The following is a 47131-nucleotide window of genomic DNA, read 5'->3' as shown; positions in this document are numbered from 1 at the left end:
GATGACGAAGAGCTCGTCGACGGCGTCAACTGATGTCCTGCTGTGAACTCCCTGCCGATCCCTCCGCGCCGAACTGTCTTCCAGGGGATTGGGTACCCCTGAATACTTCGGGGGTCTAGCCAGCGGTCGGGTTGCTGCGCTCCTACTTCACTCGACACGAACATGGGGGCGATGGTGGCTTTGATGCAGCGGGTGGGCTCGTTGTGGTGGAAGGGCTTCTACCCGTATTTCACGCGGCGCGCTGACGACGACATGCTGTTCTTCAACTGGGCGTACGAGGAAGAGCCGCCGATGGGCATTCCGCTTTCGGACGAGGATGAAAAGCACCGGTACCCGATTCAGCTTTACCACGCGACGGCTGCGCAAGGTGAACTGTCCGGTAAGCGGGTGCTCGAGGTCGGCTGCGGGCACGGTGGCGGGGCGTCGTATTTGGCGCGTACCTTCGGGCCGGCGTCATATCAGGGCCTGGATCGCAACCGCACGGGAATCCGGTTCTGTCGCCGCCGCCATCACGGTGTGCCCCGGCTGAGTTTCACGCCAGGCGACGCGGAAGCGTTGCCCTTCGCTGAAGGGTCCTTCGATGTGGTGATGAACGTGGAATCGTCGCACTGCTACCCGCACTTCGACCGCTTCCTGAGTGAGGTATCACGGGTGCTGGCGCCAAAGGGGTCGCTTCTGTATACGGATTTTCGCAAGCGTGCGGAATGTGGCGACTGGGAGGCGGACCTAGCCGCTGCGCCAGGCTTGCAGATCGCGTCATGGCGTGACATCAGTGATGATGTCGCTCGCGGCATGGGCTTGAACAGCCGCTACCTGTCTGCGGTGTCGGAGAACCTCTCACCAATCCCGTTCTTGCGGTCCCGGATGCGCAAGGGCGCCCCGGCGGAGGGGTCCTGGCACCAGACAGGGCTGCGTGACGGGGATGCCAGCTACCGGCTATACCACCTGGTCCGAAGCTGACCTACGCCTGAATATCGCACACGACGCGAAACGCGGTGAACCACCGAGAATCGCTTCGGGACCGTCTATGGCTGTTTGGACGATCAAGCGCCCCCGGAGCCAAGAAGTGCCGGGCACAAGGCCCGGCACTTCTTAGATGTATGACAGCGAAGCCGTCGATTGTGGCTGCGGCTCAGCCGCGGCGCCCGCAGACCGGCCAAGCGCCGATGCCCTGCGAGTGCAGCACGTTCTCGGCGACCCGGATCTGCTCCTCGCGGCTCGCGCCGGCCGGGGAGCCCGACCCACCGTTGGCGCGCCAGGTGCTCGGGGTGAACTGCAGGCCACCGGAGAAGCCGTTACCGGTGCTGATCCCCCAGTTGCCACCCGACTCGCACTGCGCGATGGCATCCCAGTTCACGCTGTACGCCCGGTGGACGGGAGGCGGCGGGACGTCCGGGCCAGGCGCCGGAGCGTCGGGAGCCGGCGGCGGCGGAGCGTCCGGAGCCGGGGGCGGCGGAGCGTCGGGAGCCGGGGGCAGCGGAGCGTCCGGAGCCGGCGGCAGCGGAGCGTCCGGGGCCGGCGGAGCGTCCGGGGCCGGAGCGTCCGGAGCGGGGCCGACGACCGGCGCGTTCGGGTCGAAGCCCGCCGGCACCTCGTCCGCGTGAGCGGTGGCCGACGGGATGGTCACGAGCGTGCCCGTGACCGCGGCGAGAATGAGCGTCTTTCGGACGTTCTTCAAGAATCTTCCTTTCGCGGTGCGCGCGCCAAAGCAAGCCCACGGATGTGGGCTGAAGCTGTCTGGTTATTGCCTGCTTTGAAACGTGCCGTCTGGGTCAGGCACGGCAGCGGCGGGCCAAGTATGCCCAGCGGGTATTACCCACCGACCACGGTCGGGCTCTCGCCGTCCGTGGCGCCGCTCGCACGCGGGTCCGTGGATTCAATTATTTGATTACTCTTCCGTAACCCGTTGTGGGCTAACAGGGACCGTAGAGAACCTCGACGCGTTAGTCATCTTGAGAAATCGGGTATCTCGTTTCGGTAACGGGTCGATCACGCCGCGGCAGCGGCTCCATTTACCCAGGTTATTGCGGCGTTTTCGGGATCGAAGCTCGATCGGATCAGCCAAACGAATGGTGAGCCGAATCACCTGTGTTTTGTGAGCTGGCGCACGTTTATTTCCGGTGCAGCGAGCCGATTCTCCAGGCATTCAACGGATCCGGATCCCCGCTGCGGGCCGGCGTAGAGTACCGCAACTTCTGCGCACTTCAGACGCCGAAACCATGCAAAATCGAACGGTATCGACTTTCCCTGCCCAGCAGCATAATTCGACGCCGAATCATGAGTCGCCCCCGGTTCGTTTCTGCCGAACCAAGCACATCAGTTTGTATCCGCTTGCTAGACAATATTTTTCATTCACACATCAAGGGATGCAAAAGGGCTGCAATGCCTTTCGTCGATAAGGCGGGGGATTCTTCGACAAAGTCCGACCGCAGCCCGCCCCGCAAATCGATAAGCGCTCTGGCGATCGCTTCAAATCACCACCGCCGCAACCGATCACGCTAGCGGCCGCCGCGCTGCAGGATTGCTCGGCACCGACTGCATGCGGAATCGCGCAATGACTATCGCGGAAATTATCGAGGTGACAAGTGCCGGTGTGTTCAGCGCGATACCAGCGGCGCCGAATTGCGGCTAAGTGAATGTCCGCCAGGCTGATCGACCCGGCGCTACACCTTCAGCCCCGCGACTGCGCGAGGGCGAGCAGGTCGCTCTCCGTATTGACGTTCGCCAGGAAGCGCGATTCCGGCAGCACGATCTGCTGCGCGTCCGAGGCGTCGATCAAGGCGCGCATCGAGCGGGCGCCACCGGCGACCAGGCCCTCGATCCGCTTGGCCAAATCGGTGCGGTACACCGCGGCCAGGTAGTGGCTGCGGCCGTCCCAGGGCAGCACAATCTCGGCGTTGGTCTCGGTGGCCAGCCGCACCAGGTCGTCGATCAATTCCGCAGACAGAAGCGGCATGTCGACCGCGCAGACGAAGGCGTACCGGGCGCCCGCCTCCGCGGCCGCCCGCAGCCCTCGTCCGGTCGCCGGAAGCGGCCCTTGGCCGCGCACCTCGTCGCGGATGACTTTCGCCTGCACGGTCGGCAACGGTTGCCCCGGTGCGGCCACCACGAAAACGGGCTCACAGCGCTGTGCGAGCACCCCGGCGACATACTCGAGGAGCGTGGGGGCACCCCCAGGGCCGGGCAGGGTGGCCTTGTCGCGGCCCATGCGCCGCGATTCACCGCCGGCCAGGGCTATTCCCGCTAGCGACACGGCCTGATCCGTGTCGAGTATCTGCTCGCCCACGTCAGTCGACGGTCCAGGTGTCGCGCCCGCGCAACAGCGACTGCAGCGCGGCGGAATCGAACGGCTTCGCGGACTGGGCCGCCTGGACCTGCGAGCGCGCCGCGTCGTCATAGGTGGGCCGGCTGATGTTGCGGAAGATGCCCAGCACCGTGTGTTCGAGGTTCTGGTCCGACAACCGCGACAGGGCAAAGGCGTAGGCCGAGTTGTCGCTGTGCGCGTCGTGCACCACGATCTCGTCGACCGACACGTCCGCCGTCTTGGCCACCTCCAGACCGAAGCCCGACTTCACGACGCAGTATTCGCCATTGGCGCCGAACACAATTGGCTCACCGTGGCGGACGTTGATGACCCGCTCCTCGGCGCCTTCCTTGCGCAGTGCGTCGAACGAGCCGTCGTTGAAGATCGGGCAGTCCTGCAGGATCTCGACCACGGCGGCACCCCGGTGCCCGGCGGCGGCGCGCAGCACCTCGGTCAGTCCGTTGCGGTCGGAGTCAAGCGCGCGGCCGACGAAGGTCGCCTCGGCGCCCAGGGCCAACGACACCGGGTTGAACGGGTGGTCCAGCGATCCCATCGGGGTCGACTTGGTGATCTTGCCGACCTCCGATGTCGGCGAGTATTGCCCCTTGGTCAGGCCGTAGATCCGGTTGTTGAACAGCAGGATCGTGATGTTGACATTGCGGCGCAGCGCGTGGATCAGGTGGTTACCCCCGATCGACAAGGCGTCGCCGTCACCCGTGACCACCCACACCGACAGGTCCTCGCGGGCCAGCGCCAGACCGGTGGCGATGGCCGGCGCGCGGCCGTGAATCGAGTGAAAGCCGTAGGTTTCGAGGTAATACGGGAATCGGCTCGAGCAGCCGATGCCGCTGATGAACACGATGTTCTCGCGCCGCAGCCCGAGGTCGGGCAGGAAGTTGCGGATGGTGTTGAGGATGACGTAGTCCCCGCAGCCCGGGCACCAACGGACCTCTTGGTCGCTGGTGAAGTCCTTGGACTTCTGCGGCTGGTCCTCAGCAGCCAACGTGGGGACCCCGTCGTTCTTTGTCAGCTTCGCGGTCACACCGAGGTCTTTGCCCGCCAGGTTGCCGATCACGTCAGTCACGAGCGTCGTTCCTCTCCCCCGCAAGCGGGTGGGGGTCCCTCCCGCTGGGGACGTGCCCCCACATCGCGTTTCGCTCTATGTTGTTGCCCGCCAAGACCATTGAGCTCATGCGCTGGCTCCAACCGTTGCTGCCGCCATCCTGGCGACCATCGTCTTGTCGTTCTCGACTTCGGCCAACGTCCCACCCAGCGCGGCGCGGATGACGCGGCCGATTTCGTCAGCCAGGAAGGCGACGCCTTGCACCTTGCTGACTGATTGCACATCCACCAGGTACTTGCCCCGGAGCAGGAACGCCAACTGACCTAGGTTCATTTCCGGCGCGACCACCTGCGGGTAGCGCCGCAGCACCTCGCCCAGGTTGGCCGGGAAGGGGTTGAGGTAACGCAAGTGGGCGTGCGCCACCTTGATGCCCTTGCGCCGGGCGCGCCGGCATGCTTCACCGATCGGGCCGTAGGAGCTGCCCCAGCCGATCAACAGCAACTCGGCGTCGCCGGTCGGGTCGTCGACCTCCAGGTCGGGGACCGAGATTCCGTCGATCTTGGCCTGGCGCAACCGCACCATGAGGTCGTGGTTGACCGGCTCGTAGGAGATGTTGCCCGAGCCGTTCGCCGCTTCCAGGCCGCCGATCCGGTGCTCGAGCCCCGGGGTGCCGGGCACGGCGAACTGCCGGGCCAGCGTCTCCGGGTCCCGTGCGTAGGGCTGGAACGGCTCGTCCGGCTTGGCGAAGGTGTGCGTGATGCCCGGCAGCGTGCTGACGTCCGGAATGCGCCACGGCTCCGACCCATTGGCGATCGCGCCGTCGGACAGCACGATCACCGGGGTGTGGTAGGACACCGCGATGCGCGCCGCCTCGAGTGCGGTCTCGAAGCAGTCCGAAGGTGAGCGCGGGGCCAGCACCGCGACGGGTGATTCGCCGTTGCGGCCGAACAGCGCCTGCAACAGGTCGGCCTGTTCGGTCTTGGTGGGCAGCCCGGTCGAAGGCCCGCCGCGCTGCACGTCGACGACGAGCAACGGCAGCTCGGTCATAACGGCCAGCCCGAGCGCTTCGGACTTCAGCGAGATGCCCGGGCCGGAGGTGGTGGTCACGCCCAGCGCACCGCCGTACGAGGCGCCGATCGCCGCGCAGATACCGCCGATCTCGTCCTCGGCCTGGAAGGTGATGACGTTGAAGTTCTTGTGCTTGGACAGCTCGTGCAGGATGTCCGACGCGGGCGTGATCGGGTAGCTGCCGAGCATGACCGGAATGTCCGCCAGCTGGCCGGCCGCCACGATGCCGTACGCCAGCGCGGTGTTGCCCGAGATCTGACGGTATTCGCCCGACGGCAGGGTCGCCCGGGACACCTCGTAAGTGGTGCCGAAGGCCTCGGTGGTTTCGCCGTAGTTCCAGCCCGCCTTCAGCGCCAGCACGTTGGTCTCGGCGACCTCGGGCTTGCGGGCGAACTTCTCCCTGATGAACTTCTCGCTGGTCTCGATCGGCCGCCCGTACATCCACGACAACAGGCCCAGCGCGAACATGTTCTTGGCGCGCTGGCCGTCCTTCTTGGTGGCGCCGATCGTCTCGACGGCCCCGAGCGTCAGCGTGGTCATCGCGACGGAATGCACCACGTAGTCCGACAACTCGTCCGTCTCGAGCGGGTTGGTGACGTAGCCCACCTTGGTCAGGTTGCGCTTGGTGAACTCGTCGGAGTTCGCGATCACCATGCCACCGCGGGGCAGGTCACCGATGTTGGCCTTGAGCGCAGCGGGATTCATCGCGACGAGGACGTCGGGCCGGTCGCCGGCGGTCAGGATGTCGTAATCGGCGATCTGAATCTGGAAGGACGAGACGCCGGGCAGGGTGCCTGCGGGGGCGCGAATCTCGGCGGGATAGTTGGGCTGGGTCGCCAGGTCGTTGCCGAAAAGCGCAGCCTCGGATGTGAACCGGTCTCCGGTGAGCTGCATGCCGTCGCCGGAGTCCCCGGCGAAGCGAATGACGACTTGTTCGAGGCGCTGACGGGCAGATCCGTTGGGGGAAGCCCCATGTGAGTCTGATGCGGCTCCGCTGCCGTTCGGATCCACGTCTTTGCCCTCCACTTTGCTCACCGGACAGACACTCCGCCGACGTTCCAGGTTACGCGCCTTCGAAGCGGCCTCGGCCCGCTAGCGCTTCATGTCACTGCCGGTATCAATTATGGCATTTCCTTGAGGGTTGTATGGCGGTCCCTTATGCATGTCACGGCGCCGTTTTGTCGGCAAAACCCGAAGTCAGGCGGAGCTACTGACGAGTACGAAACCAAACTGTGTTGTTGGTCACGTATTGCGCGTTAGCTACTGTCGCCCATACCGTGGCCGCCTCCGGCCGCCGCGGTTCCGGCGCCGGATTTTGCCTCCGCTGTTTCCGGCATCGCGATCAGATACAACACGAAGCCGGCCGCGGCGAGGGCGCCCAGGAAGGCGAACGCGGCGTTGTAGCCGGCCGCGACCACGATCGAGCCCGCGACCAGGTTCGATATCGCTGCGCCGGTGCCGGTCGCGGCCGTTATCGCCCCCAAGCTGACGTTGAATCGACCGCTTCCGTGCGTCACGTCCTGCACCACCAGGGGAAACAGAGCGCCGAACACGCCGGCCCCGACGCCGTCGAGCAGTTGCACACTCACCAACCAGTAGGAGTTGTCCGAGCACGTGTAAAGGAATCCACGGGCGGCCAGAACCGCGAATCCGGCCAGAAAGATCGGTTTTCGCCCCCACGAATCGGCCTTGGCGCCCGCCAGGTACGCCACCGGCACCATGACGACCTGCGCGGCCACGATGCAGCCGGCCATCAGGGCAGTTCCGACGTCTTTGTTGTGCAGCGCCAGGCGCTGACCGACCAGCGGCAGCATGGCCGCGTTGGCGAAGTGGAACGCGATGACCGTCACGGCGAAGATCATCAGCCGCCGATTGCCCAGCAGCCTGGTGAGCCGGGACGGGGTTCGGCGCGGTTCCCCGGGGAGGTGGTCCATGCCCCGGGCCACGTCGTGGTCGATCGCGTCACCCGGAATCCACAGTGTCGCAACAACACTGGCGCTCGCCATGGCGGCCAGCACCCAGAAGACGACGACCGGTCCGGAAACGTAGGCCAGGACGCCGGTAATCGCTGCGGCGCAGGCGTTTCCGGCGTGGTTGAACGACTCGTTGCGTCCGATCCGCCGGGAGAATCGACGGGAGCCGACCAGCCCCAGGGTGATGGCGGCCAATGCGGGAGCGAAAACGGATCCGGCGATTCCGGTGAGCGCCTGCAGTACCGAGATCGAATAGAACCCGGGGAACAACGGCATCGCCAACGACGCCGCGGTGATCGTCAGCGCGCCGACGATGATCAGCGCCCGCTTTGCCGTGCTCCTATCCACCAAGGCGCCGGCCGGGCCCTGCGCGACTATCGCCCCGATGCCGCCGACGGCCATCACGAAGCCGATCGATTGCTGATCCCAATGATGGGTCAGCAGCAAATAGATGGATAGGTACGGGCCCAGGCCGTCACGGACGTCGGCCAGCAGGAAATTCAGCAGGTCCAGGCCGTGCGCAAGACGCCGAGGAACGGCGTCGCTCGGGTCGCCGGTGTGCTCCAGGATCTAGTTAGGCGCTCTTGTCCCGACGTTCTGAACGGGACGGCTTTCGCGGAACGATCGTCGGCAACACGTTGTCCTGGACGGTCTCCTTGGTCACCACAACCTTGGCGACGTCGTCGCGGCTGGGGATGTCATACATCACCGGCAGCAGGACCTCTTCCATGATCGCCCGCAGCCCGCGAGCCCCGGTGCCGCGGTGGATCGCCTGGTCGGCGATAGCTTCCAGGGCGTCGTCGGTGAACTCGAGCTCCACATTGTCCATCTCGAAGAGCCGCGTGTACTGCTTGACCAGCGCGTTCTTCGGCTCCGACAGGATCTTGACCAACGACTCGCGGTCCAGGTTGGTGACCGATGCGACCACCGGCAGCCGTCCGATGAACTCGGGGATCAGGCCGAATTTGATCAGGTCTTCGGGCATCACCTCGGCGAAGTGATCGGTGGTGTCGATCTCGGCCTTGGAGCGCACCTCGGCGCCGAAGCCCAGGCCGCGCTTGCCGACGCGCTCGTAGATGATCTTCTCCAGACCGGCGAACGCACCGGCGACGATGAACAGCACGTTGGTGGTGTCGATCTGGATGAACTCCTGGTGCGGGTGCTTGCGACCACCCTGCGGGGGAACCGAGGCCTGGGTGCCTTCCAGGATCTTGAGCAGCGCCTGCTGGACGCCTTCGCCGGACACGTCGCGGGTGATCGACGGGTTCTCGCTCTTGCGGGCGATCTTGTCGACCTCGTCGATGTAGATGATGCCGGTCTCGGCGCGCTTGACGTCATAGTCCGCGGCCTGGATCAGCTTGAGCAAGATGTTCTCGACGTCCTCACCGACGTAACCGGCTTCGGTCAGTGCGGTGGCGTCGGCGATGGCGAACGGGACGTTGAGCATCTTGGCGAGCGTTTGGGCCAGGTAGGTCTTGCCGCAACCGGTCGGCCCGAGCATCAAGATGTTGGACTTGGTCAGCTCCACGGGCTCGTGCCGGGAGTCCCGGCCCTTTTCACCGGCCTGAATCCGCTTGTAGTGGTTGTAGACCGCCACGGCCAGCGTCCGTTTGGCGGTGTCCTGCCCGATGACGTATCCCTCGAGGAACTCCCGGATCTCGATCGGCTTGGGGAGTTCATCGAGCTTCACGTCGTCGGCGTCGGCGAGCTCCTCTTCGATGATCTCGTTGCAGAGATCGATGCATTCGTCGCAGATGTACACGCCGGGGCCAGCAATGAGCTTCTTGACCTGCTTCTGGCTCTTCCCGCAGAACGAGCACTTCAGCAGGTCACCGCCGTCTCCGATGCGCGCCATGGTGCTTAAAGGCCTACTTCCTGTTCGCCGTTGGTTTGCCGGTGCCCGGATGTGTTATCGACGCTACCCGTTTGATCGGGCCCGACGCGACCATAAGGGCCGAATCGCGTCGGTGGTATTCATGCATGTCCGTATGGATGAAACATATAGCCAGACGGTGCCCGTAACTCGCGAAAGGCGCGCTTGGCGTGTCTTTGGCGTGTCGCGGTCGTAACGCGGCCGAGGCCGACCGGCTACGACCTTGCTTCCGGTGGAGGTGCCAACCCAACGCCAATGTTCACGCGAGGCCCGGCCGGCCCCCCAAGAAATCACCCTACAGTGGCGACGTGGGTTTGGCTGTGGGCTTCGAATGGCCCAGCGGATCCGTGCTGCTCGACGGCGGCTTGGCCACCGAGCTCGAAGCGCGCGGCCATGACCTTTCCGACCCGCTGTGGTCGGCGAGACTGCTCGCCGACGCCCCGCAGGACATCGCCGCGGTGCACGCCGCCTACTTTCGCGCCGGGGGCACGATCGCGACGACGGCCAGCTACCAGGCGTCGTTCGAAGGTTTCGCCGCTCGTGGATCCGATCGCCGAGAGACCGTCGGACTGTTGCGCCGCAGCGTCGAGCTCGCCAAGGCGGCGCGGGACGAAGCCGGCGTCGGCGGCCTGCTCGTCGCCGCCTCGATCGGACCGTATGGCGCGGCGCTGGCCGACGGATCGGAATACCGCGGACGCTACGGCCTGTCGGTAGCCGCCTTGAAGCGCTGGCACCGGCCACGGTTGGAGATCCTGGCCGACGCGGGCGCGGACGTGCTCGCGTGCGAAACCGTGCCCGACGCCGACGAAGCGCAGGCCCTCGTCGAGCTGGTGCGTTCGATCGGGAAGCCGGCGTGGCTGAGCTACACCGTCGACGGCGACCGCACCCGCGCCGGGCAGCCGCTGGCCGACGCGTTCGCGGTGGCGGCCGGCGTCGACGAGATCGTCGCGATCGGCGTGAACTGCTGTGCGCCCGACGACGTGTTGCCGGCCATTGCGACCGCCGCAGCCGTCGGGAAGCCCGTCATCGTCTACCCGAACAGCGGCGAGCGCTGGGACGCGTTGCGACGCAGCTGGATCGGTCCGTCGCGGTTCAGCGCCGACCTGGCCGCGCAATGGATCGCGGCGGGGGCGCGAATCGTCGGCGGATGCTGCCGGGTCGGGCCCGGCGATGTCGCGGCGGTTCGCCGAGCGTGCACTCAGGGCGAGAAATCGGGCGAAAATTCGCCGTGAGTGCACTTTCGGCGAACAGTTACGCCGTTTGCGCCGAAAGCTTTCGGTACTCCAGCACGGTGTCGATGATCCCGTAATCCTTGGCCTCTTCGGCGGTCAGGATCTTGTCGCGGTCGGTGTCCTTGCGGACTGTCGCGGCGTCCTTGCCGGTGTGGCGGGCCAGCGTGGTTTCCATCAGCGTGCGCATCCGCTCGATCTCGGCGGCCTGGATCTCCAGATCGGAGAACTGCCCCTGGATCACGCCCTGCAGCGACGGCTGGTGAATGAGCACCCGGGCGTTGGGCAGTGCCATGCGCTTGCCGGGCGTCCCGGCGGCCAGCAACACCGCCGCCGCCGAGGCGGCCTGCCCGAGGCAGACCGTCTGGATGTCGGCGCGCACGTACTGCATGGTGTCGTAAATCGCCATCAGCGAGGTGAATCCGCCACCGGGCGAGTTAATGTACATGGTGATGTCGCGGTCGGGGTCCAGCGACTCGAGCACCAACAGCTGCGCCATGATGTCGTTCGCCGAGGCGTCGTCGACCTGGACACCGAGGAAGATGATGCGTTCCTCGAACAGCTTGTTGTAGGGATTGGATTCCTTGATCCCGAAGCTGGAGTGCTCGATGAACGACGGCAGGATGTAGCGCGCCTGGGGCTGCGTTTCGGGGTTCATCGGGCTTCTCCATTGGTGATGTGGGCGGCGCGGGTGATGATGTGGTCGACGAAGCCGTATTCGAGGGCTTCCTGCGCGGTGAACCAGCGGTCGCGGTCGGAGTCGGCCTCGATGCGCTCGATCGACTGCCCGGTGAATTCGGCGTTGAGCCGGAACATCTCCTTTTTGATGACGTGGAACTGCTCGGCCTGGATCGCGATGTCGGCCGCGCTACCGGTCACCCCGCCGAGCGGCTGGTGCATCAGGATGCGGGCGTGCGGCAACGCGTAACGCTTGCCCTTGGTGCCGGCAGCCAACAAGAACTCGCCCATCGAGGCGGCCATGCCCATCGCGTAGGTGGCGATGTCACACGGCGCCAGCACCATGGTGTCGTAGATCGCCATTCCGGCGCTGATCGATCCGCCCGGGGAGTTGATGTAGAGGTTGATGTCCTTGTCGCTGTCCTCGGCGGCGAGCAGCAGAATCTGCGCGCACAACCGGTTGGCGACCTCGTCGTTCACCTCTGAACCCAGGAAGATGATGCGCTCGGACAGCAAGCGCTCATAGACCGAGTCCGTGAGGTTGAGACCCTGCGAGTTTGAACGCATGTCAGTCACGACTGAGTTACCTGCTTTCTCGAGATCCGTATTCACGACACTAGCCAACCGGGCCCACTGTTTCGCGGCCACGCACCCCCGAAAGGGCCACGTTCGCTCACAGCTTCATGGCGCGGTCACTCCGCGGCGTCGTCCTCTTCGGGGTCGTCGGCCTCAGCCTCACCCGTCGCCTCGGCCTCGTCGGCCTCCGGGCGGCCGCCGAAGAATTCACTGGTGTCGATGGCGTTTCCCGCGGTATCGGTGACGGTCGCCGCCCGGATCACCTCGGCGATCGCCAGCGTCCGGCGCACATCGGCGAACATGGCCGGCAGCTGGTTGTTCTCCTGGAGATAGCCCAGCAGCTGCTGGGGCTCGATGCCGTATTGCCGCGACGTAGCCACCAGCCGCTCGGTCAGGTCATCCTGGCCGACCTGGACCTGTAGCTCGTCGGCCAGGGCGTCCAGCAGCAGCTGGCGTTTGACTTCCGTCTCGGCGGCGGTGCGCGTCTCGCTCTCGAACTCTTCGCGCGACTTGCCCTGCTGGGCCAGCACCTCTTCCAGCTTGGACTCGTCGTGGTCAAGGCTGTGCAATGCGTTGTGCAGGGCGCTGTCGACCTGGGCCTTGACGATCGCCTCCGGCAGCGGGACCTCGACCTGCTCGAGCAGTGTGTCGAGGGCGGCCTCGCGAATGTTCTCGGCCTGCTGAGCACGCTTGGTGCGGCCGACCTGCTCGCGCAGGTTGGACTTCAACTCCTCGATGGTGTCGAACTCGCTGGCCAGTTGCGCGAACTCGTCGTCGGGCTCGGGCAGCTCACGTTCCTTGATCGACTTGACCGTGACGGTCACCTGGGCGTCCTTGCCGGCGTGCTCGCCGGTCGCCAGCTGCGCGGTGAACTCCTTGGGTTCGTCGACCGACAAACCGATCAGGGCCTCGTCCAGGCCCGCGATGAGGCGACCCGAGCCCACCTCGTGCGACAGGCCTTGCGCGGCGGCGCCCGGGATCTCTTCGCCGTCGATGGTGGCCGACAGGTCGATCGAGACGAAGTCACCGTCGGCGACGGGCCGGTCAACACCGGTCAGGGTGCCGAATCGGGCACGCAGAGACTGCAGTTCGGCCTCCACGTCGTCGTCGCTGACCTCGATCGGGTCCACCGAAACCTTGAGCTCGCCGGGGTCCGGCAGGGTGAGCTTGGGGCGCACGTCGACCTCGGCCGTGAAGGCCAGCTCCTCGCCGTACTCCTTTTTGGTGACTTCGATCTCGGGCTGGCCCAGCGGGTGCACCTCCGATTCGGCGACGGCCTGCCCGTACCGCGCCGGCAGCGCCTCGCTGACGACCTGATCGAGCATCGCCTCGCGACCAAACCTCGCCTCCAGCAACTTCGCCGGCGCCTTGCCCGGCCGGAATCCGGGCAGTCGCACCTGCCGGGCCAGCTCCTTGTAGGCGCGCTGGAAGTCGGGTTCGAGTTCCGAGAAAGGGACCTCCACGTTGATGCGCACCCGGGTGGGGCTCAACTGCTCGACGGTGCTCTTCACGGGTGTGCTCCTCAATGCTCGTTCGTTGCTCGTCATTGGCGCCGGTGGGTCCCGCTCAGGGCACCGGGCCGGTCGTGCTGGTCGGGGTGACAGGATTTGAACCTGCGGCCTTCCGCTCCCAAAGCGGATGCGCTACCAAGCTGCGCTACACCCCGCGCTGACCTCGATGATCCTAAGGCCCCTGAAACACCGGGTTGGCCACGGGCTTCGCGGCGACGTCGCAGACCTCACGAAGCGATCACAAAACCGAGTCGATTAGATTTGATCTTTGTCGCCAGCTACAGTCACGCTCGACTGAACACATGCGGGCGTAGCTCAATGGTAGAGCCCTAGTCTTCCAAACTAGCTACGCGGGTTCGATTCCCGTCGCCCGCTCGGGCTAACTATCTGCTCGATAGAAAGGCGCCATGAGCGACCTGTTGACCGACGCGTCGATCCATGGCTCATGCGCCTCGGATTACGTCGGACTTCGCGACGCGTTCGAGCGCAATTTCACGCAAGGCGATGAAGTCGGCGCGGCCGTGGCCGTGTGGGTCGACGGGACTCTGGTCGTCGATCTGTGGGGCGGCTGGGCCGACGCCGCCCGTACCCGGCCGTGGCAGCAGAACACCCTGACCACCGTGTTGTCCGGCACGAAGGGCCTGTCGTCCACCTGCGTGCACCAGCTCGCCGACCGCGGGGAGCTGGACCTGCAGGCTCCGGTGGCGCACTACTGGCCCGAGTTCGCCCAGGCGGGCAAACAGGACATCACGCTGGCGATGGTGATGAGCCACCGATCCGGCGTCATCGGCCCCCGCACGCGCCTGCGGTGGGAAGAGGTCGCCGACTGGGACTACGTCTGCGAACAACTGGCCGCCGCCGAGCCGTGGTGGAAGCCGGACACCGCGCAGGGCTACCACATGACCACCTTCGGTTTCATCATGGGCGAGGTGTTCCGCCGAGTCACGGGCCGGACCATCGGCCAGTACCTGCGCGCCGAGATCGCCGAACCGTTAGGTGCCGACGTCCATATCGGGTTGCCGTTGAGCGAGCAACACCGCTGCGCCGAGCGGGTCAACAAGCCGCACGCCCGCGATCTGCTGGCCGACGCGAAGGCACCCGAATACCCGACCAGCCTGGCTGAGCACCCGAAGGCGGGGCTATCCATCGCGATGGGGTTCGCCCCCGATGACGAGCTCGGCTCGCACGATCTGAATCTGTGGCGCGAACTCGAGTTCCCTGGCACCAACGGGCAGGTGTCAGCGCTGGGGTTGGCGACGTTCTACAACGCGCTCGCTCAGGAGAAGGTGCTCAGCCGCGAGCACATGGATCTGGTGCGGGTGTGCCGGGGTGGGCAGGACACCGATTTAGTACTCGGGCCGCGGGTCGCCGATCACGGCTGGGGGCTGGGTTACATGCTCAACCAGCGGTGCGTCAACGGGCCCAACCCCCGGATCTTCGGCCATGGCGGACTGGGCGGCTCGTTCGGGTTCGTCGACCTGGAGCACCGCATCGGCTACGCCTATGTGGCCAATCACTTCGACCCGACCAAGGCCAACGCTGACCCCCGCAGTCTGGTCCTGTCCAACGAGGTCTACTCAGTGCTCGGAGTCGTCTAGCGCTCGACAGCGCTAGTGGCCGCCGCCGCCTCCACCGCCGCCGGGTCCACCGCCGCCGGGTCCGGGACCGAGGTCTCCGCCGTTCCCCCATCCGGGACCGGGCCCCGGGACATTGCAATAGGGCCCGTTTCCCGGGTTCCAGGTCTCGCCGGGATTGCACGGGTAGTTCGGGAAGGACGTCACTTGTGCCTGAGCACCGCTCGCGGCACCCAGTCCGACCAGTCCCAGACCTGCCGAAAGCGTGGCCGTGGCCGCAACGGCACGTATCGATTTCTTCATCTAGGAGCCGTACCCGGCCGGTGGCGCACGAAACGGAATCGTGTGGAGCCTCGATGCCCGGCCGTCGACGCTGTTATGTCTGGCAGGTGGGGCACCAGAAGACGTTGCGGCCCTCCAGCACCGTCGTGCGAATCGGATCGCCCGACACCCGGCACGGTTCGCCGGCGCGCCGATAGACGTAGGTGCGGGGCCGGTCGGGCCGATACGACGGCGCGCCGTGGTCGTGTTCGGGCCGCACCACGATGATCTTGCCCCGGCGCAATCCGACCTTCATCAGCGCGACCAGGTCGGTCCAGGCCGCGTCGAATTCGTCCTCGCGGACGTCGCGGCCGGGCCGGAACGGGTCGATCCGGTGGCGGAACAGCAACTCGCTGCGATAGACATTGCCGACGCCGGCCATCACCGTCTGGTCCATCAGCAGCGCGCCAATGGGCCTGCGGGACTTGGCAATCCGCTGCCACGCCCACGACGGATCGGCGTCGGCGCGCAGCGGGTCGGGGCCCAGCCGGGCCAGCACGCCGCTGACCTGGCCTTCGTCGATGACTTCGCACACCGTCGGGCCGCGCAGGTCGGTGCCGTGGTCGGCGCCGATCATGCGCATCCGCACCTGCCCGACCGCCTCCGGGAACAACCCGTCACCGGGCCGTTCCCATTCGGTGAAGGCACCGTACAGCCCGAGATGCACGTGCACGATGGGGCCGCCGGCGTAGTGGTGGAACAGGTGTTTGCCCCACGCGCTGGTGCGCCGCAGTACGCGCCCGTCCACCACGGCAGCCGCATCCGCGAAGCGGCCCTGGGGGCTGGACACCGCGACGGGGGCGCCGGCGTAACGGCGTTGGTGTAGCCGGGCCAGCCGGTGCAGGGTATGCCCTTCGGGCACGCGCAGACCTTTCGGGCGTCAACCTGCCGCGCCGGGCACCGGCGGGGCTTGATGGGTGCGTTCGTATTCGGCCAGGATGTCGATACGCCGTTGGTGGCGTTCGGCTTTCGACCACGGCGTGGTCAAGAAGGCATCGACGATGGCCAGCGCCTCGGCCACGGTGTGCATGCGGCCGCCGATGCCGATCAGTTGGGCGTTGTTGTGTTCGCGGGCCAGGGTCGCCGTCTCGACGCTCCAGGCCAGCGCGCAGCGGGCGCCGGGGACCTTGTTCGCGGCGATCTGCTCGCCGTTGCCCGACCCGCCCAGCACGATGCCCAGGCTGTCCGGATCGGCCACGGTGCGTGTCGCGGCGGCGATACAGAAGGCCGGGTAGTCGTCTTCGGCGTCGTAACTGAAGGCGCCGCAATCGATCGGCTCGTGCCCGGATTTTTTGAGGTGGTCGGTGATCTGCTGCTTGAGCTCGAATCCGGCGTGGTCAGAGCCGAGGTAGACGCGCATGCCCGCAATCCTTACACAGCCCGCCTCCGGGCCGGTGGCGGCGATCGCGCGGGATCGCCGCCCGACCCGGTCAGTCGAACTCGGGCTTCTCGGTGCGGGTGCGCTTGAGCTCGAAGAAGTGCGGGTAGGACGCGAAGGTGACCGAGGCGTCCCACAGCTTGCCCGCTTCCTCCCCGCGCGGAATCTTGGAGAGCACCGGCCCGAAGAACGCCACATCGTTGACGTGAATGGTCGGGGTGCCGACGTCGTCGCCCACCGGATCCATGCCGGCGTGGTGGCTCTTGCGCAGCGCCTCGTCGTACTCGTCGCTGTTCGCGGCCTCCGCCAACTCGGCCGGCAGGCCCGCGTCGGCCAGCGCCAGCTTGATCACGTCATCGAGCTCTTTGTTGCCCTCGTTGTGGATCCGGGTTCCCATCGCGGTGTACAGCGGCCGCAAAACCTCGGGCCCGTGGGCCTGCTCGGCGGCGATCGCCACCCGCACCGGGCCGAAGGCCTTCGCCAGCCGTTCGCGGTATTCGTCGGGCAGACCCTCACGGTTCTCGTTGAGCACCGCCAGGCTCATCACATGAAAGTTGACGTCGATGTCGCGAACCTTCTCCACCTCGAGGATCCAGCGCGAGGTGATCCACGCCCACGGACACAGCGGATCGAACCAGAAATCGGCTTTGTTCTTCGCGGCGGCGCTCTCAGGCATGGCGAATCCTTTCGTGAAGTTGAAAGTCTGATCTGCACAACCGTAGGCGTCTACGTCCTGTTCCCGATTTGCCCGACCCGTAAGTTGGACATGTGGCTCTCCCCAACCTCACCCGCGAACAAGCCGTCGAGCGCGCCGCCCTGATCACCGTCGCCAGCTACCAGATCGACCTCGATCTCACCGACGGCTCCGGCGCGCCCGGCGAACGGACCTTCCGCTCGGTCACCACCGTGGTGTTCGACGCGCTCGCCGGCGCCGACTCGGTCATCGACATCGCCGCCGACACCATCCGCAGCGCCACGCTCAACGGGCGCGATCTGGACATCTCGGGCTACGACGAGTCGACGGGCATCCCGCTGCGCGGGCTGGCCGACCGCAACGTCGTCGTCGTCGATGCGGACTGCCGCTACTCCAACACCGGTGAGGGTCTGCATCGATTCGTCGACCCGGTCGACAACGAGACCTACCTGTACTCCCAGTTCGAAACCGCCGATGCCAAGCGCATGTTCGCGTGCTTCGACCAGCCGGACCTGAAGGCGACGTTCGACATGCGGGTCACCGCGCCCACGCATTGGAAGGTGATCTCCAACGGCGAGACGGTGTCGGTGAACGACGGCCTGCACACCTTCGCCACCACCCCGCGGATGAGCACCTACCTGGTCGCCTTGATCGCAGGCCCATACGCCGAGTGGAACGACACCTACACCGACGAGCACGGCGAGATCCCGCTGGGCATCTTCTGCCGGTCCTCGCTGGCCCAACACATGGACGCCGAGCGGCTGTTCACCCAGACCAAACAGGGATTTGGCTTCTACCACAAGAACTTCGGCATGCCCTACGCCTTCGGAAAATACGATCAGCTGTTCGTCCCCGAATTCAACGCCGGCGCGATGGAGAACGCGGGCGCGGTGACCTTCCTCGAGGACTACGTCTTTCGCAGCAAGGTCACCCGGTCCTCCTACGAGCGGCGCGCCGAGACCGTGCTGCACGAGATGGCGCACATGTGGTTCGGCGACCTGGTCACCATGACGTGGTGGGACGACCTGTGGCTGAACGAGTCGTTCGCCACCTTCGCATCGGTGCTGTGCCAAAGCGAGGCAACCGAATTCACCGAGGCGTGGACGACGTTCGCGACGGTCGAGAAGTCATGGGCCTACCGCCAGGATCAGTTGCCTTCGACGCACCCGATCGCCGCCGACATCCCCGACCTGGCCGCAGTCGAGGTGAACTTCGACGGCATCACCTATGCCAAGGGCGCGTCGGTGCTCAAGCAGCTCGTCGCCTACGTCGGGCTGGAGCACTTCCTGGCCGGGCTGCGCGATTACTTCCGCGCCCACGCGTTCGGCAACGCCACGTTCGACGATCTGGTCGCCGCCCTGGAGCGGGCGTCGGGACGTGATCTGTCCGATTGGGGTCAGCAGTGGCTGAAGACGACCGGGCTGAACACGTTGCGGGCGGAGTTCGACGTCGACGACAACGCCGAGTTCACCCGGTTCGCGGTGACCCAGAGCGGGGCCGCCCCGGGTGCCGGCGAGACCCGGGTGCACCGGCTGGCGGTCGGGATCTACGACGACGATGGAACCGGGAAGTTGGTGCGGGTGCACCGCGAGGAACTCGACGTCGAGGGGCCCGTCACGGAAGTCCCTGGGCTGGTTGGCGTTTCGCGGGGCCGGCTGGTGCTGGTCAATGACGACGACCTGACCTACTGCTCGTTGCGACTGGACGCCGAGTCGCTGCGCACCGCGCTCGAGCGCATCGCCGACATCGCCGAGCCACTGCCGCGGTCGCTGGTCTGGTCGGCGGCCTGGGAGATGACGCGCGAGGCCGAATTGCGCGCCCGCGACTTCGTGGCCCTGGTGATGGGCGGCGTGCACGCCGAGTCCGAAGTGGGTGTGGCACAGCGGTTGTTGCTGCAGGCGCAGACGGCCCTGACGTCATACGCGGAGCAGGGCTGGGCGCGCGAGCACGGCTGGCCGCGGTTCGCCGACCGGCTGCTGGAGCTGGCACGCGGCGCGCAGCCCGGCTCAGATCACCAACTCGCCTTCGTCAACACGCTGTGCTCGTCGGTGCTGTCGGCCAGTCATGTTGCGACGCTGGCGAACCTGCTCGACCGCGACCCCGCCGAGTCGGGCCTGGCGGGCCTCGAGGTCGACACGGACCTGCGGTGGCGGATCGTCACGGCGCTGGCCACCGCGGGCGAGGTCGACGCCGACGGACCCGCGACACCGTTCATCGATGCCGAGATTCAGCGCGACCCGACCGCCGCCGGCAAGCGCCACGGCGCCCAGGCCGCGACGGCTCGACCCCAGTTGCAGGTCAAGGACGCAGCCTGGACGACGGTGGTCGAGGACGACACCCTGGCGAACATCACCGCCCGATCGATCATCGCGGGCATCGCCCCGCCCGGGCAGGCCGAGTTGCTCAAGCCGTACACCGCGCGCTACTTCGAGGCGATCTCCGGAGTCTGGGCGCGCCGGTCCAGCGAAGTCGCCCAGACCGTCGTGATCGGCCTGTACCCGCACTGGGACATCAGCGACGACGGCGTCGCCGCCGCGGACAAGTTCCTGTCCGACCCACAGGTGCCGGCCCCGTTGCGACGCCTCGTGCTCGAGGGCCAGGCCGGAGTGAAGCGTTCGTTGCGGGCGCGCCGAGTCGACGCGGGCGAGGACTGAGCCTTAAGTCAGGCGGGCGAAATCCCGGCGCTCAGCACGCGAATCGCGCTCACCAGGCCGTCGACCAGGTCGCCGCGCTCGAACGCCGACGACGCGGCGGCGACACCCAGCGGTGCGGCCGACTCGGCGCCACGGCCGCGAACCTGCGACCCGTAGACCACCTCGATGACCTTCTGGTCGGGCGAGACGGCCAGCAGCACCGCGTTGTCCGGCGTCGGCACGTCGGCCAGGATCTCGCGGGCTCGCGCGGCGGTGTCGCTGCCCAGGTCGCCCAGATAGATCGCGAAGCGCGTCTTGGATGCCCGTGAGCCGAACTTCAGCGCATCGTCCACGGCGACCAGGTCTTTGGTCGAGAACGGGAATCGCACCGACAGTTCGCCCGGCTCGGTGACGCCGGAGATCCGTCCGCTCGTGGTGATCACCGAGCCGTGGGGCAGCCCGGCGGGTTCCCTCGTCGCTACCTCACCACGTGCCACTGGCGCCACCTCCGACTGCGAATTCCGACGTACCGTGCCCGTCATGCCCCCCGTGGGCAACGCCGACGTCTTCGCCGGTGGCTGCCCACAGGATCGGCGGATGCGTCCACTTCTCGCCCAACTTGTAGGCCGCCGGGTGGGGCCCCTTGTGGGACCAGATCAGCGCCGACAGCAGGATCACCAACAGCAGCGGTATTCCGACGATGAACAGATGGACATGCATTGGGCTCACGACGCAAACCGTATCCCACGAAGTGATCTACCGGCGCGACCGGACACCCGATCGCCGATCAGGCGGCGCCCTCGTCCAGGTATCGGGCCCACGCCGGATCCAGTTCCTTGACCGTCGACAGCAGCCGCCAATGCTGCCCGGTCGGCGGCAGCGGCGGGCGGCGCAGTGCCCAGCCGAGCTCGCTGAGCAGCTTGTCGCCCTTGCGGTGGTTGCACGTCGAGCAGCACGCGACGCAGTTCTCCCAGGAATGGTCACCGCCGCGGCTGCGGGGCAGCACATGGTCGACGGTGTCCGCCTTCGCCCCGCAATAGGCGCAGCAGAACCGGTCGCGGTGCATCAGCGCGGCGCGGGTCATCGGGACGCGCGCCCGGTAAGGAACCCGAACGTAGGACCGCAGCTGGATCACCGAGGGCACCACGATCGAGTTGGTAGCCGAGTGGATGACGGGGCCGGCCGGATCGTGGTGTACCACGTCGGCCTTTCCGCAGATCACCATGACGATCGCGCGGCGCAGCGGCAGCGCCGTCAGCGGCTCATAGGTGGAATTCAGCAGCAGGACCCGCCGGCGACTCCACAGGGAAGCACCCTCCGAGCGGACGGGCGGATGGATCTCAACACTATGCAGCGACGACGCGGTTGTGGGCCCGGTTGACCCTGCCGCGGCTACCTGACTGCGGTGCCTGCGGCGTCTGTTGCCCTGCGCCATAGATCCTCCGCGAACAGTCCACCATGATTCGCCGCCGATCGCACCCCTATTGCAGGTGACCGCCGTGTCGATCCGGTGAACACCAGGCATGGGGCCGGGCCGCCTCCGCTTGGTGCCGCGAGGATGCACCACAATGGACGGCGATGGATCAGGTGACAGAGTCCTTCTACGACGCGGTCGGCGGTGCCGAGACTTTCCACGCGATCGTGTCCCGCTTTTACGCCCAGGTCCCCGAAGACGAGATCCTGCGCGAGCTGTACCCGCTGGACGACCTCGAGGGCGCGGAGGAACGCTTGCGGATGTTCCTCGAGCAGTATTGGGGCGGCCCGCGCACCTACTCCGACCGCCGCGGACACCCCCGACTGCGGATGCGCCACGTGCCCTTCCGCATCACTCCCCTGGCGCGCGACGCGTGGCTGCGGTGCATGCACACCGCCGTCGCGTCGATCGATTCGCAGACGCTCGACGACGAGCACCGCCGCGAGTTGCTCAACTACCTGGAGATGGCCGCCGACTCGCTGGTCAATTCGCCCTTCTAGATGCCTCGCAACCGAACGGAGCAGCATGAGCCCCGCAGCATGGTGGTCGAACGCGGTCTTTTACCAGGTCTATCCGCGATCGTTCGCCGACAGCAACGGTGACGGCGTCGGCGACATCGACGGAATCGTCGCCCATCTGGATCACCTGGAGCGGCTCGGCATCGACGCGATCTGGCTCAGCCCGGTCACCGTCTCCCCGATGGCCGACCACGGCTATGACGTCGCCGACCCGCGCGACATCGACCCCCTGTTCGGCGGGATGCCCGCGATCGACCGGCTGATCGCGGCGGCGCACCGGCGGGGCATCAAGATCACCATGGACGTGGTGCCCAACCACACCAGCTCCGCGCACGCGTGGTTCCAGGCGGCGCTGGCCGCCGGCCCGGGTACCGACGCGCGGGAGCGCTACCACTTCCGCGACGGCAAGGGGCCCGACGGGGCGCTGCCACCGAACAACTGGACGTCGGTGTTCGGCGGATCCGCCTGGACGCGGGTGGTCGAGCCGGACGGCAACCCGGGCCAGTACTACCTGCACCTCTTCGATGCCGAGCAGCCGGACCTGAATTGGGAGAATCCGGAGGTCTTCGAGGACTTCGCCACGTCGCTGCGGTTCTGGCTGGACCGGGGGGTGGACGGCTTCCGCATCGACGTGGCGCACGGGATGGCCAAGCCGCCCGGCCTGCCCGACGCCAAGGCCGACGTCAAGGTGCTGAGGCACACGGACGACGACCCGCGTTTCAACAACGCGGGTGTGCACGACATCCACCGCAAAATCCGCAAGGTCGTCGACGAGTACCCCGGGGCGGTGACCATCGGCGAGGTGTGGGTGATGGACAACCAGCTGTGGGCCGAGTACCTGCGGCCGGACGAACTGCATCTGGGTTTCAATTTCCGGTTGACCAAGGTCGGCTTCGACGCCGGCGAGATCCGTGACGCCATCGAGAACTCGCTCGCGGCCACCGCGATCTATGACGCCGTCCCGACCTGGACCTTGTCGAACCACGACGTGGAACGCGAGGTGACCCGTTACGGCGGCGGCGAGGTCGGGCTGCGCAGGGCTCGGGCCATGGCGTTGGCGATGCTCGCCCTGCCGGGCACGGTGTTCATCTACAACGGCGAAGAATTGGGCCTGCCCGACGTGCTGGATCTGCCCGAGGAGGTGCTGCAGGACCCGACCTGGGAACGGTCCGGACACACCGAGCGGGGGCGCGACAAGTCCCGGGTGCCGATGCCGTGGTCGGGTCAGGAGCCGCCGTTCGGGTTCTCGTCGTCGTCGCAGACGTGGTTGCCGATGCCCGCCCAATGGGCGGCACTGACCGTCGAGAAGCAGAGCGGCGATCCCGACTCGACCCTGTCGTTCTTCCAGCGGGCGATCGAATTGCGAAAGCGCCGCGTGGAATTCGACGGCGACGGCGTCGAGTGGCTGGATGCGCCCGGCGACGTGGTGATCTTCCGGCGCCCCGGTGGGCTGGTCTGCGCGCTCAACGCCGGCGAATCGCCGGTGCCGCTGCCGCCCGGCGAGCTGATGTTGGCGAGCGCACCGCTGCTGGGTGGAAAACTGCCACCCGATTCCGCGGCCTGGCTGGCGTAGCCGGCCCGGGGTCACACCGCCGAATCGACGGTGAGCATTTCGCGGCGGACTGCTCTATATGTTGTGCATGGCTTCCTACGAGTGGACAGTGATCGGTGCCGGGCCGGCGGGCATCGCCGCGGTGGGAAGGCTGCTGGATCACGGAGTTGCGGGCAAACGGATCGCCTGGATCGATCCGGCCTTCGCCGGCGGCGACATCGGCCAGAAGTGGCGGTCTGTTTCCAGCAACACCCATGTCGCGCTCTTCCTCGAGTACTTCAACGGCTCCAAGGCCTTTCGGTTCTCCGAAGCACCGCCGATGCCGCTCAAGGAGATCGATCCACAAGAGACCTGTGCGCTCGGCCTGGTCGCCGAACCCCTGGTGTGGATCACCGAGCAGTTGCGTGAGCAGGTCGACGCCTTGACGACGACCGCCACCGCGCTGTTCTTGGCGAACAGGCAATGGCGGGTCGAGACCGAACAGCGCGACATCTTCGCCGAGAATGTGGTCCTGGCCGTCGGCGCGGATCCCAAAAAGCTTTGCCACCCCGACCTCGAGGAGATACCCGTCCAGGTCGCCCTGGACCCCGACAGGCTGGCCGAAGAATCACTCGAAGGTGCGACGGTCGCCGTGTTCGGCTCGTCGCACTCGTCGATGATCGTGCTGCCGAACCTGCTGCGCCACCCCGTCAAACGCATCATCAATTTCTACCGAAGCCCCCTGAAATACGCTGTCTATCTGGACGATTGGATCCTGTTTGACGACACAGGGCTGAAGGGCCAGGCGGCCGTCTGGGCGCGCGAGAACATCGACGGGGCACTCCCCGACGGCCTCGAACGCTGCTGGGTATCGAGCCCGCAATTCGACGAGAAACTGGCGCAGTGCGACCGCGTGGTCTACACCGTCGGTTTCGAGCGCAGGAAGTTGCCCGAGACGCCGCAGTGGGGGCGGCTGGACTACAACCCCATCAACGGAATACTGGCCCCCGGCCTGTTCGGGGTGGGCATCGCGTTCCCCCAGTACGCCGAAGACCCCTACGGCTACGGGCAGTTTCGCGTGGGCCTGAAGAAATTCATGGACCATCTCGACGCCGTGCTGCCGCTGTGGCTGCGCTACGGCCCCTGATCCGCCGGCCCGCATTCGGCTTAAACTCAGCGTGATCCGTTTGACAAATCGCTCACGCCCGGCTCGCGTCAGCCCAGTAGCAGCGCGGGATCGCCGCGGCGGCGATACACCGAACCGAACCGGGCGTCCAGGCGCAACCACGTCGGCAATATCCGGACGCGGATCAATTCGTCGGCGGCGACCGCATCGGGCGACTGCGGCAGAAAACCCATCGCGGTCAACGCGAACACGCAGCGCATAGGTAGCCCGACGCGCACGTCGGCCGAGCTGACCTGAACGACCTCCTGATCGAGCAGCGACACCGGCGGGCCATGAGAACCGCTGTGCTGCTTGGCGAGTTGGGCACCGCGTTGCGCCAAGTCCAGCATCACCCGGGCCGGTATGTCCTCGAGGTGGGTGAAGCCGGATTCCGGCGGCAACGCACCGCGCCACGCCGAATCCATCGCGAAGCCAGGATCGACGTAACCCGAGGCGTCCATCGCGGAAAGGCCGCGCGCCAGCGCGTCCGCGCCCACCGACAGATCGCCGGGCCGCGCCTCACCGACCACCACCCTGCTGGCCAGCACGTCGAAACCCGTTGCTACCCAGGCCGTCAGCAGCCCCGGGGATCGGGTCCGGAATCGGATGATCGCGGCGTCGTCGAGTCGCAGTGCGCGGTCGACGAACGCGGCCAGATCCCTGCGGTGGGCGTCCATGGCGTCGGCGCCCAGCCATAATCCTCGCTCGGCTACCTGATCCACCGTTGCAGATACTCCCGATGTTGTGGCGAGAGGCGCACCAGTCGCTCCTCCTCGATATGCACGGCGGCCAGTTGCGACTCGGCGATGACGGCGGGCTTCGACTCCGGATCCGCGCCGACCGAGCGCACCTCGTAGCCCAGCGTGAAGTCGACCGCCCGCAACCGCTTGGTCCACATGGTCACCTGCAGCGGCGAATCCACCAGCCGCAGCTGGCCTTTGTAGGTCACCTTGACCTCGGCGATGAGCAACCCGATGGTCAGAATATCGACCTCGAACGCCTCTCGGAGGAACTGGACGCGCGCCTCCTCGAGGATCGTGACCATGGTGGCGTGGTTGACGTGCTGATACATGTCGATGTCCGACCAGCGCACTGGCACGGGCGCGACGAAGCCGACGCTCAACTTGATGATCCTCTTCCACTGGTGCGGGTCATGCGACGGATTTGCCGCGCGGCGACCGACAGTGTCGCGAGATCCCGGTTCCCGCTTTCCTGGATCTCGATCAGCGTTCGGCGGGCCCGCTCGACTCTCGAGGCACTCAGGTGCTCCCACTCGGCGATCTTCTCTTCACCACTTTCGTCCGGCTCCCCTACGGCCAGCACATCGAAGCACAGCGATCGCAGCGAGGCATAGATGTCGTCACGAATCGCCAAGCGCGCCAGGGAGTGCCAGCGGTCGCGTCGAGGCAGTTCGGATACCGCCGTCAGGAGCCCGTCGGTGCCGAGCCGGTCCATGAGCGCGAAGTAGGTATCGGCGACCTCGGCGGCATCGATGTCGCTGATGTCGCCGATGTCGATGATGTCGAGCAGGCTGAAGCGGTAGAGCCCGGCGGCCACCGAATAGGCGAGGTCTTCTGGCGCGCCCTGGGAGGTGAATTCCGCGGCTTCCTTTTCGACGATGGCCTTGTCGTCACCGCGCAGCCACTCCGACATGCGCGGCGTCAGCGCCTGGACCTTGGCGGCGAACCGGTTGATCTCGGCGCCGACCGCCAGCGGCTGCGGACGGTAGTTGAGCAGCCAGCGCCCCGCCCGGTCGATCAGCCGCCGGGTGTCCAGCGTGAGCCGATCCGACAGTGCGACAGGAAGATTCGCCGCGCGGATGCGCCGCCATATCGCTCCCACCCCAAAGATGGCGTCGGTGGCGACATAGGTGCGCACCGCGTCGACCGACCCGACGCCGACGTCCTCGACGATCCGGAAGGCGTAGCTGATCCCGGCGGCGTCCACCAGGTCGTTGATCAGCATGGTGGTGACGATCTCGCGGCGCAGCTGATGCGCCCGGATCTCTGGAGTGAACCGCTCCCGCAAGGGTTTTGGAAAGTACAGCGGTAGTCGGGAGGCGAACACGTCCTGCTCGGTCAGCTCCGTCTCGAGCATCTCCTCCTTGAGACCCAGCTTCACGTGGGCCATCAGGGTGCACATCTCCGGCGAGGTGAGCCCGATGCCGGCCTCGGCGCGCCGCGCGATCTCCTTCTCCGAGGGCAGTGCCTCCAGGTCGCGGTGGATGCCGCGCTGGTCGACCAGGTACTGAATCATCATGGCGTGCACGGGCAGCAGGCTCGCCGCGTTCGCGCGGCTGGTGCCGATCAGGTCGTTCTGGTCTTCATTGTCGGCGAGCACCAGCTGCGCGACCTCATCGGTCATCGACTCCAGCAGCGGTTTTCGCTCCTCGGGTTCGACCTTGCCGGCGGTCACCAGGGAGTCGATCAGGATTTTGATGTTGACCTCGTGGTCCGAACAGTCCACACCGGCCGAATTGTCCATGGCGTCGGTGTTGATCCGGCCACCCGCCAAGTCGAACTCGACGCGACCCAGCGCGGTCACCCCCAGGTTGCCGCCTTCGCCGATCACCTTGGCGCGCACCTGGCTTCCGTTGACCCGGACCGGATCGTTGGCGCGGTCGCCGACGTCGGCGTCGGATTCGGACTCCGCCTTGATGTAGGTGCCGATGCCGCCATTGAAGAGCAGGTCCACCGGCGCCTGCAGAATCGCCTTGATCAGATTGGGCGGGGTCATCTCGGTGGCCCCCTCCTCCGGCCCCTCGATGCCCAACGCAGCGCGGGCCTGCGGGCTGACCGAAATCGCCTTGTGCTCACGGCTGTACACCCCGCCGCCCGCACTGATCAGCGACGCGTCGTAATCCTCCCAGCTGGACCGCGGCAGGTCGAACATCCGTTGGCGTTCCTCCCACGAACGCGCGGCGTCGGGGTCGGGATCCAGGAAGATGTGCCGGTGGTCGAAGGCGGCGAGCAGCCTGATGTGCTTGCTCAGCAGCATGCCGTTGCCGAAGACGTCGCCGCTCATGTCGCCGATGCCCACCACGGTGAAGTCCTCGGTCTGCGTGTCGACGTCCATCTCGCGGAAGTGCCGTTTGACGGCCTCCCACGCACCCTTGGCGGTGATACCCATGGCCTTGTGGTCGTATCCGACCGACCCGCCGGAGGCGAACGCGTCACCCAGCCAGAATCCGTAGGACTTCGCGACATCGTTGGCGATGTCGGAGAAGGTGGCGGTGCCTTTGTCCGCCGCCACCACCAGGTACGCGTCGTCGCCGTCGCGCCGAATGACTTCCGTTGGGGGGCTGACCTTCCCGGTCGCGTGGTCGACGTTGTCGGTGACATCGAGCAGGCCGGAGATGAACAGCTGGTAGCAGGCGACCCCCTCGGCGCGGCTGGCCTCGCGGTCGGCCGCGGCATCGCCGGTGGGCAGCGGGGGCCGCTTGAGGACGAATCCCCCCTTGGCGCCCACCGGCACGATGACGGCGTTCTTGACCGCTTGGGCTTTGACCAGGCCCAGGATTTCGGTGCGGAAGTCGTCGCGACGGTCAGACCAGCGCAGGCCGCCGCGGGCCACCGGCCCGAACCGCAGGTGCACGCCTTCGACCCGGGGCGAGTAGACGAAGATCTCGTATTTCGGGCGCGGCAGCGGTAGCTCGTCGACCAGCTGGGCGTCCAGCTTGATCGCCAGCACGTTGCGGGCCCGCGCCGAACCCTCCCTTGTGACAAAGTAATTGGTGCGCAACGTGGCCTGCACCAGCGATGCGAAGGCCCGCAGGATGCGATCGGTGTCCAGGCCCACCAGCGCGTCGATGTCTGCGGCGACCGCCCCGGCGGCGGCCTGCGCATCGCGGTTCGCCGACGAATCGGGGCTCGGGTCGAACAGCGCCTCGAACAGCGCGACCAGCGATCGTGCGGTCGAGGGGTGTTCGTTGAGCACCGACTCTATGTGAGACTGGCTGTAGGGAAAGTTCGCCTGCCGCAGATACTTTGCGTAGGCCCGCAACAGCACGACCTGCTGCCATTGCAGGCCCGCGCGCATCACCAACTCGTTGAACCGGTCGATCTCGAGGCGGCCCTGCCAGATCGCGGTGACCGCGTCGGCGAACCGCTCCGCCATCGCGTCGCGCTCTGCTTGCGTCGAGGCCAGCCGAACGGTGGGGTGCGGTGAGATTTTGAACTGATAGATCCACACCGGCAGGCCATCGGACCGGTTGACCGTAAACGGGCGCTCCTCGAGCACCACCACACCCATGCTCTGCAGCATCGGCAACAGCTGGCTCAGCGAGGCGGTGCGTCCCCCCATGAACCAGGTCAGCTGCGCGGTCCCGTCGTCGCCTTCGACGAACACCAGCTTGACCGAGTTGTCCTGCAGCCCATTGATGATGGCGATGTGGTCGATGGCATCGGCCGGGGTGACGGCTTGCTTGTAGACCTCGGGGAAGGCGCCCGCGTAATACTCGGCGTCGGCGTGCCCCACCGAGCCGTCGGCGGCCGCGGCGACCAACCGGTCGGTCCAGGTTCGCGCGGCTTCGCTCAGCAATGCCTGAATGCGGATCCGGTTGTCTTCGGAAACGTCGACCGGCGCCGAGTCTGGCGCATCGGAAGGCAGACGAACCATGAAATGCATTAGCGCCCAAGGTGATTCGCTGACCCGCGCGGTGAACTCCAATCGGGTGCCACCGAATTCGTGCACCAGGATGTCTTCGATCTGCAGCCGCACGGCCGTGGTGTAGCGATCGCGGGGCAGATACACCAGGCAGGAAACGAAATACTGCAGGCGGTCGGCGCGCAGAAACAGCAACGCGTTTCGTTGCGGTCCCAGATCCACCACCGCCTTGGCCATCGCCAGCAGTCGTTCGGCGCTGAGCGTGAACAGCTCCGAGCGGGGAACGGTCTGGATGACGTCGAGCAGCAGCTGGCCCGGGTGTATCGGGTCGCTGTCGGCCATGGCCAGCGCTTCGCGGACCCGGCGCGAAATCGTCGGAATCTCTAAGACATCGGCGTTCATCGCGGCCACCGTGAACAGCCCGACGAAGCGGTGCTCGATCGCGGCGCCGTCGACATATTCGCGAACCGCGATGGCGTACGGGTAGGCGCCGTAGCGCAGGTAACTGCCGACCACGGACTGCGCCAACACCAGCATCCTGTCGTCGTCGGTCAGCCGGGGGCGCGAGCCGGTGCGGGTGCGCAGGACGCCGAGGCCGGGCGTCCCGTCGCCGGAGACCTGCCCGTCGTGCACGTGGCACCGCTGGTAGCCGAGCAGCAGGAAGTTTCCGTTGACCAGCCACCGCAGCAGCGCGGCGACGTCGTCGCGGTCCGGCGCCGAGAAGTGGTCGTCGGCGTTGGCCTCGACTTGGGCGGCCAGATCGTTCAGCGCGGCGATCAAACTCGCCGCGTCGCTGGCGACCTGTTGAACGTCGGCCAGCACCTTGGGCAGCAGCCGTTCGACCTCGTTGAGCCCCTTGCTGTCGACCGACGGCAGCAGCTGCACGTGTATCCACGCCTCGCCGGCGTACTGCGATGCGCCTTCCGCTTTCGCCTCGACGCGCAGCAGGTCCCCCTCGGGGCTGCGCTTGACTTCGAACACCGGCGTCATGATTGCCGTGTACGGCACCCCGAGCCGGTGTAGCAACACGGTCACGGAGTCCATCAGCATGCCGCCGTGATCGGTGACCACTTGCAGGGCGGGGCCGAACCCGGCTGGGTCTTCCGCGGAGTACACCGCGACGCGGCTTTCGCCGTCGGGGCGGTGCAGGCCGAGTCGATAGTGCGCGCTCAGCATGGCCGGGGTCACGATGGCCGTCGGCACGGTCAGGTCGATGGGCCTGGTTTCCGCGCCCCCCGGCTCGTCGCTATGCGGACCCCGATAGCTCTCTACGTAGGCTTTCGAGATCCACTCAGGAATGTCCTGTTGCTTGCTGAAGCTGGTCCACGGCTCGAGACCTTGTCGGGCTCCGGGATCGATCGTCATGCCGATAGCTCCCAACTCACGACGGTTGTCAGTGCGCTCTGTCGCCCCGTTCCGTGGCACTGCGGGGCAGAGCTGACACTAGTCCCGCGTCAGCTTGCGGTGGGTCACTCTGTGCGGCCGTGCCGCTTCGGCTCCGAGTCGCTCGATTTTGTTCTCCTCGTAGGCGCCGAAGTTGCCCTCGAACCAGAACCACTTGGCCTCGTTGTCGTCGTCACCCTCCCAAGCCAGGATGTGGGTGCAGGTGCGGTCCAGGAACCATCGGTCGTGCGAAATCACCACCGCGCAGCCGGGAAATTGCTCGAGGGCGTTCTCCAGGGAACTCAGCGTTTCGACGTCGAGATCGTTGGTGGGCTCGTCCAGCAGGATGAGGTTTCCGCCCTGCTTGAGGGTCAGCGCGAGGTTGAGCCTGTTGCGCTCGCCACCGGAGAGCACGCCGGCCGGCTTCTGCTGGTCTGGGCCCTTGAACCCGAACGCCGACACGTAGGCCCGCGACGGCACTTCGGTCTGGCCGACGACGATGTGATCCAGCCCGTCGGAGACGACTTCCCACACCGTCTTCTTGGGATCGATTCCGGCGCGGGTCTGGTCGACGTAACTGAGCTTGACGGTCTCGCCGACCTTGACCGTGCCGCTGTCCGGCTGCTCGAGGCCCACGATGGTTTTGAACAGCGTGGTCTTACCGACCCCGTTGGGCCCGATGACACCGACGATGCCGTTGCGCGGCAACGTGAACGAGAGGTCCTTGATCAGGGTGCGGCCGTCGTAGCCCTTGTCGAGATGGTCGACCTCGACCACGACGTTGCCCAGCCGCGGACCGACCGGGATCTGAATCTCCTCGAAGTCGAGCTTGCGCGTCTTCTCGGCCTCGGCGGCCATCTCCTCATAGCGCTGCAGCCGCGCCTTGCTCTTGGCCTGACGCGCCTTGGCCCCGGAGCGCACCCACGCCAGCTCCTCCGTCAACCGCTTCTGCAGCTTGGCGTCCTTGCGCCCCTGCACCGCCAGCCGCTCGGCCTTCTTCTCCAGGTAGGTCGAGTAGTTGCCTTCGTACGGGTAGGCGCGGCCGCGGTCCAGTTCCAGGATCCATTCGGCGACGTTGTCGAGGAAGTACCGGTCGTGGGTGACCGCCAGGATCGCGCCCGCGTAGGAGGCGAGGTGCTGCTCGAGCCATTGCACGCTCTCGGCGTCCAGGTGGTTGGTCGGCTCGTCGAGGAGCAGCAAGTCGGGCTTGGACAACAGCAATTTGCACAGCGCGACGCGGCGACGTTCACCACCGGACAAGTTGGTCACCGGCTCGTCGGGCGGCGGGCAGCGCAGCGCGTCCATGGCCTGCTCCAGCTGCGAATCGAGGTCCCACGCGTCGGCATGGTCGAGCTCCTCTTGCAGCCGGCCCATCTCCTCCATCAACTCGTCGGAGTAGTCGGTGGCCATCAACTCGGCGACCTCGTTGAAGCGGTCGAGCTTGACCTTGATCTCGCCCAGGCCTTCTTCGACGTTGCCGCGAACGGTCTTCTCCTCGTTCAGCGGGGGCTCCTGCAGCAGGATCCCGACGGTCGCGTCGTTGGCCAGGAAGGCGTCGCCGTTGTTGGGCTTGTCCAGGCCCGCCATGATCCGCAAGACGCTCGACTTGCCGGCGCCGTTGGGGCCAACGACACCGATCTTGGCGCCTGGATAGAAGCTCAACGTGACGTCGTCCAGGATCACCTTGTCGCCGTGCGCCTTGCGGACCTTTTTCATCGTGTAGATGAACTCAGCCATGCCGCGGTTATGCCTTTCTGGTGCAGTGATCTCGCGGACCATCCTAGGCATCGCGCGGCAGCCGCGGCCCGCCGCTAAGCGGTCAGCGGCAGCGGGCCGGTGTCAGCTGACTCGACGTCATCGGCATCAGCGTCCTCACCAGCGGCGTCGGGCTCATCCGCCGCCGGTGCGATGGCCTCCGTGGGCGTCGGACCGGTGTAGCCCGGGCGCTCGATGCGCACAATCGCACGGGACACGTCGGGCCCGACAGAGGTGGCGCGCATCTCCAGCGACGACCGGCGGTTGCCGTCGCGGTCCTCGTATTCGCTGGTGTACACGTGGCCCACCACGATCACCGGCGCGCCCTTGCCGAGCGCGGCACCCACGCCGGTGACCAACCTGCCCCAGCAATTGACGTTGATGAAGAGCGAATTGCCGGGCTCCCAACCGCCGTCGGCCGTGCGGCGCCGGGAATTGCTGGCGACGCGAAACTTGATGACCTCCTGGGTGCCGACCTGTCGACGCTCGGGGTTGTTGACGATGTGACCGACGACGGTAAGCGAAGTTTCGAACATGGGCTGATCCCTTCTCGATTGCATTGGCTATGGCCGCCATTTAGCGCGGCGCCACCGACGAACGCCGCGGGAAACGGCCCGGAGATCGGCCGTAGCTGTGGACGAAAGCGGGACTGTGGATCAGTCGGGGTCGGCCGCGCCGGACGGCTTGGGCTTCTCGCCATGCGCCAGCTGCGCAAGCATCGCGTTGTAGGCCACCAGCTCGGCGTCGTCGTCACGCTCGGCGGCCCGGTCCAATCGTGTTGCGGTGCGGCGATCGCTGCGCGCCCACTGAATGAGCAGCGCGAGCATGACGATCACCAGCGGGAATTCCCCCGCCGCCCAGGCGATGCCCCCGCCCAGGCGCTGATCGCCCAGCAGATCGGTGTGCCAACTCAGGCCGAGCGAGCGGTAATAGTCGGCGCCGAGCACCTTCTTGGTGCCCATCAGCACCACCCCGAAAAAGGCGTGCAGCGGCAGCGATGCGAACACCACGGCCACCTTCGCCAGCGGCGGAATTGGCCGCGGCGTGGGATCGACCCCGATCACCACCCAATAGAACAGGTAGCCGCTGAGCAAAAAATGCACATTCATGGCCAGATGCCCGGCGTGGCTGCTCGCGGTGGTGTCGAAAAGGTTCGACAGATACAGCCCGTAGAACCCGGCGACGAACAGCACGGTGGCCACCACCGGATTGGTGAGGAACCGAGAGAAGCGGCTATGCAGCGCGGCCAACAGCCACTCCCGCATGCCCGGCGGATCGTCTCGGCCGGCGGCGGGCAGTGCCCGCAAGGCCAGGGTGACGGGGGAGCCGAGCACCAGCAGGATCGGGATCAACATCGACAGGCACATGTGGACCACCATGTGCATGCTGAACATCGCCGGCATATAGCGACCAACGCCCGACGACGTGGCGAATAGCAACACCAGGCAGCCGAGCAGCCAAGAAGAGGTGCGCCCCGGTGGCCAGGTGTCGCCGCGGCGGCGCAACCGAACCAGGGCGGCCACGTAGAGGGCGGCGAACACGATGGCCGCCGAACCGAAGATCAGGTCGAAGCGCCAATCGAACAGGATGCGCGCCACGGTCGGTGGCCCGTCGAAGTCGTAACCGATCTCGGCTTCGGGAATCGACGGCAGCCGCGCCGGCGGTGGCGGCGGTGGGGTGCGACCCAGGCCGACGGCGATACCGAACGTGAGGCCGAAAACAGCGGCCTCGATCAACGTCAGCCTCAGCAACGCGCCGCGCCCGTGACTCGGATCCGTTTGCAGCGCAGCCACACTCACGCGCCGCTGACGCCAGCCGAGCCCGCCCAGCAGGCACAACGCGACGAACTTGGCGATCACCAGCCGCCCGTACTCGGTGCTGAGCAGGTCAGAAGGCTGCACCCGGACCAGGGCGTTGACCAGGCCACTCACCGCCATCGCGACCCAACACCACAGCGCGATCATCGAGAAACGCCGGGCGGCCAGCCCCAGGTGATCGCCGCCACGCAACGCGTGCGCAAGCAGGGCGAGCAGGCCACCGGCCCACAGGCTGGCGGCGACGAGGTGGATCAGCAGGCCATTGGTGGCCAGGTCGTGCGAACCGCCGGCCGACGAGTGACCGGTCAACCCCAGCGGAATCAACGTCGTCACCGAGGCGGCGACCAGGACCGGCGTCCACGACCAGCGCAGCACCGACAGGCTCGCCAGCGTGATCACCGCGGCCAAGACCGCGGTCCAACGCCAGGCCGAGGCGTTCGTGACCAGACCCGCCAACGACCACATCCGCGTCGCGGGAATGTCGGCGACGGGATGTCCGGACACGTCGGAGATGGTCAGCGGGACCAGGAGGGCGGCACACACCGCCCACACCCCCGACGCCACCGTCCCTAGCCGAAGGGCCCGATACCCGCCGGCGTCCAGGACACCGTTGCGTTGCGGGGGCACCAGAAATGCGGCGAACAGAAACGCGCCGACCGCGACTACCGCGGCGATCTCACCCGCCGCCCGGACGAAGGGCAGCCCCAGCGTGGTCACCTGGCCCGGATCGGGTAGGCCCGTCGCGGTCAGCGCGCTGGCCAACGAGAGCGTCCCGATGCCGGCGGCCGTGCAGCCCGCCAGCACGGCCACCCCGACCAGCACCGGCCACACCGGCGTGCGGCGCCGGGCAGCGGCCTCGGTCGGCGCCGTGCCGGCCGGCGGGGCGACGGTCATACGTACAGGGTATGGGCGGGCCCGCCGGCTACAGTGCCTGGCTGTTCAGCAGGTCCCGGCGAGCCTTTTCCTCCCGGGCCACGAACTGATCGCGCGCGATCTGTCCGACGTAGTTGAAGTCATGCAGGATGTCGCGCAGCTCCTTCAGGAAGGCGCCTCGCCTTACCGCCAGGTCTGCGCCGGGCGCGATCAAGTCCTGGTCCTCGACAACCTGGCGTGCGGTGGCGAACAACAGCGTCGAGACCGATTCGCTGCTGCGGACCCGGGTCTGCGCCACATACTGCCGCCCGACGCCCAGCGCCAAGTCGGTCAGTTCCTTGTGTCCGATGTCCGCCGGTGCGTCGCACAGCACATCGGCGACGATCTCATAGGCCTCGAAGAACACCCGCAGCATCGCTTCGGCCATCAGCGGACGCTTCGCGAACAACAGCGCGCGGATCTCGTCACCCCCGGCGGCGACGTGAGCTTCCCAATTGTTGTGCCACGCCATCTCTTCGGCGATGTGGTCCCGGAACGTCGTCGAGTCCGCGAAATAGAAGTCGAACTTCAGCAGATCGCGCAACCGCATCGCCTGGGTCCAGAAGGCCCCCATGCGGTCGCCGCCGGCGTGGCGGGCGTGTGCCAGCGCCAGCTCGACGATCGACGTCTCCAGGAAGGCGTGGATCACCGAGTTGCGGTAGAAGGCCGCGGCGTGCTGTTCTTCGGGCGCGATGCGCCACACCGGTTCTCGGCCGCCGTCGACCCGGGTGATGGGGTGCCCGTGGGAGAGCGCATCGACCGCCGCGCGAACCCCGTCGTGCGTGCGCAGCCGCAACGCGCTGGTGGACATCGGGTCTTGTTTGCGTTCCAGGTAATCCAGCGAGTCCTGCAGGGTGTGGTGCAGCTGGCCGAGCGTCAACGCCGCACCCCGGGTCGTCAGCAGCAATGCGCAGACCAGGCCCGTTGCCGTCACCGGGGTCGCCTGCAGAATCCGCCAGGCGACCTCGAACGACATCTTCTGCAGCGCAAGACGTTTGGCGTCCGAATCGTGGGACAGCGGGCCGTTCGGAGCGCCTAGGTACTCCCGCATCGACACCGCTTCGGGGAAGCGGACGTAGATCTTGCCGTAGTTGCGTTCACCCTGGGCGCGGATGAAGTTGTACAACCAGCCCACGCCTTCGGGCGTCTTCTCACCGCCGCGGGCGTACGCTGCGTATTCGGCGGTCTCGTGCAACTGGTCGAAGCTGATCGAAACCGGTTGCAGCAGAATATCTTCGCTGCGGCCGTCCAGGTAGGCGTCGGCGACGTAGGCCAGCAGGCCAAGCTTGGGCGGCAGCATCTTTCCGGTTCGCGAGCGGGTGCCCTCGATGGACCAGCTCAGATTGAACCGCTTCTCGACGATGTAACCGACGTACTCGCGCAGCACGTACTTGTAGAGCTGGTCATTGCCGATGTTGCGGCGGATGAAGATGACACCCGAACGCCGTAGCAACGGTCCCATGGCGCCGAACGACAAGTTGATGCCTGCGAACACGTGCACCGGCGGCAACCGGTTCTCCTGCATGGCGACCGGCACCACCGCGCCGTCGATGTAGGAGCGGTGGGAGAACAACAGCACCGCCGGGTGCGCTTCCAGGCCGGCCCGCATCGCCGCGACCTGATAACCGTCGTAGTCGATCTCGGGATCGAACCCGCGGCTGAGCATCCTGCCGAGAACCCCGACGAGGTCGACCGATGCCCTGCTCCACCCGGTGGCGAGTTCGTCGAGCATCTTTCCGGCTTCATCGACGGTCGCACCGGGGATTTTGGCCAGCCCGGCGCGAAACCGGTTGGAAGCCAGGATCTCCGGCTTCACCAACCGCGGCGACTTGTACTGCGGTCCGAGGATCCGGTACTCGACGCGTTCCATCGCCAAGATGGCGCGGCGGATCACGAATTGGGCGAAGTCGTTCTTGTCTTCTCCCACCGTGATGTCGCGCCACTGCCGGCGCAGTTCGGAGACGGTGGCCGCCTCACCGGCCACCACCCGTGCGCGCTGTGGAGCGGTCCGCACGATCTGTTCTTGCTGACGGTGGTTGGGCTGATAGGGATCCCGGTTGGGAAGCAGCCCGACCAGCTTGGCGAAACGGCCGCGATCCGGCTCCGGCAGCCAGAACACTCGCACCGGCACGATCGAACGGTCCTGGCCGGATTCGAGCTCTTCGGCCAGGGCCGTCATCGCTTCCGGCGGCGCGTCGAGCGCAGGCAGCTTCACCAAGCCGAAATCCGCTCCCGGATGGTCGGTTTGCTGGTGATCCAGCCACGCGGTCACCAGTTCCATCTCGACCGCCGAGGCCATCGACGCCAATACCAGCGAGTCTCTTCCGGTAAGAACAGCGCTGCTGTCTGCAGCCGGTTCGGTCACGGATGCCCTCGAGGCGGCGAATCCGGTGGCTCGGCGTTGACGGCCGCCTCGGCGGCGGGTCGTTGCGCCTCGCCGTCTCTGAGCGCGGGCTGGGATTCGTGCGGATTTGCCTTGTGCGGCTTGGCTTTCGGTGCGGCTTTCTTCGCGGGCGTCTTCTTGGCCGCCGCCTTCTTCGCCGCTGCTTTCTTCGCCCCCGCCTTCTTGGCCGGCGCCTTCTTGGCGGGTGCCTTCTTGGCGGGCGCCTTCTTGGCCGGCGCTTTCTTAGCCGGTGCTTTGGCGGGCCGGCTCCGCGCCTTGTCTGCCGCCTTGTTCTCGGCGTACAGATCCACCTCGGGAAGTTCGTCGACGGGCCAGTCGGCGAGCGTGTCCAGGTAGAGCTGGCGGATCTCCGCGATGCGCTCCGGCAGCGTATCGAGCGTCCAGTCCTGCACCGAGAGTGGCGGAAAGACGGCGACGTCGACGGTCCCGGGGTTGATGACGGTCGAGTTCCGGGCGGCCACGAGCTCGGCGTTGCGGATCACGATGGGGACGATCGGGACGCCCGCGGCCATCGCAATCCGAAACGGCCCCTTCTTAAACGGGCCGACCTCGGTTGTGTCGACCCGGGTGCCCTCCGGGGCGATCACGATCGAAAGTCCCCTGCGCGCACGGTCTTCGACCTCGTGCAACATCTCCACCGCGGCGGCCTGATCATCACGGTCGATGAACACGCCATCGAGGAGCCTGCCGAGCGTGCCCATGACGGGGTCTTTTTGCAGCTCCTTCTTGCCTACACCGACCCAGTTGTCGCGCACCAGCGCGCCGGTGATGACTGGGTCAACCTGGTTGCGGTGGTTGAAGATAAAGACCGCCGGCCGTTGCGCGGTGAGATTCTCCTCGCCGATGACGTTGAGATGCACACCGGCGATCGCCAGCGACAGCTGGGAGAAATTGGAGGTGAAGAAGTTGACGCCGCGACGCCGATTGCGGGTCAGCACACCGACGCCCACCGCACCCGCGGCGACCGGGAACATCGAGCCGAAGCCGGCGAGGGTCCGCAGCTGCCGCCGCAGGCCCACGGGGCCGCGGCTGCTGAACCGCAGGATGGGCCAGCCACGGCGCTTGGCCACCGCGGCCATCTTGCCTTCAGGGTTCGTCGGGCGCGGATTGCCGACCAGGTACATCAGGGCGACGTCCTCGTCACCGTCGGCGTAGAAATAGCTGTCTTTGAGGTCGATGTCGTGCTCGGCTGCAAAGCGTTGCACCGCAGCGGCTTTGCCCGGGCCCCACAAGATTGGCTTCTCGACGCCACCGGTGAGCATGCCGTCTTCGGTGGTCTCGAATTTGTTGGTGAGCATGTTGGGGATGCCGAGGAAACGCGCGACCGGGTTTACCTGGATGGTCAGCGCCGACGAGCTGAGCACAACGGTGTGACCACGAGCCATGTGAGCGCGCACCAGCTCGCGCATCTCCGGGTAGATCCGCGACTCGATCCGCTGAACGAACATCCGCTCGCCGATCTCTTCCAAGTCGTCGAGCAGTCGCCCGGTCAGCGCGCCGGCGGCCTTGCCGATGAGGTCTTCGAATTCGATGCGGCCGAGGGTGTGGCTCAGGCCGGCCTGCACCATGCCGAGCAGCTCTCCCACGCCCATGTCGCGGCGCAGCAGCCGCTCCTGGGTCAAGATGATCGCAGTGAACCCGGCGACCAACGTGCCATCCAGGTCGAAGAAGGCACCGATCTTGGCGCCCGCGGGGCTGGCCATGATCTCGGCCACCGAGCCGGGCAACCGCATCTCCTGCCCGGCGTTTTGCGTTGCGCGGTCGTCGGGCTGCTCCGTCGAGGCGCTCATGAGCCCGCCGCCGATCGCGCGGACACGGCCGGCTCGGTGAACGAGGCGGGCACCGCCCGGGGCGGTGGATCACCGGCCAGCGCCAGGATCTCGTCGAAACCTTCGAGCAGGCATTGGGCGAACAACGCCTCGTTTTTCACCGAGGCCCTGTCGTAGCGCACCGTGATGGTGCACCACCCACCGCGCGAAATCAGCACCACCATCATGGCCACACCGGGCAGTGGACCGATACCATACTGCCGCAACACTTTTGCGCCGGCGATGTACGTGTCGCCGGGGAAGACCGGTACGTTGCTGGCCTGCACATCGGATCCGATCACCGAGCCGGTGATCCCTTCGAGCACCGCGGTCGGCAAGACGCTGAGTACCGGGGCAATCGAGCCGATGATGTTCATCGCGGGTTCGTCGCGGCGCTGCGTCATCTGAGCACGGATCTTCTTCATTCGCGACACGGGATCGGCGGTACCGATCGGCGCCGCCAGGTTGACACCGGTGAATCGGTTGCCCCCGGCCCCGTCCGCTTCGGCCCGCAGGTTGACCGGCACGGCCATCGGCAACGTGCTGATCGGCACGCCGAACGCCTGGTGGTAGCGGCGCAAGGCGCCGCACAGTCCGGCGAGGTAAGCGTCGTTGATCGACCCGCCACCGGCCTTTGCGGCCTTGTGCAGGTCGGCGAGCGGGATATCGATCGCCTCGCTGCGGGTGGCGAGGCTGCGGCGCCGCAGCAGCGGCGAGGGCTCTGCGGCCCGGTTGAGCACCCGCATGCCCGACATGGCGTAGCCGACGATCCCCGAAACGGTGGCCGTCGGCTCCAGCACCGCCCGCCCGGCCGCCGATACCGCACCCGACAGCGCGTTCATGACGCCGCCGACCACGGCGAAGGGCAGGTGGTTAATGCCCTGGCGCATAAGGTCATTGGATGTCAGATCCTGCGGTACGGGCAGCGGCAGCGTCGGCTTGGCCGGCGGATTGCGCTCGAGGTCATAGATCTCGGCGAACATCTGGACCCCGCCCACACCGTCGGTGACGGCGTGGCTGACATGCAATAGCGCCGCGGCCTTGCCGTCGGCCAGACCGTCGACCAGGGTGGCCGTCCACAGCGGCCGCGAAATGTCCATCGGCGACTGCAGGATGAGCTCGGCGAGGTCGAATACCTCACGCAGCGTGCCGGGTTCGGATATCCGCACCCGACGCACGTGGAAATCCAGGTTGAAATCGGGATCGACCACCCAGCGCGGCGCCGCCGTCGGCAGGGACGGTACGACGACCTTTTGCCGCAGCCGCAGCACCCGTCGCGATGCGTTTTCGAATCGGGTTCGGAACTGTTCCCAGTCCGGCGTGGTGTCCAGTAGCTCGAGCGCCATGATCCCCGAGCGGGTGCGAGGGTTCGCCTCTCCCCTGTGCAGTAAGTAGTCGACCGGCCCGAGCTCGTCGGACAACTTCATCGCCTCGACGGGCTCAGCCATGGTCACCAGTTCGACGCGCCAACCTTGTCACCGTCGAAGCCTCCTGCCTTGGACCCGCCAACCCCAATCGTCTACCCAACGCTAGTCGGGTTGCCCCGCTGGTGAAAGGAGCGGCGAGTACTGGGGAGCGGGCTCAGCCGGCCGACGTGGCCGCCAGGGGCAGTGAATCCAGCAGCGCGCCGACGCGCCGCCCGTAGACGACACCGAGGAAGTCGGCGACGGCGTCAGCGGCCAGCCGCGATCGGACCGTCGGCGTGATGTCGAAAGCGTGGTGGGCATTGCCGAGTTCGGCGTGGGCCACTGTGGCCGCGCCGGCCGCGCGCAGCGCCGCGCAGAACGCGCGAGCCTGTCCGCTGGGCACCAATTCGTCCTTCTCACCGTGCAGCACAAAGAACGGCGGCGCGTCACCGTGCACGTAGGAAATCGGCGACGCCGCCGTGAAGCGCTCCGGCTCGTCGGCATAGCGGGCCTTCATCACGAATTGCTCGAGGAACGGCAGCATCAGTTCGTGCATGTTGTCGAAATCGGTGAAGTCGTAGACGCCGTAATAGGGCGCCACCGCTTGCACGGTCGTGTCGGCGGCTTCGAAGCCGGGCTGAAAGCTGGGGTCGTTCGGGGTGAGCGCCGCCAGGGAGGCCAGGTGCCCGCCCGCCGAGCCGCCGGTGATCGCGATGAAGTCGGGGTCGCCGCCGTAGTCGGCAATGTTCTCCCGCACCCACGCGATCGCCCTTTTGACGTCGATGAGGTGCGCGGGGAACGTGGCGCGCGGGCTCTTGCTGTAGTCGATCGAGACGCAGATCCAACCGAGTTGGACCATTCGGCTCATCAACGTGTAGGCCTGCGGACGCCGGCCGTTCAGCGCCCACGCTCCGCCCGGCACTTGGATCAGCACCGGCGCCCGGCAGCCGGGCGCCAAATCGTCGCGCCGCCAGACGTCGAGCAGGTTGTCGCGAGGACTCGGACCGTAGGAGATGTCGGAAGTCTGCGCCGCGTAACGGCGGTGGGGCCCGGGCCTGCTCAACAGCCGACCGCGCGGCGCGCACAGGGCGCCGACGGCGGCGGGGTGGCAGATCTGCTCGCGAAATTCGGATCCGAAGGACTCCTCGAGGGCGGCGGTGAGGGTTCGATCCGCCCGCTGAGCCGCCCACGCCGTGCCGACGCGGCCGACGGACGGATGGGCAACCCGCGACAGCGCGTGTCCGGTCACCACGTGCGGAGGAAACTCGGTGAACAGCCAGCCGGCGAAGCAGCCGAGCGCGAACGGTCCGCCACGGAGCACCAGATTGCCCAGCTGATATGCACCGCGGGCTTCGGCCGCCAGGCGTGCCGCCTGGGCGCCCGCCCACGAGCGGTGTGAAGTCAAAGCACTGGCCACGCTCATTGCAACGCCACCCCTCGACGTTATGCACACGCCTCGTTGCGGTTAACGGCCGATTGCCGGCCGATGTTGTGCGTGTGTCGAGGGTCCCCACCATAACCGATAACTGCGGTGGCGGAAGGGTTTTCGCGCGCGTGGCGGCGGGAAATCGGGACCGCGGGTGCGGTTGGATAGACTGACCTGCACATTGCCTCCGTAGCTCAGGTGGATAGAGCAAGGGCCTTCTAATCCCTAGGTCGCACGTTCGAGTCGTGCCGGGGGCACCGACCGGGTATGAGTTCGCCTGGGCGTCTCGGGCGCGCTCCCTATTCGACGAAATGTCAATTAGCATCTGGAAGATGACGGCGCGCCGATTAGCGCGTTTGCTGGGTGTCGCGGTGGTGACAACCGGTGCGGCGCTGCTGTGCCCGCCGATTTCCACGTCCGCCGCGCCCTGCCCGGACGTCGAGGTGACATTCGCCCGCGGTACCGCCGAGCCGCCCGGCATTGGCGGGGTCGGACAGGCCTTCATCGACTCCTTGCGTTATCAGGTCGGGGGCCGGTCCCTCCCGGTGTATGCGGTCGACTACCCCGCCGACGAGGATTTCGCCCCGTCAGCGTCCGCGGGCGCCGGCGACGCTCACGCTCACGTCCAATCCATGGTGGCGAACTGCCCCCACACCAAGCTGGTGCTCGGCGGATACGGACAGGGCGCGATGGTGATCGATCTGATCACCATCGCCCAGGCACAGATCGCGGGCTTGGTTCCTCAGATACTGACGGCGGACGAGGCGGACCATGTCGCCGCGCTCGCTCTGTTCGGGAATCCGTCGGACCGGTATCTGGGGGCGCCGGTGAGCGTGGTCAGCCCTTGGTACGGGGCCAAGGCCATTGACTTGTGCGCGCCCGGCGATTCGGTGTGCGGTCCCGGCCCCCTGGCGGTGCCGTCGCACGATGAGATCTTCTCGGCGGCGCACTTGTCCTACCAGGCGTCCGCAATGCCGGGTCAGGCCGCCACATTCGTGGCCGGCCACCTCTGACTCGACTGCTGAGTTCTTTCATACTGCCCAATAATCGGGCAAAGACAGAAGCCAATGTGAAAAGAATGCGGTTTAATCATTGGACACCGTTGTCGAACGAGCAGACGGCGCTTACTTCGAGAGCTTTTGCTAGAGGGTCTTCTCTTCGAGAGGGTTGGCGACATATGGCGACGAATGAATGGCAGCCGGTGGTGCGTGTCGGGGAGCCGACGTTCATAGCCGGCGTTGGCAGCCGAATCAAAGTCGAAGTCAAGACGAGGGGTTGGTTGAGTCGCGACTGGCGCTGCTACTTCGGGGCGCAGATCTCTCAACATCAACTCGACGCCCGGTACTCTTCGTATCCATGTTGGGATGAAGTCCAGCGTATCGAGGGTTCCTGCGCAGAGCACGATGCGGAGCAATACATCGAAATGATCGACGCCGCAATCCATTATGCGAACAACAAGGTGCGTAGTAATGCGCTGCCGAAAGCCATTCCACACGGAACGCGCATCGAGCGGCGGGGCTGTGCGGTGCGTGAGCGCCAAGCCCAACTCGATGAGCTGGCGAAGAAGCTAGCAAGACCCGAGCCCTAGCGGATCCCGCAAATTTCGACGGCCCTACCGAGCCGACGGTCGACGTCGACCCCCAGCAAGTGCGCCGGTGTCTCACCATGCGTTTGCCAGGTCGGCTGAGGGATTTGGCCGGAAACGCCGAAGGCGGCAGATAACGGTTTGATAAATCCATTATTACCATTACGTTCCGATATCCGCCGCGCGCCCCGCAAATCCTTTCGCCTTCACTCAGCACTGCCGAAGGCGCTTCGGGCCCAGGCTAATAGCGCTCAGCCAATGCGAGGCGCAAATACTATGGCTCGCCGACATGGAATTCCCGCGTTGTCCTGCTGATTCTCGCAAATCACGCTTGTGCCGCCCCGCCCCGCGCGTGCGGCGCGAAGTAGTCTTACCTCGCCCGTGGCGCTGCAGCCGATGAACCGCGGTCGATCCACCGCCAGAAAGCGAAGCCGGAGGTGCCCGATGGCCCAGTCCGAACCGATCCTCTTCGAGGTCACCAACCGCGTTGCGCTCATCACCGTCAACGACCCCGACCGGCGAAATGCGATAAGTGCCGAGTCGTCGGGACAGCTGCGCGCGGCCGTCGAGCGGGCCGAAGCCGATCCCGGTGTGCATGCCGTGGTGGTCACCGGCGCGGGCAAGGCGTTCTGCGCGGGCGCCGATCTCAGCGCCCTTGGCGCTGCCGGCGGTGGAGAAGCCGAGGCGGGCCTACAACAGCTTTATGACGGCTTCATGGCCGTCGGCAGCTGCCGGCTGCCCACCATTGCTGCTGTCAACGGCGCCGCGGTGGGCGCCGGCCTGAATTTGGCACTGGCGGCCGATGTGCGCATCGCCGGACCCACCGCCGTGTTCGACGCGCGATTCCAGAAGCTGGGACTGCACCCCGGCGGAGGTGCCACGTGGATGCTCCAGCGGGCGGTCGGCCCGCAAGTCGCCCGGGCGGCCCTGCTGTTCGGCATGCGCTTCGACGCCGACGCCGCGGTGCGGCACGGGTTGGCGCTGAGTGTGGCCGACGATCCGGTCGCCGCGGCACTGGAGCTCGCCGCCGGGCCGGCGGCGGCACCGCGGGACGTGGTGCTGGCGACCAAGGCCACCATGCGTGCCACCGTCAGTCCGGGGTCGCTGGACAACGAGCAACATCAGCTCGCGATGCGCGCGGAGCTCGGGCCGCAGTCCCATTCAATTCAATCGCCGGAATTCGCACAGCGTTTGGCCGCGGCGCAGCGCAGGTAGGCCGTGGTGCGCCGTACCGTCGTCCCCTGACGCGCGACCTACAGATCCAGCAGTGCGATGTCAGGCGACTCGATCAGATCCCTTAACTCGCAGATGAATTGCGCCGCTTGCGCCCCGTCGGCGATGCGATGGTCGAATACGCACGTCAACGACATCGTCGGGCGCGCCACGATCTCCATGTCCACGACCACGGGCCGCGGCCTGATCGCACCCACGCCGAGGATGGCCGCCTCGGGGTGATTGATTACCGGCACCCCGTCGTCCACGCCCAGCGCCCCGAAATTCGTCACGGTGAACGTCGAGCCCCGCAACTCCGCCGGCCCCAGGCTGCCGGCACGGGCACCGGCGATCAAATCGGCTGCCCGGCCGGCCAGTTCGCGGGTCGTCTTCCTGTCGGCCTCCCTGATGACCGGGACCAGCAGCCCACGGTCGGTGGCTACGGCGATGCCCAGGTGCACATCATGCTCGACGCGCACCTGTGGCCCCTGCGGCGAGTCGACCCAGGTGGAGTTCAGCATTTCGTTGTGGCGCAACGCGATGACCAGCAGTCGCAACACCAGCACGAAGGGCGATATGGTCCCCGCCGCCGAGCTGAACCGGTCCGACAGTCTGGCCAGCTCGGTGCAGTCGACCTCCACACCGACCTTCGCTGCCGGAATCTCTCTGTGCGACAACGTCATTTTCTCCGCCATCCGGGCCTGCACACCCCGCAGCGGCCGGACATCGGCGCCATTGCCGTTCCCGCGAGCCGCCGCCAGCACATCCTCCCGGGTGATGATGGCGCCGGCGGCGTGCTGCACCGAATCGAGGTCAACCATCAACTCCTTGGCCAGCTTTCGCACCGGGGGGGCGGCCAGTGGGCGGGTGGGCCGCCGGCTGGTGTCGATGCCGGAGTCGGCGCCATAGCCGACCAGCGTCGGCACGGCGGGTTCGACGTCGGGCGGGTCACCGCTGAGCGGCACTGTGTCGATCTGCAGCAGCACCGCTCCTACGTTGACCACATCGCCTTCGGCGCCATTCGTTTCGACGATCCGCCCGGCGTATGGGCTCGGGATTTCCACCTCGGCCTTGGCGGTCTCCACCGTGCACAGCACCTGATTGAGCTCGACGACGTCACCGATCGCCACGTGCCACTGCGTCACTGTGACTTCTTCGAGTCCCTCGCCGAGGTCGGGGACCCGAAACGACTTGACCCGCCCCTCGTTCATGGCTGCGCCAACACGCGTTCGACGCAATCCAACAGCCGGTCGGGGCCGGGCAGCCACCACTTCTCCAGCCGCGCCGGCGGGTATGGGGTGTCGAACCCGCACGCGCGCAACACCGGCGCCTCAAGCTCGTAGAACAATTCCTCTTGAATGCGGGCGGCCAAGCCCGCTCCATACCCCAGGCTTCGCGGGCCCTCGTGCATCACCACGCAGCGCCCGGTCCGGTGGATCGACGAGGCGACGGTATCGAAGTCGAGTGGCACCAGGGAGCGCAGATCGATGACTTCTAGACTCCAATCACGTTGCCGCTGCGCCTCTTCGGCGGCGCCGACGGCGGTGCTGACCAAGCTGCCGTAGGTCACGACGGTCACGTCGGTGCCGGGCCGGCGCACCATCGCCTGCCCGATCGGCGGTTCGGGCCGTGTCACCTCGACCAGGCCGCGCCGCTGATACCGTCGCTTGGGCTCCAGATACATGACCGGGTCCGGGCACGTGATCGCGTGACGCAGCAGCCAATACGCGTCAGCCGGGCTGGACGGCACCACAACCTTCAAGCCTGCGGTATGTGCCCAGTACGACTCCGTGGAATCCGAATGATGTTCGGCGGCACCAATTCCCCCGAAGGAGGGGATGCGCACCGTCACCGGCATGTTGATTTCGCCGCGGGTGCGGGTGCGATATTTCGCCAGGTGGCTGACCACCTGATCGAAAGCGGGGTAGCAAAACCCGTCGAACTGGATCTCGGGTACCGGTACGAAGCCGCGCAGCGCCAGGCCCACCGCGACCCCGATGATGGCGGACTCCGCGAGCGGCGTGTCAAAGCAGCGGGTCTCGCCGAACGCCGCGGCCAGCCCCTCGGTTACCCGGAACACTCCTCCCTCGACCGAGACATCCTCGCCGAATACCAGCACCCGATCGTCGGCGGCCATCGCGTCGTGCAACGCGCGGTTGAGCGCCGTCACCATGGTCAACGACTGAGCGCCCAGCGCGACGTTCTGCGTTGCCGGGCTGAGTGTTTCGTCGTGGCCGGCCGGGCGATCGGCGAGT

At 66.7% G+C, this 47131-nt stretch carries 38 protein-coding genes and 3 tRNA genes; 12 read left to right on the top strand and 29 right to left on the bottom strand.

Features of this window, described 5'->3' with window-relative positions; all coding sequences use genetic code 11:
• Positions 1-171: 171 nt before the first annotated feature.
• The gene (locus tag AC5Y4T_RS24290) at positions 172-960 is read left to right on the top strand and encodes a phthiotriol/phenolphthiotriol dimycocerosates methyltransferase (protein ID WP_499915366.1); all 789 of its coding nucleotides are present in this window, start codon (positions 172-174) and stop codon (positions 958-960) included.
• Positions 961-1132: 172 nt separating this feature from the next.
• Here the strand turns inward: AC5Y4T_RS24290 and AC5Y4T_RS24285 are convergent, their stop codons facing one another.
• The 6 genes from AC5Y4T_RS24285 to clpX all read right to left on the bottom strand — a co-directional run bounded on the left by AC5Y4T_RS24285 (position 1133) and on the right by clpX (position 9263).
• The gene (locus AC5Y4T_RS24285; RefSeq protein ID WP_499915364.1) at positions 1133-1678 is read right to left on the bottom strand and encodes a transglycosylase family protein; all 546 of its coding nucleotides are present in this window, start codon (positions 1676-1678) and stop codon (positions 1133-1135) included.
• A 993-nt stretch (positions 1679-2671) separates the two neighbouring features.
• Positions 2672-3286: a molybdenum cofactor guanylyltransferase gene (gene mobA, locus AC5Y4T_RS24280; protein ID WP_499915362.1), complete on the bottom strand. Its 615-nt coding sequence runs from the start codon at positions 3284-3286 to the stop codon at positions 2672-2674.
• A 1-nt stretch (position 3287) separates the two neighbouring features.
• Positions 3288-4412, bottom strand: a complete 1125-nt coding sequence (locus tag AC5Y4T_RS24275; protein ID WP_499915360.1) for a 2-oxoacid:ferredoxin oxidoreductase subunit beta — start codon at positions 4410-4412, stop codon at positions 3288-3290.
• 81 nt (positions 4413-4493) lie between these two features.
• Positions 4494-6446 carry a 2-oxoacid:acceptor oxidoreductase subunit alpha gene (locus AC5Y4T_RS24270; RefSeq protein ID WP_499916687.1) on the bottom strand — a complete coding sequence of 651 codons (1953 nt, stop codon included), beginning with the start codon at positions 6444-6446 and terminating at the stop codon, positions 4494-4496.
• Positions 6447-6691: 245 nt separating this feature from the next.
• Positions 6692-7975 (bottom strand): MFS transporter, encoded by a 1284-nt coding sequence (locus AC5Y4T_RS24265; RefSeq protein WP_499916686.1) that lies wholly within the window; start codon positions 7973-7975, stop codon positions 6692-6694.
• A gap of 7 nt (positions 7976-7982) precedes the next feature.
• Positions 7983-9263 (bottom strand): ATP-dependent Clp protease ATP-binding subunit ClpX, encoded by a 1281-nt coding sequence (gene clpX / locus AC5Y4T_RS24260; protein ID WP_064953001.1) that lies wholly within the window; start codon positions 9261-9263, stop codon positions 7983-7985.
• 326 nt (positions 9264-9589) lie between these two features.
• On the opposite strand from clpX, the gene mmuM reads away from it, so the two are divergent.
• Entirely contained in the window at positions 9590-10513 is a 924-nt protein-coding gene (gene mmuM / locus AC5Y4T_RS24255; protein WP_499955842.1) for a homocysteine S-methyltransferase, read from the top strand.
• 19 nt (positions 10514-10532) lie between these two features.
• Here the strand turns inward: mmuM and clpP2 are convergent, their stop codons facing one another.
• The 4 genes from clpP2 to AC5Y4T_RS24235 all read right to left on the bottom strand — a co-directional run bounded on the left by clpP2 (position 10533) and on the right by AC5Y4T_RS24235 (position 13430).
• Complete coding sequence (gene clpP2, locus AC5Y4T_RS24250; protein WP_066860217.1) at positions 10533-11168, bottom strand: ATP-dependent CLP protease proteolytic subunit ClpP2; 636 nt, start codon at positions 11166-11168, stop codon at positions 10533-10535.
• On the bottom strand, positions 11165-11800 hold the full coding sequence (locus tag AC5Y4T_RS24245; protein ID WP_499915355.1) for an ATP-dependent Clp protease proteolytic subunit: 636 nt from the start codon (positions 11798-11800) through the stop codon (positions 11165-11167). Before AC5Y4T_RS24245 ends, clpP2 begins: the two co-directional genes overlap by 4 nt.
• Positions 11801-11880: 80 nt before the next feature.
• Positions 11881-13275, bottom strand: coding sequence for a trigger factor (gene tig / locus AC5Y4T_RS24240; protein ID WP_499955840.1), 1395 nt, complete (start codon positions 13273-13275; stop codon positions 11881-11883).
• Between the two features lie 78 nt (positions 13276-13353).
• Positions 13354-13430, bottom strand: a tRNA-Pro gene (locus tag AC5Y4T_RS24235).
• Between the two features lie 149 nt (positions 13431-13579).
• On the opposite strand from AC5Y4T_RS24235, the gene AC5Y4T_RS24230 reads away from it, so the two are divergent.
• Together AC5Y4T_RS24230 and AC5Y4T_RS24225 are read left to right on the top strand one after the other, a co-directional pair.
• A tRNA-Gly gene (locus AC5Y4T_RS24230) sits at positions 13580-13650 on the top strand.
• Positions 13651-13682: 32 nt separating this feature from the next.
• Positions 13683-14873, top strand: coding sequence for a serine hydrolase domain-containing protein (locus AC5Y4T_RS24225; RefSeq protein WP_499955838.1), 1191 nt, complete (start codon positions 13683-13685; stop codon positions 14871-14873).
• A 12-nt stretch (positions 14874-14885) separates the two neighbouring features.
• On the opposite strand, the gene AC5Y4T_RS24220 is transcribed toward AC5Y4T_RS24225, so the two are convergent.
• The 4 genes from AC5Y4T_RS24220 to AC5Y4T_RS24205 all read right to left on the bottom strand — a co-directional run bounded on the left by AC5Y4T_RS24220 (position 14886) and on the right by AC5Y4T_RS24205 (position 17224).
• A complete protein-coding gene (locus AC5Y4T_RS24220; protein WP_499955836.1) occupies positions 14886-15152 on the bottom strand; it encodes a hypothetical protein in 267 nt (88 codons plus the stop codon).
• Positions 15153-15225: 73 nt separating this feature from the next.
• Positions 15226-16032: an Fpg/Nei family DNA glycosylase gene (locus AC5Y4T_RS24215; protein WP_499955834.1), complete on the bottom strand. Its 807-nt coding sequence runs from the start codon at positions 16030-16032 to the stop codon at positions 15226-15228.
• Between the two features lie 18 nt (positions 16033-16050).
• Complete coding sequence (locus AC5Y4T_RS24210) at positions 16051-16530, bottom strand: ribose-5-phosphate isomerase (RefSeq protein ID WP_499950099.1); 480 nt, start codon at positions 16528-16530, stop codon at positions 16051-16053.
• Positions 16531-16600: 70 nt separating this feature from the next.
• Positions 16601-17224 (bottom strand): mycothiol-dependent nitroreductase Rv2466c family protein, encoded by a 624-nt coding sequence (locus tag AC5Y4T_RS24205; protein WP_499915344.1) that lies wholly within the window; start codon positions 17222-17224, stop codon positions 16601-16603.
• A 92-nt stretch (positions 17225-17316) separates the two neighbouring features.
• Here AC5Y4T_RS24205 and pepN point away from each other — a divergent pair, with 92 nt between their 5' ends.
• Positions 17317-19896, top strand: coding sequence for an aminopeptidase N (gene pepN / locus AC5Y4T_RS24200; RefSeq protein ID WP_499955832.1), 2580 nt, complete (start codon positions 17317-17319; stop codon positions 19894-19896).
• A gap of 8 nt (positions 19897-19904) precedes the next feature.
• On the opposite strand, the gene AC5Y4T_RS24195 is transcribed toward pepN, so the two are convergent.
• From AC5Y4T_RS24195 to AC5Y4T_RS24185, 3 genes are all read right to left on the bottom strand, one after another.
• Positions 19905-20372 carry a DUF5130 domain-containing protein gene (locus AC5Y4T_RS24195; RefSeq protein ID WP_499915340.1) on the bottom strand — a complete coding sequence of 156 codons (468 nt, stop codon included), beginning with the start codon at positions 20370-20372 and terminating at the stop codon, positions 19905-19907.
• Entirely contained in the window at positions 20359-20595 is a 237-nt protein-coding gene (ctaJ, locus tag AC5Y4T_RS24190) for an aa3-type cytochrome oxidase subunit CtaJ (protein ID WP_499916684.1), read from the bottom strand. The genes AC5Y4T_RS24195 and ctaJ overlap by 14 nt, the downstream gene beginning before the upstream one ends.
• Positions 20596-20662: 67 nt before the next feature.
• Entirely contained in the window at positions 20663-21310 is a 648-nt protein-coding gene (locus tag AC5Y4T_RS24185) for an HNH endonuclease (RefSeq protein ID WP_499955830.1), read from the bottom strand.
• A gap of 152 nt (positions 21311-21462) precedes the next feature.
• Here AC5Y4T_RS24185 and AC5Y4T_RS24180 point away from each other — a divergent pair, with 152 nt between their 5' ends.
• From AC5Y4T_RS24180 to AC5Y4T_RS24170, 3 genes are all read left to right on the top strand, one after another.
• A complete protein-coding gene (locus tag AC5Y4T_RS24180) occupies positions 21463-21849 on the top strand; it encodes a globin (protein WP_156745326.1) in 387 nt (128 codons plus the stop codon).
• A gap of 25 nt (positions 21850-21874) precedes the next feature.
• Positions 21875-23440: a glycoside hydrolase family 13 protein gene (locus AC5Y4T_RS24175; protein WP_499955828.1), complete on the top strand. Its 1566-nt coding sequence runs from the start codon at positions 21875-21877 to the stop codon at positions 23438-23440.
• 88 nt (positions 23441-23528) lie between these two features.
• The gene (locus tag AC5Y4T_RS24170) at positions 23529-24545 is read left to right on the top strand and encodes a pyridine nucleotide-disulfide oxidoreductase (RefSeq protein WP_499955846.1); all 1017 of its coding nucleotides are present in this window, start codon (positions 23529-23531) and stop codon (positions 24543-24545) included.
• Positions 24546-24613: 68 nt separating this feature from the next.
• On the opposite strand, the gene AC5Y4T_RS24165 is transcribed toward AC5Y4T_RS24170, so the two are convergent.
• The 10 genes from AC5Y4T_RS24165 to lipQ form a co-directional block, all read right to left on the bottom strand.
• Positions 24614-25240, bottom strand: coding sequence for a DUF8185 domain-containing protein (locus AC5Y4T_RS24165; RefSeq protein WP_499955844.1), 627 nt, complete (start codon positions 25238-25240; stop codon positions 24614-24616).
• Positions 25241-25272: 32 nt separating this feature from the next.
• Positions 25273-25686, bottom strand: a complete 414-nt coding sequence (locus tag AC5Y4T_RS24160) for an acyl-CoA thioesterase (RefSeq protein ID WP_499915334.1) — start codon at positions 25684-25686, stop codon at positions 25273-25275.
• A complete protein-coding gene (locus tag AC5Y4T_RS24155; RefSeq protein WP_499955826.1) occupies positions 25683-30533 on the bottom strand; it encodes an NAD-glutamate dehydrogenase in 4851 nt (1616 codons plus the stop codon). Before AC5Y4T_RS24155 ends, AC5Y4T_RS24160 begins: the two co-directional genes overlap by 4 nt.
• 78 nt (positions 30534-30611) lie before the next feature.
• Complete coding sequence (gene ettA / locus AC5Y4T_RS24150; RefSeq protein ID WP_067357433.1) at positions 30612-32288, bottom strand: energy-dependent translational throttle protein EttA; 1677 nt, start codon at positions 32286-32288, stop codon at positions 30612-30614.
• A gap of 74 nt (positions 32289-32362) precedes the next feature.
• Positions 32363-32842, bottom strand: coding sequence for a single-stranded DNA-binding protein (locus AC5Y4T_RS24145; protein ID WP_499955824.1), 480 nt, complete (start codon positions 32840-32842; stop codon positions 32363-32365).
• A gap of 120 nt (positions 32843-32962) precedes the next feature.
• Positions 32963-35017 carry a bifunctional copper resistance protein CopD/cytochrome c oxidase assembly protein gene (locus AC5Y4T_RS24140; protein WP_499955822.1) on the bottom strand — a complete coding sequence of 685 codons (2055 nt, stop codon included), beginning with the start codon at positions 35015-35017 and terminating at the stop codon, positions 32963-32965.
• 28 nt (positions 35018-35045) lie between these two features.
• Positions 35046-37400 carry a glycerol-3-phosphate 1-O-acyltransferase gene (locus tag AC5Y4T_RS24135; protein WP_499955821.1) on the bottom strand — a complete coding sequence of 785 codons (2355 nt, stop codon included), beginning with the start codon at positions 37398-37400 and terminating at the stop codon, positions 35046-35048.
• Positions 37397-39229 carry an HAD-IB family hydrolase gene (locus AC5Y4T_RS24130; RefSeq protein WP_499955819.1) on the bottom strand — a complete coding sequence of 611 codons (1833 nt, stop codon included), beginning with the start codon at positions 39227-39229 and terminating at the stop codon, positions 37397-37399. The genes AC5Y4T_RS24135 and AC5Y4T_RS24130 overlap by 4 nt, the downstream gene beginning before the upstream one ends.
• Positions 39226-40695, bottom strand: a complete 1470-nt coding sequence (locus AC5Y4T_RS24125) for a WS/DGAT/MGAT family O-acyltransferase (RefSeq protein ID WP_499950113.1) — start codon at positions 40693-40695, stop codon at positions 39226-39228. The genes AC5Y4T_RS24130 and AC5Y4T_RS24125 overlap by 4 nt, the downstream gene beginning before the upstream one ends.
• Positions 40696-40828: 133 nt before the next feature.
• Positions 40829-42076 carry an esterase LipQ gene (gene lipQ, locus AC5Y4T_RS24120; protein WP_499915321.1) on the bottom strand — a complete coding sequence of 416 codons (1248 nt, stop codon included), beginning with the start codon at positions 42074-42076 and terminating at the stop codon, positions 40829-40831.
• Between the two features lie 186 nt (positions 42077-42262).
• Here lipQ and AC5Y4T_RS24115 point away from each other — a divergent pair.
• From AC5Y4T_RS24115 to AC5Y4T_RS24100, 4 genes are all read left to right on the top strand, one after another.
• Positions 42263-42336: transfer RNA gene (locus tag AC5Y4T_RS24115), tRNA-Arg, on the top strand.
• A gap of 75 nt (positions 42337-42411) precedes the next feature.
• Entirely contained in the window at positions 42412-43092 is a 681-nt protein-coding gene (locus AC5Y4T_RS24110) for a cutinase family protein (RefSeq protein WP_499955817.1), read from the top strand.
• A gap of 164 nt (positions 43093-43256) precedes the next feature.
• The gene (locus tag AC5Y4T_RS24105; protein ID WP_499955815.1) at positions 43257-43667 is read left to right on the top strand and encodes a hypothetical protein; all 411 of its coding nucleotides are present in this window, start codon (positions 43257-43259) and stop codon (positions 43665-43667) included.
• Positions 43668-44108: 441 nt separating this feature from the next.
• The gene (locus tag AC5Y4T_RS24100; protein WP_499955813.1) at positions 44109-44879 is read left to right on the top strand and encodes an enoyl-CoA hydratase; all 771 of its coding nucleotides are present in this window, start codon (positions 44109-44111) and stop codon (positions 44877-44879) included.
• A 38-nt stretch (positions 44880-44917) separates the two neighbouring features.
• On the opposite strand, the gene AC5Y4T_RS24095 is transcribed toward AC5Y4T_RS24100, so the two are convergent.
• Together AC5Y4T_RS24095 and AC5Y4T_RS24090 are read right to left on the bottom strand one after the other, a co-directional pair.
• On the bottom strand, positions 44918-46087 hold the full coding sequence (locus tag AC5Y4T_RS24095) for a dihydrolipoamide acetyltransferase family protein (RefSeq protein WP_499955811.1): 1170 nt from the start codon (positions 46085-46087) through the stop codon (positions 44918-44920).
• The coding region (locus AC5Y4T_RS24090) for an alpha-ketoacid dehydrogenase subunit beta (RefSeq protein ID WP_499955809.1) at positions 46084-47131 on the bottom strand (1048 nt) is incomplete at its 5' end. The genes AC5Y4T_RS24095 and AC5Y4T_RS24090, both read right to left, overlap by 4 nt.

The organism is Mycobacterium sp. NGS11 (assembly GCF_059813315.1).
The sequence above is the reverse complement of the archived record's forward strand: the minus strand, read 5'-3'. Positions and strand labels throughout refer to the sequence as shown.

Bases quoted from the DNA above. Each gene is read 5' to 3' on its own strand.
- AC5Y4T_RS24290 (WP_499915366.1), top strand. From the start codon at position 172: ATGGTGGCTTTGATGCAGCGGGTGGGCTCGTTGTGGTGGAAGGGCTTC.
- clpX (WP_064953001.1), bottom strand. From the start codon at position 9,263: ATGGCGCGCATCGGAGACGGCGGTGACCTGCTGAAGTGCTCGTTCTGC.
- clpP2 (WP_066860217.1), bottom strand. From the start codon at position 11,168: ATGAACCCCGAAACGCAGCCCCAGGCGCGCTACATCCTGCCGTCGTTC.
- AC5Y4T_RS24225 (WP_499955838.1), top strand. From the start codon at position 13,683: ATGAGCGACCTGTTGACCGACGCGTCGATCCATGGCTCATGCGCCTCG.
- AC5Y4T_RS24220 (WP_499955836.1), bottom strand. From the start codon at position 15,152: ATGAAGAAATCGATACGTGCCGTTGCGGCCACGGCCACGCTTTCGGCA.
- AC5Y4T_RS24210 (WP_499950099.1), bottom strand. From the start codon at position 16,530: ATGCGCGTCTACCTCGGCTCTGACCACGCCGGATTCGAGCTCAAGCAG.
- AC5Y4T_RS24205 (WP_499915344.1), bottom strand. From the start codon at position 17,224: ATGCCTGAGAGCGCCGCCGCGAAGAACAAAGCCGATTTCTGGTTCGAT.
- ctaJ (WP_499916684.1), bottom strand. From the start codon at position 20,595: ATGCATGTCCATCTGTTCATCGTCGGAATACCGCTGCTGTTGGTGATC.
- AC5Y4T_RS24185 (WP_499955830.1), bottom strand. From the start codon at position 21,310: ATGGCGCAGGGCAACAGACGCCGCAGGCACCGCAGTCAGGTAGCCGCG.
- AC5Y4T_RS24175 (WP_499955828.1), top strand. From the start codon at position 21,875: ATGAGCCCCGCAGCATGGTGGTCGAACGCGGTCTTTTACCAGGTCTAT.
- AC5Y4T_RS24165 (WP_499955844.1), bottom strand. From the start codon at position 25,240: ATGGACGCCCACCGCAGGGATCTGGCCGCGTTCGTCGACCGCGCACTG.
- AC5Y4T_RS24155 (WP_499955826.1), bottom strand. From the start codon at position 30,533: ATGACGATCGATCCCGGAGCCCGACAAGGTCTCGAGCCGTGGACCAGC.
- ettA (WP_067357433.1), bottom strand. From the start codon at position 32,288: ATGGCTGAGTTCATCTACACGATGAAAAAGGTCCGCAAGGCGCACGGC.
- AC5Y4T_RS24145 (WP_499955824.1), bottom strand. From the start codon at position 32,842: ATGTTCGAAACTTCGCTTACCGTCGTCGGTCACATCGTCAACAACCCC.
- AC5Y4T_RS24140 (WP_499955822.1), bottom strand. From the start codon at position 35,017: ATGACCGTCGCCCCGCCGGCCGGCACGGCGCCGACCGAGGCCGCTGCC.
- AC5Y4T_RS24130 (WP_499955819.1), bottom strand. From the start codon at position 39,229: ATGAGCGCCTCGACGGAGCAGCCCGACGACCGCGCAACGCAAAACGCC.
- AC5Y4T_RS24125 (WP_499950113.1), bottom strand. From the start codon at position 40,695: ATGGCTGAGCCCGTCGAGGCGATGAAGTTGTCCGACGAGCTCGGGCCG.
- lipQ (WP_499915321.1), bottom strand. From the start codon at position 42,076: ATGAGCGTGGCCAGTGCTTTGACTTCACACCGCTCGTGGGCGGGCGCC.
- AC5Y4T_RS24110 (WP_499955817.1), top strand. From the start codon at position 42,412: ATGACGGCGCGCCGATTAGCGCGTTTGCTGGGTGTCGCGGTGGTGACA.
- AC5Y4T_RS24105 (WP_499955815.1), top strand. From the start codon at position 43,257: ATGGCGACGAATGAATGGCAGCCGGTGGTGCGTGTCGGGGAGCCGACG.
- AC5Y4T_RS24100 (WP_499955813.1), top strand. From the start codon at position 44,109: ATGGCCCAGTCCGAACCGATCCTCTTCGAGGTCACCAACCGCGTTGCG.
- AC5Y4T_RS24095 (WP_499955811.1), bottom strand. From the start codon at position 46,087: ATGAACGAGGGGCGGGTCAAGTCGTTTCGGGTCCCCGACCTCGGCGAG.